This is a genomic window from Halorubrum sp. Eb13, assembly GCF_002252895.1.
Taxonomy (GTDB): domain Archaea; phylum Halobacteriota; class Halobacteria; order Halobacteriales; family Haloferacaceae; genus Halorubrum.
In genome coordinates, this window is record NZ_NHPE01000136.1 from 1 (window position 1) to 44,039 (window position 44,039).

Sequence of the window (44,039 nt, forward strand, 5' to 3'; positions counted from 1 at the left end):
GGGGAGGCGTGAGGTGCGGTGCGGTTGCGGTCGGGTGGACGCAAAGGGGCAGCCGGGAGGCGGGCGCAGGCGACGGAAGCACCGTAGGGAGCGAGTGAAACGAGCGACTGAGGAGCGCAGCGAGCGTGCGCCCGCCTCCCGGCTGGGGCTTTGGAGTGATTCACCGCCGACCCGGTATCAACCGTTTATACCCGACCGGCTGGGGCTTTGGAGTGATTCGCCGACGATCCGTCAGCGACTGCGGATAACCGAGCAGCGAGGACTCCGGCGGTAGTTCGGCCGTCGTCGTCGCGTCCTCCGCATGTCGCAGATTTAAGACCGACGGCCGCAACCACAGATTATGGGATTCGACGAGATGGACGTCGACACGATCTGGAAGAACGGGGAGTTCCTCGACTGGGAGGACGCGACGACCCACGTTCTGACCCACGCGCTCCACTACGGGAGCGGCGTGTTCGAGGGCGTCCGCTGTTACGACACCGAGCGCGGACCGGCGGTGTTCCGGTGGGAGGAGCACCTCGACCGGCTGTTCGACTCCGCGAAGATGTACGACATGGAGGTCGAGCACTCCCGCGAGGAGATCACCGACGCGACCCTCGAACTCCTCGACCGGCAGGACCTCGACTCCGCGTACATCCGCCCGATCGCCTACTACGGCTACGACTCCCTCGGCGTCTCGCCGAAGGACTGCCCGACCGACCTCGTGCTCGCGGCGTGGCCGTGGGGCGCGTACCTCGGCGAGGAGGCCCTCGAGGAGGGCGTCGACGTGATGGTCTCCTCGTGGCGGAAGCACGCCTCCTCGCAGGTGCCGACGAACGTGAAGACCACCGGCCTCTACGTCAACTCCATGCTCGCGGGCGAGGAGGCCCGCCGGAACGGCTACGTCGAGGCCATCGTCCTGAACAAGGAGGGGAACGTCGCCGAGGGGCCGGGCGAGAACGTGTTCATGGTGAACGACGGCGAGATCTACACCACCGGGCCGGCGCAGTCCATCCTCGAGGGGATTACCCGCGACACCGTCATCGAACTGGCGGAGGAACGCGGCTACGAGGTCCACGACGAGGCCGTCATCTCCCGCGGCCAGCTGTACACCGCCGACGAGCTGTTCTTCACCGGCTCCGCCGCCGAGGTCACCCCGATCCGCTCCGTCGACGACACCGAGATCGGCGCGGGCACCCGCGGCCCGGTCACCGAGGAGCTGCAGCAGGCGTTCTTCGACCTCGTCGAGCGGCGGACCGACGACCACGACGACTGGTTCACGTACCTGTAGGCGACGCGGTCTCGGACGCTCCGCGGTGCGTCGGGTTGCCTCGCGCCGCGCGCCGTGTACCCTTCTCTCACGCGACTTCCGGCGCGCTCAGTCGTTGCCGCCGTCCGTCGAGGGGCGCTCCGACTCTCCGGGTGTGCCGTCGGTGCGGACGCCGCCGACGCCGCCCGGGCGACCGGGGCCGTCGTCGGGAGGCGCCTCCTCATGAACGGGGACTTGATGCGCGGACTCGGCGAAGCCGGCCGAGAGGACGCGGGTCATCCCCTCCTCGACGGTCTCGCCGGTCTCCTCGATGCGCTCGGGCTCGACCTCGATGACGAAGCCGGTGGTGATGTTCGGCGCCGTCGGCATGAACAAGACGATCTTCCCGTCGCGAGTCTTCTTGCCGGTCCGGAACGCCGTCATGCGGATCCCCGGCCACGTCTCGATGTACACCGGGCTCTGGAGCTCGTCCGTCCCGGAGACGGCCGTCTCGATCGCGAGCTTGGAGGCGTTGTAGACGACGCGTAGCGCCGGGATCCGGTTGATGGCGCCGTCGACGGCGGACTCCGCGATCCGTCCGAACGTCGTCCGCATGAAGTAGCCGACCGCGAGGACGACGGTCGCGAACACCGCGAGCGCGATGATCACACGGGAGATCGGCTCCAGCGGGCCGGGGATGATCGCGGGCTGGAGTCCCTCGATGAGTGGGATCGAGGCGATGTAGCGGTAGATCCACTGAATGACGAGGAGGAGGACTAGGAGGGGCGCCAACACGATGAGCCCGCTGGCGAAGTCGCGTTTCCACGTGGACATCTATCGCGTTGGTATGCGGCGTCGACCCTTAAGAGGGCTTCTACCGGACCGCTCGGCGAGCGGGGGGTCGACGAGCACGTCGGCCGCGAATGCGTCGGACGACGGACTCACCGACCCGCGACGGCGCGCAGCGCGAACGTCAGGTTCTCCCGGCGCTCGCGGACGCGCCGGTAGAAGTAGGAGAGCCACTTGTCGCCGTACGGCGCGTACTGGACCACGTCGACGCCCTGCGCGGCGAGGTCGCGCTGGGCGTCCTCCCGGACCCCCATCAGCATCTGCACCTCGTAGTCGGTGCCGTGGTCGCGTGCGAGCCGGTCGGCCAGCGAGATCATCGCGGGGTCGTGGCTGCCGACGGCGACGCCCCGGTCCCGGCGCTCGAAGAGGAAGCGGAGGTCCTCGCGGTACGCCTCGTCGACCCGCGACTTCTCCGTGTACGCGACCGACGCCGGCTCGTCGTACGCCCCCTTCACGAGCCGGATCTCGCCCGGGACGTCGACGAGGCGGTCGAGGTCCTCCCGGGTGCGCCTGAGGTTGGACTGGACGCACTGGCCGACGCTCCACGGGTAGTCGGCGGCGATCGATTCGAAGGCGTCGAGGGTGGCGTCGGTGGTGTCGGCGTCCTCCATGTCGCACCAGACGAAGGCGTCGAGCTCGTGGGCGCGAGCGACGATCTCGCGGTAGTGCTCCTCGAACAGATCGGCGGAGACCTCGAGCCCGATCTGGGAGGGCTTCACCGAGACGCGGGCGTCGAGGCCGCTGTCGGCGATGTCGTCGATCAGTCCGAGGTAGGCGTCGACGTCGGCGCGGGCGTCGGCGGGGTCGTCGTAGTGCTCGCCGAGCAGGTTGACGACGACGGCGACGCCGTCCTCGTTACACGCCCGGACGTGGTCGAGGACTTCCGGGACGCTCTCGCCGGCGACGAAGCGGCGCGCGATCGGAGGGATCATACCGGCTATGAGGGCGGCGACGACTTCACTGTTGTCGAAACGGGCGGTCTCGGTGACCGTCGACCGGTGTCGTGGCCGCGCGACCGCACACGAGTTCGCCCGCGTAACCGCTCGAGAGATCGCCCGCGTAACCGCCCGAGAGATCGCCCGCGAGGACCGCCGGGCGAGACGGATCGTGGTTTATAAATCGACGACAGGAGTGGACCGAGTATGATCGGTTCGCTCGTCGCGACGGCGTTCTGGGCGATGGTGCCCGCGTACGTGCCCAACAACGCCGCGGTGCTCGCCGGCGGCGGCCGTCCCATCGACGGCGGTCGGGAGTGGCGCGGGGCGCGCCTGCTCGGCGACGGGAAGACGTGGCGCGGCACGGCGGTCGGCACCCTCGTGGGGGTCGTCCTCGCGCTGGCGCTCAACGCGCTCAACGACCCCGCGAGCGCCGCCCTCGGGGTCGAGCTCCCGACGTTCGCGCTCCCCGCGGCGGTCGCGCTCGCGTTCGGCGCGATGTGCGGCGACATCGGCGCCTCCTTTCTCAAGCGACGCTCGGGGCGCGAACGCGGCGCGGCGTTCCCCGGGCTGGACCAGCTCGACTTCGTCGCCGGGGCGCTGCTGGCCGTCTTCGTCGTCGACACCGACTGGGCGCTGGCGACGTTCACGCCCGGGGTCCTGGCGGCCGTCCTCGTGATGACGCCCGTCCTCCACGTGGTCACGAACGTCGGCGCCTACCTCCTCGGGCTGAAGAACGAGCCCTGGTAGGCGGGGCGGCCGGACCGTCGGGACCGCCCGACTGCGAACGACCGCACCCTCGCCCCCGACTGCGAACGACCGCACCCGTCACCGGCGCGCGCCGTTCGGAGAGCGAGAGGTGAGAATGCGAGAGGTGAGAATAGTTCACACGAGCCGCGGCGCGACGCGCTGATGTAGGGACACGAACACCTTCGGACGAGATAACCGATCGTTCGTGGTCGATATGACGGTTCAGTGAGAACCACGAGAAAATATATATACTCGCGTGCCATTGACTAGCATGCATGTCTAGTAGTGCACCCAGTTCGGACGACGACGTGCTCGACGAGTTCCTGTCCGATCGCGGCCACGAGACCGAGATCGTACGCTGGGAGCGATCCTATAACAAGCTTCAGTGTCCGGAGTGTGGTGCGCTCCACCCCGAGGGAACGGCGCGGTGTGACGTCTGCGACTGGCGCCCGACCTGACGCCGACGACGGCGCACGGGCGGTGAGCGGTTTTCTTTCGGTTGCACTCGGCGGCAGTATTATGTGTCATCAATCGATAGTGACGACCATGCCGACCTGCCAGAACTGCGGTTCGTTCGTCACGACCGATTACGTTCGGGTGTTCACCCCGAACGAGGTCGACCGTCCCCGCGTCTGCCCGGCCTGCGAGGACCTCGTCCGCGACGGCGCCGACGTTCGGGAAGCGCGCGCGACGCGAAGCAACTGACCTATCAGTCGACGGGATCGTAGCGTTTCGACGGGAGCGACGCCGAGCCACGGCGTGTGAACTACCCCACCCTACTCGCTCACGGCTAACGCCGGTCGCTGCTTGAGGGTTGGGCTTCCTGTTTCCACGACGCGCTTTGCAGATACGGGTGTATCCACAGGGAGCGCAGTCTCAACAGGCGTTACTTCGGAGTGTCCCACTCCTAAATCTTCGAGACCACGAGAAAGGATGTTCCACGCCGCATTCGCGTCCCTATCCGCCTCGAACCCACACGCGGGACACGATTGTTCACGAACCCACAGCGGTTTGTCTGTCTTGACACCGCAGGACGCGCATATTTTTGTTGTGTTTTTCGGGTCAACCGCAACGAAATGCGTTTCCTCGCGCTCGCACTTGTACTCGAGCATCCGTGGGAATGTCCCCCACGCAGCTGCCGCTCGATTGCGAGAGTTGCCGGGAAGTTCAAGCAGTCCCTTTGCGTCCAAGTCCTCGACCGCCACCAAATCGTACTCGGTGGCGTAGTAGTTCGACAACTTGTGGAGGAAGTCTCGTCGCTTCCGCTTCAGGTCAGCGTGGCGTCCGGCTACGACCTTTCGCTGTTTCTCCCAGTTGTTCGAGCCGTATTCCTTTCGGGAGAGGTCGCGTTGGGCGCGTTCGAGTCGGTTGCGCTCCTCGCTGAAGTCAGGACTCTCGATGGCGTACCCATCGGTGTCGTGGGCGTACTTGATAATCCCCACATCGATACCGACGACCTTCGCGGGCGTCTCCGGTTTGTTGGGGGAGTCTTCGTCCACGTCGATACCGAACGTAGCGTACCACTCCCCCGTTGGCTCCCGTTTGATGATGACCTGTTTGATGGTCGCGTTCTCAGGGATGTCTCGATGGAGGCGAATTGGAATCTCGCCGATTTTGCTCAACCACAGCACGGACCGACCACTCGTATTCTTGAGTTCGAAGCCGGACTGGTTGTAGGTAAGCGACCGATACTCCCGGGGAGGTTTCCACTTGAGCATCCCCACAGCGCGTCCGTTCTCTTTCTGTGTTTTGAGCGTGGAGAGGTTGTCGTAGACACGCTTGACGACCATCTGCAACACTTTCGAGTGAACGTCTTCGAGGTCGTCCCACCACGATTTGAGATCGGGGAGTCGTCCCTGCACCTCGTAGCGTGCAGGAATGTCGTCTGCGTCGTTGAGCAGGTAGAGGACATGGTTGTACAGTTGCCTACAGGTATCGACATGGTAGCAGAGTTCCTGGTGGAGGGCTTCTGACGGGTCGAGTCGATACTTGTAGTTGTACTGCATGGCCTACTGGTCTGAGTCGGGGTCAGAGACGCGGACGACCTTCACGTCGGCCCCACGCCAGCGTTTGGGAACGATGACGTGGGCACTATTACCAGACGGTTTTGCAGTGCCGTCAAGCACTTCCTCGCCTTCGATTTCAAATCTATCCATCACCAATGTATATATATTATATATACATGAAGATGACGGGGGGCTGTGGATCGGTCGTTGTAGAGTATTTAGAAACAACGACGGCGCTGTATCCTTCCACTGCGCTACTCAGGCTTCTCCCTGCGTTCTCTTTGAGGAAGAGGACTTAGCGCTTGAAAAAGGGTTAAGGAGAACCGGGATCAGGGATACACAATGACCGAGCCCACGGTGACGCGACTGTTCGGCGGTCCGGGCAGCGGGAAGACCACGGCGCTACTGGATCGCGTCGAGGGGATCCTCGAGGACGGCGACGCCGACGTCCGCGACGTGCTCGTCGTCTCGTACACGCGCGCGGCCGCCGCCGAGATCCGCGAGCGCCTCGCGGAGCGGCTCGACGTCTCCCCGCGCAGCCTCCAGGGGAACGTCAGCACCATGCACGCGAAGGCGTACGAGCTGTTGGACCTCTCCCGCGGCGACGTCGTCGGCGAGGACGACAAGGAGGCGTTCTGCGAGGAGTACGGCATCGAGTTCGAGGACCAGCACGGCGGCGCCGGCCGCCGGACCGCCCGGTCGACGACGATCGGGAACAAGATCATCGCCACCTCGCAGTGGCTCCAGCGCACCGAGCGCGACGTCGCCGACTGGTACGACGTGCCATTCCAGTGGAACGTCGAGGAGGTCCGGCTCCCGCCCGAGGAGGACCCCAACGCCCAGCAGGGGAACAAGTACACGCCGACGTGGCCCTCCGACGACGACCGGATCGACATCCCCGAGACGATCCGCGCGTGGCGGACCTACAAGGGCGACAACGACCTCGTCGGCTTCGCGGACATGCTCGAACGGGTCGCGCAGCGGTCGCTCGTCCCCAGCGTCGACTACCTGATCATCGACGAGTTCCAAGACATCACGACGCTGCAGTACAACGTCTTCCAGGAGTGGCGGCCGCACATGAAGAAGGTGCTCATCGCCGGCGACGACGACCAAGTCGTCTACGCGTGGCAGGGCGCCGACCCCGACCTCCTCCTCGACACCGACGTCGACGAGGACGTCGTCCTCCCGAACTCCTACCGGCTCCCCTCCGAGATCCTCAACGTCGTCAACGCGGAGATCCGCCACATCGACAAGCGCCAGGAGAAGGACCTCCACCCCCGCAAGGAGGGCGGCACCGTCGAGGCGATCCAGTCGCCGTCGATGATCGAACTCGTCCGGAACGTCCGGTACACGGTCGAGGACGACGAGGGCGACGTGATGTGCCTGTTCCGCGCCCGGTACCAGATGTTCGACTTCATCGACGAGTTCATCGACCACGGGATCCCGTTCACGATGCTCACCGACGGGCGGATGTGGACCGACCGCGTGCAGGACTACGTCAGCGCCATCGAGAAGTCCGAGGCGGGCGACCCCGTCAACGGGCTGGAGGCCCGGCGACTCGCCGACATGCTCCAGGACTCCGCGTTCGGGACCCACGACCGCGACGAGTTCTACGACTTCCTCGACGACCGCGAGGAGGCCGCCGACGCCGACGACGTCTCGCTGATCGAGGTGACGTCCGAGGAGCTCGACGAGCACATCCCGTTCATGCCGGACACCGCGAGCGCCGACGACATGGTCCGGAAGGTGACGAGCTTCCAGCGGAAGTCGATGGGCGCGTACTTCGACGGCGACTACGGGGGAATGGACCCGACCCGCGTCCGCGTCGGCACCATCCACTCCGCGAAGGGCCGCGAGGCCGACCACGTGTTCGTCGCGACCGACCTCACCGAGAAGGTCGTCGAGCAGATGGCGGCCTCCATCGACGACCCGACCGACGTCGAGGGCGTCGACGAGTTCACGAAGGCGACGAGCCCCGTCCCCGTCCTCACCGACAACGAACGTCGGGTGTTCTACGTCGGGATGTCCCGCGCCCGCGAACGGCTCGTCATCATGGAGAGCCTGATAAGCGGGGCGCCGACGCTTCCGATCAGCGTCCTCCTGTTCAACGAGCTCCGCGACGAGACCCCCGAAGAGCTCATCGAGGAGGTCCAGGCCGAGCTGGCGGTCCCCGAACCGGAGCCGTGAGCGACGGGGGAGACGAGGGCGACGACGCGGAAAGCGACGACGCGTCCGCCGGAACCACTCACGCGCTCCGACCCCTCCGCACCGATCTCGCTCCGGTCGTCGAGGCGGTCGAGGCCGCCGGTGCCGACGCGTTCGTCGCGGTCGGCGACCGCTTCGACGACGACCTCCGGTACCTCACCCGATTTTCGGGACCGGATCGGCCGTACGCGCTGGTCGTGATCCCGGACGGCGCGAGCGGCGACGACCGGGAAAACGGGGCCGACGTCGGCCGCGCCGTCTGCTGTGCCCCCGCCCTGTTCGACGAGCAGGCCCGGCGCGAGTTCGTCGCCGGCGCGAGGGCTCGGGGCGACGGCGAGGACGACGATCCCGGCGACGGCGAGGACCCCGGCGACGAGACCAATGCCCACGACGGCGTCGCCCGCGAGGTGCGGACCGAGAACGTCGGCGACCACGCCGGGGAGCGCGCGGCCGCGGCGGTCGCCGAGTTGGTCGACGGATCGGACACCGACCACACCCTCCTCGTCCCGTCGTCTGTCCCTCACGACGCCGCCGTCTACCTCGAACGCGCCGGCAACGAGCTTTCGTCGACCGACGCGGTGACGGCGGCGCGGGCGCGGAAGACCGACGCCGAGCTGGACCGCCTCCGCCGCGCCCAGCGCGCGACGGCCGCGGGAATGGCGCGTGCCGAGACCGTGCTGGCGGACAGCGAGGCCGGCGAGGACGAGGCGGGGAGACCGGTCCTCCGCTGGGAGGGCGCCCCCCTGACGACCGAGCGGCTCCGCCGAGAGGTGAACGCGGCCCTCGCCGCGCGGGGCGTCTGGGACGCGGGCAACACCGTGATCGGCGCCGGCCCGTCGGCCGCGGACCTCCACTACGTCGGCGACGAGCCCGTCCGACCGGGCGAGACTGTCCTCCTCGATATCTCGCCGCGGGGGCCCGACGGCTACTACGGCGACATGACCCGGACGTTCGTCGTCGACGGGGACGGCGGCTGGGAGCGCCGCGCGTACGTCGCGGTCGAGTCGGCGCGCGAGACCGCGCTCGCGGAGGTCGAGCCGGGCGTCCCGGCGAAGACCGTCCACGGCGAGGCGGCCGCCGAGCTGGCCGCCTACGGCTTCGACCCGAACGCCGGCGAGGGGGAGACGGGGTTCACGCACGGCACGGGCCACGGCGTTGGCGTGAGCCTCCACGAATCGCCGTCGCTGACCGGCGCCGGCGAGCTGCGGCCGGGCCACGTCGTGACGGTCGAGCCCGGCGTCTACGAGCCGGACGTCGGCGGCGTCAGGCTGGAGGACCTCGTAGTCGTCACCGACGACGGGTACGAGATCCTGGCGGAGTACCCGTTCGGGATCGTGCCGGAGCAGCGCGGGTGAGCGGCGGATAGCTACGACCGCTGTTTGAGCTATCGGCGCCCCTTTTCGGCCGCCGGTCGAACGCCGAGACGTATGCGATCCGAATCCTCCATCAGAACCGGCGAGACCGCCGGCTCCGAGTCGGTGCGGCGTATCGCGAGGAAGAGACTCCCGACCGCGGTGACGCTTCTGGTCGCCGCGTTCGCGCTCGTCGGCGTCGTCGTCGCCGGGACCGGAGCCGTCGCCGCCGACGGAACCGCCGACCTCGACGCGGACGTCGTCACCGTGGGCGAGGACGGAACCGCCGAGATTCCCGTCGAAACCGACGGCGTCGACGCGTTCGAGGTCGTTGTCGGCGGCGAAGAGGAGGCCGGGTACGAGCTCCGCGCCACCGTGACGCCGGACGGCGACGGCGTCACGACCCTCGTCTTCGACCACGCCCGAACCGGCGGGGGCGGCGCCACGCTGACGGCCGACGGCGGCGCCGAAGTCGAGACCGACTACGAGACCTCCCTCAGCGAGGAGATCGCTCCCGGTAGCTACGACGCGGAGGTGCTCGTCGGCGGCGACACCGTCGACGTCGGTACCCTCGTCGTCGAAGACGCAACGGGCGGGGAGGGCGAAAACGACGGGAGCGACGGAGACGACGCAGACGGAAGCGATGGCGGATCGGCCGAGCCTGCCACGGTCACCGAGGCGGACGTCGAAGCGGCCGACATCGTCGTCGCTCCGGCGGAGAGCGAGGTGAGCGTGCCGGTGGCGGTCGACGACGGCGAGACCGTGAACCTCCGGATCCGCTCGGCCGGAGACGCGAGCCCGGCCTTCCTCATGACGGAGGAGGCGTCCGTCGAGAACGGCACGGCGAGCGCGACGTTCGACCTGAGCCGGACGAGCCACGGCGACCGCGCGACGCTGACCGTCCGCGGGAACGAGGCGGTCAACGAGTCGGACTCCCGCGAGGTGCTCATCGTCGACGAGGAGGTCGGCGTCGAGGGGAGCGGCGGCCTCGACCTCGAGACGCCCGGGTTCGGAGTCGTCGCCGGCGGGCTCGCGGTTCTCGCCGTCACGCTCGCGGCCCGGCGGCGGGAGTGAAAGCCGGACCGAGCTACTTCTCGATCGAATCGCCCTCGGAGCCGGCGGCGTCGTCTTCCCCCCGGAGCTGTCGAGGGAGCAGTCCCGAGACCAGCCCGCGGAGGATCCGGGCCGGGTCGAGGAAGTACTGCGGGAGCACGACCATCGCGACGGCGACGACGAGCAGTCCGGCGCCGAGCGCGATCTCGCCGGCGGCCAGCCGGATGACGGCGTAGTTCGCGAGCGGCAGCGCGAAGACGAGCGACGCCGCCAGCCCGATCATATCCATCAGCCCGAGGTTCATTGACCCCCGATTCGCGCCCGGCGTTCAAAAGCGACGCGGCGGCGGTCGCTCGGGCGCCGCCGACGGCGGCACGGCGCCCGATCGCGTCGAACCGCCGGCCGTCCCGGAGCGCGAGCCGCCCCGAACACCGAACCGATATGTGTCGCGCGCGCCCAGATCGGGTATGTTCACCGGCATCGTCGAGGACACCGGCACGGTCCGCGACCGGACCGAGACCGCGGACGGGCTCCGACTTCGGATCGGCGTCGACGGGTTCGACGACCTCCACCACGGCCAGTCGATAAGCGTCAGCGGCGTCTGTCTCACGGTCGAGGAGTACGCGGTCCGCGACGAGGGGTCGGACGCCGGCGGCGACTGGTTCGAGGTGTTTCTCGCGAGCGAGACGGTCGCGAAGACGTACCTCGGCGACGTCGGCGAGGGCGACGCGGTCAACGTCGAACGCGCGATGCCCGCCGACGGCCGGTTCGACGGCCACGTCGTGCAGGGCCACGTCGACACCGTCGCCGAGGTGACGGGGATCGAGCGCGTCGGCGAGGACTGGCGGTTCGCGTTCGCGATCCCCGAGGGCCACGCGGACTACCTCGTCGACAAGGGGTCGGTGACGCTCGACGGCATCTCGCTGACGGTCGCCGAGAAGCGCGACGGCGAGTTCGACGTCGCGATCATCCCGACGACCTACGAGCTCACGACGCTCTCGGAGAAGTCGGTCGGCGACCCGGTCCACCTGGAGGTCGACGTGATCGCGAAGTACGTCGAGAACATGGTCGACGGGTACGCGGGGTAGCCGGCGTCCGGGGCGAGACGATACCGGTCGCTTCAGGCGTCCTTCGCGCCCTTCACCGTCTCGCGGACGGCGTCGACGCCCTCGTCGTGGAGCAGGTCGCCGACGACGATCACGTCGCTGTGGGCGGCCATCTCGTTCGCGGACTCGTAGTCGCCGATCCCGCCGCCGTAAAAGAGCGTGGCGTCGTCGAGCGCGTCGTGCGCGGCCGAGACCTTCTCCGTGTCGCCGAAGGTGCCCGAGTACTCGACGTAGACGATCTCCTGGCCGAACATCCGCTCGGCGACCTTCGCGTACGCCCCCACGTCGTCGGCCGCGAGGTCGCAGTTCGCGTTCGTCAGCTCGGCGACCGCGGCGTCCGGGTTGAGGACGATGTACGCCTCGGTGTGCGTCCGGTCCCAGTCGAGCTCGTCGATCCGGACCCACTCCTTGTGGGCGCCGGTGATCCAGAAGGGCCCGCCGGCGTTGAACACGGTCGGGATCAGGTAGCCGTCGAGCGCCGGCGAATCGACGACGACGCCCGGGTTCGACGGCTCCTGATACAGCGGGACGTCGTACTCGGCCGCGGCGTCGACGACGCGCGTCATCTTCTCCGCGGTGATGTCGAGGGTCCCGCCGATCTCGATCGCGTCGGTGCCGGTGCGGCAGACGTCCTCGAAGGTCTCGCCGTCCCGCAGCTGCTTGTCGGGATCGACCTTCAGCACGTGGTCCCAGTCGTCCCACGGGTTACTCATCGGAAACGACTCCACCGGGCGGCAACAAAAAGGTGCGGAACCTGCCCCGCCGCTCCCCGGACGGGCGGCCCCGCTCGTCGTTCCGTCCGGCGCACCGACGCGGCCGACGCGCCGCTCAGAGGAGGTCGTCGAGCTCGTCGTTGTCGAACGCCGCCGCGGGGTCCGGCTCCGCCTCCGGCTCGTCGCGGACCGCCTGTCGGGCGCGCTCGAGGAACGCCTCGACCCGGCGGGAGCGCTCGACGCCGCCGAGCAGCACGAGCGCCGCGATCCGGTCGGAGTCGAGCGGGAAGTCGCCGCCCCGCACCTGCATCGAGCCGGTCTCCTCCTGCAGCCACTTGCGGGCCTTCTCCGCGCCCTTCCGGGAGATGCGGTCGGGGTCGCCGGCGACGGCGACGAGGGCGGCGTCGGCCTCGGTCGCGTTCGGGAGCGACATCCCGGTCATCACCGCGCTCCTGACGGTGCTCATCACGGTCGTGACGTTCTCCTCGGGGTCCTCGGCCGCCGGCGCCGAGGCGAACCCGACCGCCGCCATCCCCCCGGCCCGCAGCGTGTTTATTACCTCGCTGGTGTCGACGACCGACTCGGCGACGCCCTCGACCGACTCGCCGGCGGCCAGGAGGAGGCCGACGCGTCTCGCCATCGACTCGTTGATCGCCGCGAAACCGCCCTCCATCGACTCTCCCGAGGAGCGCCACGCGTCGTTGTCGAGTAGGATCGTCGCGTCCGCCTCCCGGACCAGCGTCTTGAGCGACCGGCCCGCGTTCACTTGGTACATAGCCCCCTCGTCGCGACCGGGGAGGATCCCGACCGCGTACACCGGCACGTCGTACACCCGGCTCAGCTCCCGGACGAGCACCGGCGCGCCGCCGGAGCCGGTGCCGCCGCCGAGCCCGGCGACCACGAACAGCGCCTCGGCCTCCGCGGTCACCTTCGACGCGAGCGCGTCGAGCACCTCGACCGCGTCCTCGTCCATCACCTCGGCGCCGAGCTCGTTGTCGCCGCCGACGCCGTGGCCGTTCACCCGCGGCTGCCCGACGAGGACCGTGTCGAGCGGGAGCGGGTCGAGGTCCGTCGCGGCCGTGTTGACCGCGAGCGCGTCGAGCACCGCGCCGTAGCCGGCGTCGGCGTCGAACTGCGCGAGGGCGGTCGTGAGCTTCCCGCCCGCCTGCCCGACGCCGAGGAGGACTGCCTTCATGATCGAACGGTAACCGATCCGGAGTATTACGCTTTCCCCCCGAGATTTAAATGCGAAATCGAGGCCAGTCGCGAGCATGTCGAACGCCACCGACGAGAGAAGTCGGACGTCGGGCCGCGGAGAGAGGCCGACCGCCGAGGGCGACGAGACCGCTGGCGCCGGCGGACCGAGCGACGGAAGCAGCGGAGACCGGCTCGGAGAGCGACTCAGCGCGGTCGAGCGAGCCCTGACCGGGTCCGACGCGGCCGTCGCGGACCTCGGCGACGGCGCCGCCGCGGCCGCGGAGCGCGAGGCGCTGGAGTCGCGCGTCGAGGAGCTCGAGTCGCGCGTCGAGGAGCTGGAGGCCGCCACGCAGGCGATCCGGGGGTACGTCGGATCGATTCGAGCGGTCAACCGCGAGGTCGAGCGGCGGGCCGACCTCGCGCTGGCGAGGGCGAGCCGCGGCGAGGACGCCGGCACGGAGACCCGACTCCAGAGCGGCGGCGCGACCGCCGACGCCGTGCCGAGCGAGGACGCCCTCGACGCCGCCGTCCCGTCGGACGCCGCCGATCGGAACGGCGGGGTGGGACGGGGCGACGCGAGGCGGTCGGACGACGCGGACGGATCGTGGCGGGACGAGGCGCTGGACCGGCTCCGTGAGTCCCTGTAAGCTGGACCGGGGAGCGGGAACCGGGATCGCGGCGCGAGTCGAGACGGAGGCCGGCGAGCCGTGATCCGCGTCGTCCTCACGGTCCTCGTCGCCGTCGCCCTCCTCGCGGCCGCGACCCCGGCGCTGGAAGACGCCCGGGCGACCACGACCGCCGAGCGGATCGACGCCGAGGCGGACCGCGTCGAGCGGGCCGTCGGCGGCCTCGTCGCGGGCTCCGTGAGCGTCGCGGACCCGTCGCTCGCCGCGCGGACGACCGTCACCGTCCGCGTCCCGAGCGGGTTCGGAGCGGCGCCGATCGACCGCGTCGCGATCGTGGAAACGGGGGCCAGCGGAGAGACGGTCGGCGCGGAGGCGAACGTCGCCGAGGAGACGTCACCCGGCCCGGACGTCGCGCTCCGGTATCGGATCGACGGCGGGCCCGAACGAACCGCGCCGATCGGTCCCGGCGGCACGGACGCGACCGTGTCGGTCGACGGCGGCGCGATCGCGCTCCGACCGGGCGGCGAGAGCCGACTGGCCCTCCGGCTCGTCGACGACGGCGGACCGACCGTCCGGGTCACCAGGGTAGGGTGATCGCTTATATACGATGCCGGGAGCACGCCCGCCGTGAACCTCGATCTCCCCTCGCTGTCGCGGATCGGCGGCGGCGAGCCCTCGCTGCGATCGCTGCCGTGGAGCGACGCCGATCGCGACTGCCGGTGCGAGCCGACGTTCAGAGAGCCGGTCGGAACGGGCGTCGGCGACCGCGTCGTGCTGGCGGTCGACGCCGGTGACTGCCCGGGGCGCGGCGACCTCGCCGAGAGCCCTGACTGTCTGGCGACCGTCATCGAGGCGCTCGCGGAGCGCGACGCCGAGGTGATCAGGACCCGTCATCGCGGGCGCGAGCGGGCCTACGCCGGGCGGGCCGCCGCGTGTCTCGTCGCCGCGGGCCGGTTCCGCGAGCGCGTCGGGTTCCACGAGACGCGGCTCGCCGACCGCGTGCTGCGCGATCCGGTCGGCGCCGCTCGGGAGGCCGCCGGACGCGAGGGACCGCCGGCCCGGATCGCCGCGGAGACCGGGCTGTCGGCGATCGTCGAAGGGGCAGACGAGGTCGGAGACGTGCTTCGGGCACACGCCGGGCCCCGAATCGCGGCGGCGCGGATCGCGACCGCGCCGCCGCCGGGGGCCGCGCTCGCCGACCGCTGGGATCTCGACACCGGCGCGACCGTCCGGCTGTACGAGGGGTCGGGACCGCTCCGGACGTACCACCTCACGCCGCCGGTTCGAGAGCTCGACGACGGGGCCGTCGAGCGGCTCGACGACGCCAAGCGACGGCTGCTCGACGATCCGACCGGGGGCGGGCGAGCGCCCGGCCGCGCGGTCCGGACGGCCGCCGAGGACGGCGATCCCGTCTCGACGCTGACCGATGTGCTCCGGCGGCACACGCGCGGGTACGGGGCGTTCGAACACGTGTTCGCCGACGAGCGCGTGAGCGACGCGACGCTCTCGGCGCCCGTGACCGAGAACCCGCTCCGCGTCGTCGTCGACGGCGAGCGCTGCCGGACGAACGTGCGACTCCCGCCCGAGGGGGCCGCCACGCTCGCGTCCCGACTCCGGCGGACCAGCGGGCGGGGGTTCTCTCGGGCGAGCCCCACGCTCGACGCGACCCTGGAGACGGACGCCGGCCGGGTCCGCGTGGCCGCGACGACGGACCCCGCCAGCGACGGGCTCTCGTTCGCGTTCCGCCGCGGTGATCCCGACGCGTGGACGCTCGCACGACTCGTCGACGCAGGGACACTCACGCCGGCGGCCGCCGGGCTCCTCTCCGTCGCCGTCGAGCGGGGCGTGACGGGGCTCGTGGCCGGCGGGCGGGGTGCGGGAAAGACGACCGCGCTCGGTGCCCTCCTCTGGGATCTTCCCGCGGAGTCGCGGTCGATACTGATAGAGGACACGCCTGAGCTCCCGACGAGCGCCCTAGCGACCGCCGGGCGAGACGCGCAGCGGCTCTGCGTCGGCGACGGGGCGGAGCCGTCGCCGAGCGACGCGGTCCGGACCGCGCTCCGCCTCGGCGGCGGTGCGATCGTCGTGGGGGAGGTCCGCGGCGAGGAGGCGCAGGCCCTCTACGAGGCGATGCGCGTCGGCGCGGCCGGCGAGACGGTGCTCGGGACGATCCACGGGGAGGACCCCGCCGCCGTCCGGGAGCGGGTGGTCTCCGACCTCGGCGTGTCGCCCTCGTCGTTCGCGGCGACCGACCTGATCGTTCTCCTCGACGACCACCGCGTCGACGTGATCGCCGAGGTAGTCGGTCACGAGGACGGCGCCGCGTTCGAATCGGTGTTCGAGCGCACGGACGAGGGACTGACGCCGACCGGGCGGGTCGACCGCGGCGAGAGCCGACTCCTCGATCGTCTCGCGGGACCCGACGAGACGTACGCGTCGATCAGGGCGGCCGTCGGGGGACGGGGCGAGCGGATCCGCGAGGCGGTCGCCACCGGTCGGACGGAGCCGGAGCGGTACGTCGACTCCGTCGGCGCGAGCGGTGAGATCGAATGACCGGAGCGGTCGACGAGGCGACCGACGGCTCGCCGACGGCACCCCCGAGCGAGGGGGTCGACGCGAACGAGTCGGCAGAGCTCCGGCGCGCGGTCGCGTTCCTCGGCTGGGAGGCCTCGGCCGAACGAGTCGTCGAGCTCGGGTATCGGGTCGGGCTCGGGGTCGGCCTCCTCTGTGCCGTCGCGCTCTCGGCGTTCGTCGGCCCGGTTCCGGGTACGCTCGCTGGGCTCGCCGGAGGGTTGGCGGCGACTCACGCGGTCCATCGAGCACCGGTGGGGCTCGCCGCGCTCCGTCGGACTCGAGCGCTCGGTGCGGCCCCCGGTCTCGTCGGCCGTCTCGTGTTACGGATGCGACTGGACCCGTCGGCGGAACGCGCGGTTCGGTTCGCCGCCCGCACCGGGGACGGACCGCTCGCGGACGGGCTGGCGCGTCACGAGCGCGGGAGCGCGGACGGGCCGACGAGCGGGCTCCGGGCGTTCGCCCGCGAGTGGCGACCGTGGTTCCCCGCGATCGACCGCGCCGCCGCGTTAGTGCGGACGGCCGCGTCAGCGCCGGCAGAGCGGCGGGGACGGTGTCTGGACCGCGCGCTCGACGCGACGATCTCCGGGACGACCGACCGGCTCGCGGCGTTCGTCGGCAAGGTCCGCGGCCCCGTCTCGGCGCTGTACGCCTTCGGCGTGCTCCTCCCGCTGGCCCTGATCGCTCTGCTACCCGCGGCGGCCGCGTCCGGCGTTCCGGTCGGGTCGAGGGTCGTCGCCGGACTCTACCTCGTCGTGCTCCCCGCCGGACTGTTCGCCGCGTCGGCGTGGCTGCTCTCGCGCAGACCGGTCGCGTTCGCGCCGCCGTCGATCGACGGCGACCACCCGGACGTCCCCGAGCGGGCGCAACACGCCGCCGCGGCAGGCGCGGCCGCCGGAGTCGCCGCGGCCGCGATCGCCGCGCGGCTAGTCACCGGGTGGGCCGCACCCGTGGCCGGGGTCGGCGTCGGGGCGGGGACGGCGCTCCTCGTCGGCGTGCGACGCCGGCGGGCCGCGCTCGCTGAGATCCGGGCCGTCGAACGGGGGCTCCCGGACGCCATGACGGTCATCGGCGGCGACGTGGCCGAGGGCGTCGCGGTCGAGACGGCGATCGCGAACGCCGGCGAGCGGCTCGACGGGGCGACCGGCGAGCTGTTCGAGCGCGCCGGGCGCCGAAGCGAGACCCTCCGAGTCGGCGTGCGGGAGGCGTTCCTCGGCCGGGGCGGCCCCGCGGTTCCGGTCCCGTCGCCGCGGGTCCGGGGCGCGGTCGCGCTGCTCGCCGTCGCCGCCAGGGAGGGTCGCCCGGCCGGCGACGTGCTCCTCGAGCTCGCCGACCAGCTCGAGGAGCTCCGGGCGCTCGAAACCGACGCGCGACGTCAGCTCGCGACCGTGACGGGCACGCTGACGAACACCGCGGCGGTGTTCGCGCCGCTCGTCGGCGGTGCGACGGTCGCGCTCGCCACGGGGGTCGACGCCGTCGACGCCGGGGGACTGGGCGCCGGAGCGACCGCCGGCGCGGACGCGCTCGGTGTCGGGGGCGGCGGTACTGGTGCCGGCGGCGGGAGCGCGGCCGAGGCGACCGCGGAATCCGGCGCCGGCTCCGGCACCGGAGCGCTCTCCGTCCCGGTACTCGGCCGGATCGTCGGCGCCTACGTGCTGATCCTCGCGGCGCTGCTCACCGCGCTGGCGACCGGGCTGGAGCGCGGCTTCGACCGGACGCTGGTGGCCTACCGCGTGGGGATCGCGCTGCCGACTGCGACGGCGACGTACCTCGTCGCGTTCGCGGGCGCGGGAGCGCTGCTGTAACGACCGGACCGCAGCCGCGTGTCCTCGCCGATCATTTAAATACCAAGCCGCGGCCAGCCGGCCCGTGTTCGAGACTCACCTCGACGCGACGTACGCGTGGCTCGGCCTCGCCGTGGTGAGCGTCGCGACGGCCGGCGTCGCCGCGACGCTCCCGGCGTCGCCGCCGCCGGACGCGGCCGGCGTCGCGCACACGATCGAGACGGTAGCCGGCGGAGAGTACCCCGCGACGGCGGAACACGGGATCGCGGCGGACCGAATCCGACTCACGCCGCGGTCGGTCTCGCTCGGCGGAGACGGGGGAGACGCACGGGCGCCGCTCCACGCGCCGCGGGTGACGCCAGTCCCACCGGTCGATCGAAGCGGAAGTGGGGACCGGCTTCGGCGGGTCCTCGACGGCGTTCCGCCGGACGCCGCGTTCGACGACCCCGACGCGCTGGCCGCGGCGGCGGAGCGCGCGCGGAGCGCCGATAGCGGGTGGCGACCGGCGCCGGAGCGGCTCACCGTGCGGCGGGTGCATTACGGAGGGGTGCATGTCACGCTCGTCGGGTGACTCGTCCGGCGCCGGAAGCGGGGCCGCGGATCGCGCCGCGGTCGAACCGCTCGCCGCGCTCGTCGCGGTGCTGGTAGTCGGGGCGGCGCTGAGTCTGTACGCGGCCGCGCTCGACGACGCGACGGTCGATCGGGAGCGGCCCGGTGCCGAGACCGTCCTCGACAGGGCCGAGCGAACGGCGACCGCCGGCGGCGTCGTCGAACCGGACCAGCTCCGCGGCGCCGACGGCTTCCGGTATCCGACGGCGGTGACGGTGAGGGCCGGCGGGAAGACGTGGCGGATCGAGTTCGGCGATGACGCGCCCGAACGCGCGGCGGTCGGAGACGACGGAGCGATCGGGACGGCCGAGCGACCGGTGACCGTGCGAGTCGGTCCGGGGCGGAACGTCCGCGGGACCCTTCGCGTGGTGGTCCGCCGGTGACGAGCACCGTGCTCGACGTGACGGTGCTGCTCCTGTGCGTGTCCGCGAGCGTCGTCGCGCTCGGTGGCGTCGGCGGGGACGCGGGGACGCGCGGGCCGACCGCGGAGGGGGCGGCCGACCGGATAGTGATGGAGACCGTGACCGTGCGGTACCGGTCGCCGCGGGCGGCGAACGGCACCCGAACGGTACACGCGACGCGCGCCGAACTGCTCGCGCTGCTCGTCGCGGCTCCCGGAAGCGCGGGCGATGAGCGCGGCGCCGTCGACGGCGAGGGCGCGTTCGAGCCGCGAGCGACGGCCGCGATCGCCGCGGGCCTCGGCGAGCGAACCCGGGTCGACGCGACGGTCCCGGCGGTTCCGAGCCGGGAACCCAGCTCGACGCAGCGAGCTGTCGACCGTCGGCCTCCGGCTCCGCCTGGCTGTCGACCCGCAACCGGCCGGATAGCGGCGTCTGGGACACCGAACGCGCCGCGATCCCCTCAACGAACCGCCGGCCAGTCCCGGGAGGGTCCGGACCGGACCGACGGCGGTTCGAGGGGAACCGAGCGGCCTCGCCCCGGGAGAGACGGGAACGCGAGAGCGGTCGTCGTCGGGGCCGAGCCGCCGCGGAACGCCGACGTCACGACGGCGGTGGTCACGCAGCCGACGCCGGACGCGGCCGAGACGGGCGATCCCGTTCGGATCGTCGTGAGGAGGTGGTGAGCGTGGGGAAACGCGGCGGAGCATCCGACTCCGAGCGGGTCGGGCGACGGTTCGCGGTCGACGAGCGGGCGCGAGTCCCGTTCGCCCTGATCGGCGTGTTGCTGCTCGTGACGAGCACGACGTACGCAGCGGGGATCTCGGATCAGGGGCTCGTCGGCGAGGACCGGAGCGTCGAGCGGGCCGTCGAGCGCGTCGACGCCGACGCCACCGCAGCGCTGCGCGCCGCGGCGCGCGAGGCGGCGCACGACGCGGCGCGGGAACCGGTGACGCGGGCGCCCGAAAGCGGTGCCGCGGCCGAGGCGGTGCGCGAGGAGTCGGCGTTCACGGACGCGCTTCGGATACGACTGGCAGTCACCGGGGCAGACGCGCTCTCCGCGGTCGACGCTGACGTCGGATCGGTGACGGCGACGGCGTCGCTACCGGCGGTCGGGGGGCGAGAGGGCCTCACCGCGGCCCGCGACCGCGTCCGCGTCGAGCCGGCGGCCAACGGGACCGCGACTCGCGTCACTTTCGAGGAGGTCGACATCACCGCGACACGGAACGGCCGAACGGTCGTGAACCGCACCGCGGACAGGACCGTCGTGGTGGCCGTCCCGACGCTCGCCGCTCACGAGCGGACGGAGCGGTTCGAAGAGCGGCTCGACAGGGGTCCGGTTGAGGGACCGGGTCTCGGTCGACAGCTCACCGCGAGCCTCTATCCGATGACGTGGGCGAGAGGATACGCGCAGTACGCCGGGGCGCCGGTCGAGAACGTCCTCGCGAACCGGCACGTGGAACTGTCGACGAACGCCGGGATCGTCCGGACGCAGCGGGCAGTCTTCGGGACGAGCGACCCGAGCGCCCGCGGCGGAGTGGCACGGGCGACCGCCCGGACCGGGATGAGCGACCTCCTCGCGCCGACCGGCGTTCGAGAGGACTCGTGGACCGACGCGGTTCTCGGAGCGCCGACGCCGACCGGTTCCGGGGAGACCGCGACGCAACCGAGCGCCGGCACGCACCCGAACGGGGCGGGGAGCGAGGACGACGCGTTCGAGTCGAAACGAGACCGGTCCGACGAGGAGACGCCGGTTCCGATCGGGCACGCGGCGGACGTCGGGGCGGTTCGGGTCCACGACGACCTCGACGAGGTGATCGAGGGCGCGTACCGAGTCGAGGCCGACGTGCGGACGGCGACGACGCAGGTCGCGGACGGCGGACGAATCGCGCCGCCGACGCCGGCCGTCGCGGCGACCGGCGAGTGGGATCGCGTCGACGTGGAGCGGTCGGAGCGGCTGACCGACGTCGCCGGGAGCGACGTGCCGCGCGGGGTTCCCGCGGGGACCGTGGATCCGGACGAGCCGGTCGCGTTCGGAGACGCGATCCGCGAGGTGACGGTCGAACGCACCGCGACTGCGACGTGGGAACGGGAAGTCGTGGAACGGGGCCCTAACGGAAGCGTCGTCGACCGCACCGTCCATCGGACGACCACCGCCGACGAAGCGGCCGACCGCTACCGGGTCCGCGTCTCGGTGACGGGGCGACACGCGCCGACCGACGGCGCGGCGGACCGGCCCGCCGCGACGTTCGGAGCGGGAGGTGACGGACCCGACCTACGCGGGACGCCGGCGGCCGCGCGTTCGTCGCTCGGCGTCGACACGGCGGCCGGCGTGGACCGACTGGCCCGGGACGCCGTCCGGAGCGGAGACGTCGACGACTCGACGGTGGTCCACGGCTCGTGGACGGAGACCGAACGGGACCGCGTGGCGGCGGATGTCGCCGCGCTCGCCGTCGAAGTCCGGGCGTTCGAGACCGACGCGTCGATGAAGGCGGCGGCGGTCGGCAAGGCGGAGCCGTACGCCGACCTCGCCGACGCGGTCCGCGATCGCCGAGCGGCGCTCGTCGACGCGCCGAAGACGTACGACGGCGCGGTCGATCGGGCGCGGGTCGCCGCCCGCGCGGCGTACGTCGACGCCGTCGTCGCGGAGCTGGAAGCGGCTTCTGCCGACCGCGAGCGGGCGACGAACGGGTTTCTCGATCGGGTGAACAGCGCCTTCGGCGGCCCCTCGGTCGGCGAGGCGATCGCCGCCCGCGAGGCCGCGACGGACCCGGGCACATACACGGTCGCCGGCGACGGTCCCGGGGGAGCGGTGACGTTCTCGCCGCGAGGGGCGCCGGGATACCTGCCGCGGACGACGGTCGACGGCGAACGGACAGACGGCGCGAGCGACGCCCCGACGCGACCGCTCGCCGTCCGCAACGTGAACTACGTCACCGTTCCGTACGGCGATCTGTCGAGCGGGATCGTGGATCGGATCCTCGGCGCCGGGGACACGGTCCGACTCGGTACCGCCGGGCGCGCGCTCCTGCTCGCCGACGAGGCGCTGGCCGCGAGCGACGACCCGGGACTCCGCGCCGACCGGGACGCGCTCGCGCAACGGGTCGACGGCTCGCTTCGCGAAGTCGATCGCGAAGTTGAGGGCGTGCTTCGGGAGCGGACCTCGTTGTCGCGGGAGGCGCGTCGCGACGCGGTCGACGAGGCCGCCGCGTCATACGACTCGACCGGTGACAGAGCGGCAGCGGTCGGTGACGGCGAGTACGCCGAGCGGGTCGCCGCAGAGGCCGCGGCCGACGGATCGCTCTCGACCGCGGCGGAGGCGTCGCTGGCCGCGCACCTCCGCGTCGCGACGCGGAAGGCGGCGGGTCGAGAGGACGTTCGGGTGCCGACGCGGGTCGTCGAACCGCCGACGAAGGGCGCGCGGGTCCTGCTCAGGGACCGCATGGAGAAAGCGATCGAGAGGGAGGCCACGCGCGCCGGCCGGACCGCGACCGAGGAGCTGAGCGAGAGGGCGGCCGAGGACCTCGGCGAGAAGTGGTCGCTGAAGCCCGCCCGGAGCGTCGGGGCGGGGCTTCCGGTCGCGCCGGTGCCCGGTTACTGGGTGACGACGGTGAACGCCTGGCGCGTGCAGGTCCGCGGGGAGTACCCGCGGTTCGCGCTGCGCGCCGACGTCGGCACGCCGGGCGAGCCGTTCGAGTACGTTCGACGGGAGGGCGACGTGGCCCTCGACGTTGGCGGGGAGACCGTTCGGCTCGGTGCGACGGAGCCGATTCGGTTCGAGACGGAGACCGTCGTCGCCGTCGCGGTGCCCGCCGGCCCGCCCGGCGTCGGCGACGTCGACGGCACCCGCGACGAGACCTCCGCCGGGTGGCCCTGCCCGAGAGCCGGGGGAGCGTCGGACGGAGGAGCGAGAGAGTGCGCGACCTCGTGAGTCGACCGTAGCCGTTTTGAGAGACGCCGACCGAGTGGGACCATGTTTCACGAGGTCGTCGAGGACGGGACGGTGTCCGGTGTCGACGCCGTCGGCGCCAACGGGACGCCCGATGTCGACGCGGGCGAGGTGACCCCGGGCGCGCTGCTCGCGGCGTTCGAGGTGATGGTGCGCGAGTCGGTGGCCGAGGCCGGGCGCGAGCGCGTCGGCGTCGAGACCGGCGTCGACGAGGCGGCCGTCGAGGCGGCCGCCGCGGGCGACGCGGCGGACCTCAGCGTGGACGACGCGGCGGCGATCGTCGCCGTGACCGCCGACCGCGACGCCGACGCGCTCGTCGCGGAGCTACGCGATCACCTCCTGATGGGGATGGCGACCGCGGTGCTCGACGTCGACACCGTCGCGGCGGGGATCGACGCCGATCTCACCGGCCAAGAGGTCCAACAGGCCCTCGAGGGACGCGCCGGGATGACGCTGGAACAGCTCGCGGAGGTCATGGCGGTCATCGAGCGCCGCAAGCGATGAGGGCCGTCGTCGTCGGCTGCGGCTACGTCGGGATCGAACTCGCGTCGCAGCTCGCCGATCGCGGCCACGCCGTGACGGGCGTGCGGCGGTCTGACGCGGGGATCGACGCCATCGGTGAGGTCGGGGAACGCGTCGACGGCGACGGCGCGGTCGACGCGATACGAGCGGACGCGACCGATCCGCCCTCGCTCGACGCGTTGCCCGACGCGGACGCCGTCGTCTTCGCGGCCAGCTCCGGCGGCCGAGGCGCCGAGGCGGCCCGCGAGGTGTACGTCGACGGCCTCCGAAACGTCATCGAGGAGTACGCGGCGCGGTCGTCGTCGCCGGACAGACTCGTCTACACGTCGTCGACGGGCGTGTACGGCGACCATGACGGCGGGTGGGTCGACGAGGAGACGCCGATCGATCCGACCACGGAGAAGACGCGGGTCCTCGCCGAGGCGGAACGGATCGCGCTGGAGGCCGCCGGCGACGCCGGGATCGGCGGGACCGTCGCTCGGTTCGCGGGACTGTACGGCCCCGGGCGGTACCGATTGGAGCGGTACGTCGAAGGGCCCGTCACCGCGGGGTACCTCAACATGGTCCATCGAGACGACGCCGCGGGGGCGATCCGGCACCTCCTCGAGACGGATCGCGCACGCGGCGAGCCGGTCGTGGTCGTCGACGACGAACCGGTCGACAAGCACGCGTTCGCCGACTGGCTCGCCGACGAGTGCGGCGTGCCGCGGCCGGAGAAGCGGTCGAAGGCCGAGCGGATCGCGGCCGGCGACCTCTCACCGGCCGCCGAACGCCGGATCCGGACGAGCAAGCGCTGTTCGAACGACAGGCTCCGCGCGCTCGGGTACGAGTTCGACTATCCGACCTTCCGCGAGGGGTATCGCGACGCGGTGCGGTCGTTCCGCGCGACCCGAGAGTAAGCGACGCCACGGGCGGGCGTCGCCGATCGGTCGAAACAGTGACGAACCTTCATGTGGGGGGAGGGAGTCTCGGGGACACATGTGGAGCCTGAGTGCGGCCGACGAGCGACTCTCGCAGGCGGGGACGCTCGCGCGGGAGAACCCGGAGCTGACCGCGATCGCGGTCGGCGTCGCACTCGTCGCGGTCGCCGGGGGATACCTCCTGTTCCGCGCCCGCTGGACGACCGGAGTGCGGTTCCGGCGGCTGCTCGCCGACCAGGACGAGATCGCGGTGCTGATGCACCCGAACCCCGACCCGGACGCGATGTCGTCCGCCCTCGGTGTCGCGTCGCTCGCGTCTCAAGTCGACGTCGACGCGACGGTGCAGTACCCCGGACAGATCCGTCATCAGGAGAACCGCGCGTTCCGAACGGTGCTCGATCTGGAGCTCGAACCGATCGAACACGTGAGCGACCTCGCCGCCGGGTCCGTCGTGCTAGTCGATCACAACGAGCCGCGAGGGTTCGCGGGCGCCGACGGCGTCCTCCCCACGGCCGTCGTCGACCACCACCCCGGCGACGGCGCCGGAGAGCGGTTCACCGACGTCCGCACCGATTACGGAGCGACCGCCTCCGTCGTCGCCGAGTACTTCGAGGAGAACGACGCGATCCCGGTCCCGCCGGACAAGCACGCGAGCGAGACCGACAGCGACCTCACCCTCCCGACGGACACCGCGACCGGGCTGCTGTACGGTATCCTCTCCGACACGAAACACCTCACCGTCGGGGCGAGCGAGCCGGACTTCGCGGCCGCAGCGTACGTGTACCCCGGCGTCGATCAGGACTGCCTCGACCGCATCGCCAACCCCGCGGTCGACGCGGAGGTGCTGGAAGTGAAGGCGCGAGCCATCGCCGGGCGCCGCGTCGAGGGCTCGTTCGCGGTGGCGGACGTGGGCGGCGTGAACAACGTCGACGCGATCCCGCAGGCGGCCGACGAGCTGATCCAGCTCGAAGGGGTCAGCGCCGTCGTGGTGATCGGCGAGCGGGACGGGACGGTCCACCTCTCCGGGCGCTCCCGTGACGATCGGGTCCACATGGGCAACGCGATCGAATCGGTCCTCTCGGACGTCGAAAACGGAGACGGAGGCGGCCACTCGCGGATGGGCGGCGGGACCGTCGCACCGCGGATCGACCCGACGGGAGAGGACGGGCCGGAGGGGGTCGACCGAGACGAGCTCGCCGACGCGCTGTTCCGGGCGATGGCCGGCGACGTCTGAGTCCCGCCGGCTGGTCGCCGGGAGCCGGAGACAGTATTTAATTATGCGGCCGCGGAGTGAACGGTATGAACCTCGATCTCCCGACCGACGGCGGCTGGCGCGCGCTCGCGGGCGTCGGCGTCGGCTACGCGCTCGCGACCGGACTGATCTTCGTCCTGCTGTTCGCGGTTCCGTATCTGATCGTGCGGGCGCTGTAACGGCCGAACCGTCGTGACGGCAGAAAAACCGATCTGAAGCCGGTAGCGTCGGCGGTGATCAGGCGAACGCGAGCGAGTCGTCCGCGCCGCTCTCGTCGTCCTGCTGGAGCTTCTCGTGGGCCTCGAGGAAGTCGTCGAGCGTGACCTCGGTGCGGTCGTCGCGGATGGCGAACATCCCGGCCTCCGTGCAGATGGCCTTGATGTCGGCGCCGGACGCGTCGGGGGTCATCTCGGCGAGCTCGTCGAAGTCGATGTCGCTCGCGAGGTTCATCTTCCGGGTGTGGATCTGGAAGATGATCTCGCGACCGTCGGTGTTCGGCTTGGGCACCTCGATGAGGCGGTCGAACCGGCCCGGACGGAGGATGGCCGGGTCGAGCATGTCGAAGCGGTTGGTCGCGGCGATGATCCGGACCTCGCCGCACTCGTCGAAGCCGTCCATCTCGGAGAGCAGCTGCATCATCGTCCGCTGGACCTCGGCGTCGCCGGAGGTCTTCGAATCGGTGCGCTTCGAGGCGATGGCGTCGATCTCGTCGATGAAGAGGACGGCGGGCTGGTTCTCGCGGGCGACCTCGAACAGGTCGCGGACGAGCTTCGCACCCTCGCCGATGAACTTGTGGACGAGCTCGGAGCCGGCCATCTTGATGAACGTCGCGTCCGTCTCGTTGGCGACGGCCTTCGCGAGCATCGTCTTCCCCGTGCCCGGCGGCCCGTACAGCAGGACGCCGCTCGGCGGCGTGATCCCGACGTCCTCGAACATGTCCGGGTGCTCCAGCGGCATCTCGACGGTCTCGCGGACCTCCTGCATCTGGTCTTCGAGCCCGCCGATGTCGGCGTAGGTGACGTCGGGCGAGTGCTCGACCTGCATCACGCGGGCCCGCACGTCCGTCTCCTTCTCCAGCTTCTTCACGACCGAGAGGGAGTTGTTGACCGCGACCCGGTCGTCGGGATCGAGCTTCTCGCGCATCTCCGCGGTGATCTCCGTAAGCGCCTCTTGATTGTTGCCGTGCTGTTTGATCACGGCGCCGTCGGGCGTGATCTCCTGAACGGTCGCCACGAACAGCGGGGACTGCTTCAGCTTCTTGTTCTCGTGGGTGAGCCGTTCGAGCTTCTGCTGGTACTTGTTGTTCTCCGCGTTCGCGTCGAGGAGCTTGTCGCGCATCTCCTCGTTTTGCGACTCCAGCACGTCGAGCTCATCCTGGAGGGACTCGATCTTCTCCTGTCTCGACGCCGACCCTTCGTCGTAGGGCATCTCGACGTCTTCGACGGTGTCAGTCATTGTCCGTAATAAGGCGTCTCGCGCGTAAGAGGTTTCGGGTGGGGGAGAGTAGAGCGGGACGGATCGCCGAATGAATGACCAATAGTAATGAATATGGATAGTAAATATTATTTGTCGGCATGAGATATGAGAGAGTACGCATGAGCACCACCGACGCCGTCACCGCCGACGAGGACGTCACGGACCGCTGGAGCGCCGTCCGCGATCTTCCCCCGAGCGCGAAGCTCGTGGCGAAGGTCCTCGACTACAACGACACGCTGACGCAGAGCGAACTCGCCGAGGAGACGCTGCTGCCCCCCCGGACCGTCAGGTACGCGCTCTCGCGGCTGGAAGAGGAGGACGTGGTCGACTCGCGGTTCTCCTTCACCGACGCCCGGAAGCGGCTGTACACGCTCGCGGTGTGAGTCGGCAGGGGTCGGCAGCGACGTGGACGGAGGCGGGCGGGAGCCATCATCTTATCCCCGATACCGACGCAGGGACGCCGTGGTCTCGACAACCGGCGTCAAGCGGGCCCTGGCCGCGCTGGCGACGCGTACCGACACCGCAACCCGGCCGTACGCCGCCGTGATCGACGAGGCCGAGGCCGCGCGAACCGACCTGCGGCGCGCCGCCGGGTTCGTCGAATCTGTCGGACTCGACCGGCTGGAGGAGGCGGTCGCGGCCGCCGAGCGCGACGGCGACGCGGCCGCGGCCGAGCGGGGTCGCGCGGCGCTGTCGGCCTACCGAGGATTTCGGGAGGCGGCGGCCGGCGGAGGCCGGTGAGGAGCGGTCGGACGGCGGCCCGCTCTCCGGACCGCCGACCACTTCCGCTCCGCCCCCGGAACCCCTAAACCCGACACCGGCCAACGTCCGGGCAGATGACGCGGGTGATCCACACCGGCGACACCCACATCGGGTACGCGCAGTACCACTCGCCGGTCAGACGACAGGACTTCCTCGACGCCTTCGAGGCCGTGATCGACGACGCGATCGACGGCGACGTCGACGCGGTGATCCACGCGGGCGACCTCTTCCACGACCGACGTCCCGAGCTCGTCGACCTGATGGGCACCATCTCCGTGCTCCGTCGGCTCGACGACGCCGGGATCCCCCTCCTCGCGGTCGTCGGCAATCACGAATCGACGCGGGGCGGCCAGTGGCTCGACCTCTTCGAGCGGCTGGGGCTCGCGACACGGCTCGGCGACGAGCCGACCGTGGTGGGCGACACGGCGTTCTACGGGCTCGACCACGTCCCCGTCTCCCGCCGGGACGACCTCGACTACGCGTTCGCGGACCACGACGCCGACTACGCCGCCCTCGTCGCGCACGGCCTCTTCGAGCCGTTCGGCTACGCGGACTGGGACACCGAAGCGGTGCTCGCGGAGAGCGACGTCGCGTTCGACGCGATGCTCCTCGGCGACAACCACACGCCCGACGTCGCTGAGGTGAGCGACACGTGGGTCACCTACCCGGGGTCCACCGAGCGCGCGAGCGCGAGCGAGAAGGAAGGGAGGGGCTACAACCTCGTCACCTTCGACGCGGACGCCGCGGGCGGCGACGACCGCGTGGATATCCGGCGGCGCGCGCTCGACACGCGCCCGTTCGTCTTCGTCGAAGTCGACCTCCGCGAGGGAGAGGGCGCGGCGCGGGTGCGGGAGAAGGTCCGCCAACACGACCTCGACGACGCGGTCGTGCTCGTCGACGTGACCGGCGAGGGCGAGCCGGTGACCCCGGCCGCGATCGAGGAGTTCGCGACCGAGGAGGGGGCGCTCATCGCCCGTGTCACCGACCGCCGCGAGGTCGAGACCGACGCCGAGGTCGACGTGAGCTTCGCCGACCCCGAGGACGCCGTGCGGGAGCGGATCGAGGAGATGGCGCTCTCCGAGGCGGCCCGCGACGTCGACGAGACGGTCCGCGCCGACACGCTCCCCGACAGCAACGTCAGGAAGACGGTGAAGGGACGGGTCGAGGAGCGAATCGACGACCTCGACGCGTTCGAAGGGGGCGGAGCGGGCGGCGACCCAGAGGAAGGCGACGACGGCGACGCGGACGAGAGGGACGAGGCGCACGAGGAGACCGGGACCGGCGACGACACCGCGGAAGACGGCGACGACGACGGCGAACGGGCCCCCGAGACCGCCGCGACCGACGGCCAAGTCTCCATGGAGGATTACCTGTGAACTTCGACCGAATCCGGCTCTCGAACTTCAAGCCGTACGGCGACGCCGACCTCCGGCTGACGCGGGGCGTCACGGTCATTCACGGGCTCAACGGGAGCGGCAAGTCGTCGCTCTTAGAGGCCTGTTTCTTCGCGCTGTACGGGTCGAAAGCGCTCGGCGGCACCCTCGACGACGTCGTCACGAAGGGCGAAGAGGAGACCGAAGTCGAGCTGTGGTTCACCCACGACGGGACGCCGTACCGGATCGAGCGGCGGCTCCGGGTGTACGACGACCGGATCGACCACCAGTGCACGCTCGAATCGACCGACGAGAGCGACGTGACCCGCGACGGCGCGCGGGCCGTGCGCGAGTTCGTCACCGAGCTGCTCCGGATGGACGCGGAGGCGTTCGTCGGCTGCGCGTACGTGCGGCAGGGAGAGGTGAACGAGCTGATCGACGCCAGTCCGCGGGAGCGCCAGGACACGATCGACGACCTGCTCCAACTCGGGAAGCTAGAGGAGTACCGCGAGCGCGCCGGGGACGCCCGGCTCGGCGTCGAGGACGTGTTAGAGAACCGCCGCGGACGGCTCGACCAGCTCGACGAGCAGATCGCGGCGAAGGAGGATCGCGACCTCCACGAGCGGCTCAACGGGCTCGAGAGCGACCTCTCGGAGGTGACGGACGAGATCGAACGCTACGAGGACCAGCGGGATCGGGCGAAGGAGACGCGCGACGACGCCACGGAGACGCTCTCGACCCACGCGGAGAAGCGAGAGGAGCTGGAGTCGGTGAAGGCGGAGATCGGCGAGATCGAGGAGGCGATCCGCGAGGCCGAGCGCGAGCGCGACGAGCACCGGGACGCGATCCGGGAGGCCCGAGAGCGGATCGACGAGATCGAGGCCGGGATCGGGGAGCGGCTCGACGACGCCGGCCTCGACGCGGCCGACGAGGAGACCGTCGCCGCTCGCCGCGCGGAGCTCGACGAGCGCGAGGCGTCGATCCGCGAAGAGCTCGACGACGGACGGGTGAGCGCTGAGGCGCTCCGTAACCAGGCGACGAACCTCGCCGGGAAGGCCGACGACCTCGCCGACCGCGCCGCGGAGCTGGAGGGAGAGGCCGACGACCTCGCCGACGAGGCCGAGACGGCCGACGACGAGGCCCACGAGCGCGAGTCCTCGATCGAGGAGCTCCGCGAGGAGGCCGAGACCCTCCGCGAACGGTTCGCGGCTGCCGACGTGGACCGCGACGACGTCGCCGACGAGCACGAGGCGCTTCGCGAGCGACGCGGCGAGGTCCGCGAGCGGATCGCGGAGCTGTCCGCGGAGCTGAAGAACGCTCGCGAACGCGTCGCGGAGGCCGAGGAGCTGCTCGCGGCCGGCAAGTGTCCCGAGTGCGGCCAGCCGGTGGAGGACTCGCCGCACGCGGCCGGGATCGAAGATGACCGGGCGCGCGTCGACGAGCTGGAGGCCGAGCTGGAATCGGCCCGCGAACGCGAGGAGAGCCTCGACGAGCGGATCGAAGAGCTGGACGGGCTCGCGGCGGCCGCGGACCGGCTCGACGAGATCGACGAGACGACGGAGATGCTCGAAGAGCGCGTCGACGAGCGCCGGTCGGAGGCGGCTGAGAAGCGCGAGGCCGCGGCGGAAAAGCGCGAGGCCGCGGCGGAGAAGCGCGAGGAGGCCGACGAGACCCGCGATGTCGCCGCGGAAAAGCGCGAGGAGGCCGAGTCGGCCGCGGACCGCGTTGCGGAACTCGAAGCGTCGCTCGGTGCGCTCGACGAGGCCCGCGAAGCGGTGGACGCGGTCGAGGAGCGGGTAGGGGCGATCTCGGAGGCGGAGTCGACGATCGAGCGCCGCCGCGAGAAACGGGAGACGCTCGGGGAGCTCAACGACGAGCGGCGCGACCGGCTCGCCGACAAGCGCGAGCGGCGCGACGAGCTCGCGGCCGCGGTCGACGAAGCGGCGGTCGAGGAGGCGAGGACGCGGAAGGAGAAGGCCGAGAAGTACCTCGAACGCGTCGACGGGGAGCTGGATCGGCTCGCGGAGCGGCGGACGGAGCTGGAGAACGCGATTGGGAGCGTGAACGGCGAGATTCGGGAGCTGGAGACCCTCCGCGGGGAGCGAGCCGAGCTGGCGACGACCGTCGAGGCGCTGGAGGGGCTCCACGGGGAGACGAGCGAGCTGGAGGCGATGTACGGCGACCTCCGCGCGGAGCTCCGCCAGCGCAACGTCGCCGAGTTAGAACGCACGCTCAACGAGACGTTCGATCTGGTGTACGGCAACGACGCCTACTCGCACATCGAGCTCGACGGCGAGTACGCGCTCACGGTCTACCAGAAGGACGGCGAGGCGCTCGATCCCGAGCAGCTCTCCGGCGGCGAGCGCGCCCTGTTCAACCTCTCGCTGCGCTGCGCGATCTACCGGCTGCTCTCCGAGGGGATCGAAGGCGCCGCGCCGACCCCGCCGCTCATCCTCGACGAGCCGACCGTCTTCCTCGACTCCGGGCACGTCTCCCGGCTCGTCCGGCTCGTGGAGGAGATGCGCGGCTTCGGCGTCGAGCAGATCCTCATCGTCAGCCACGACGACGAGCTGGTGGGCGCCGCCGACGAGCTCGTCACCGTCGAGAAGGAGCCGCGCTCGAACCGCTCGACGGCCCGCCGCGCGGACGCCGCCGAGCTCGACGCCGCGTCGCTCGCGGACGACTGATCTCGGCCGTCGCTCAGCCGCCCTCGGCGCGGTCGCGCCCCGCGGCGACGTCCGCCTCAGGCCCGCCTCGCAGGAGCTCGATCGCCTCGCTCGCGTCGTCCGTCGCGGCGTACCCCCGCCGGCCGTCGACGTCGACCTCGGCGATCAGGCCGGCCGCGCGGAGCTCGGTGACCGTCCCGTGGAGGTCGGACTCGCACAGCTCCGTCGCGTCGAGCAGCTCGATCACGGGGAGCGGCCCCTCGTCGACGACCACGGCGAGCAGGCCGAGCGACCGGTCGTCGTGGACCGCGCGCATCGTTTTGCGGACCGACGAGGGAACTCCGGAGGCCGCGGTCGCGAGCGGCGACTCCCCGTCGACGACGCTGAGTTCGTCGTTGTCGACGTAGCGCTCCGCGCCCGTGGCCGGGTCGCGGACGCGGCTCGACTCCGCGGAGCGCTTCACGAGGAGGTACGTGTCGCCGTCGGCGTCGCGGACCGTCTGCATAGGCGAAGGAGAGAGTCCCCAATTCATTACGCTTCCGGGGGAGTGTGGTCGTCCGGGTCGTCAGCGTCGTCAGCGTCGTCGGCGTCGGCAGCGTCGTCGGCCTTAGCGTCCGCAGCCCCGGAGCGAGCGGCCTCGACAGCGTCCGCGTCGGCATCGATACCATCCGTATCGGCATCCGCGTCGGCCGCCTCGTCCCGAGAGCGCTCCCAGGCACGGTACGTCTGGTACGTCCGAACGCCGGCGAGAAGCCCGGCGACGAGGAGGACCGGACCGACGCGCGACCACCCCTCGAAGTACCAAACCATCGGGCCGAGCGCGACGAGGAACACCGCGGCGTTGGCGTAGATCACGGCGACCACGAACGCGCGGAGCGTGCCGGAGTCGACGTCGCTCGCGCCCTCGAAGTCGCCCCCGTCGTCGAACGTCTTCACCGAGGGGGCCTTCGGGATGTCCGGCGTCATCTCCCGCTCGGCGTCGGAGCTCTCGCCGAAGGAGACCTCGCCCTCGTCGTCCTCGTCGAGGCTGAACACGTACGGTCGTACGCGGGGGCGAGGCAAAGGGGTTCCGTCCGGTCGCGACCGGGACGTCGCGTCCGCGGGGAAGGTGGCGCGGCCGCGGAGAAGCCGGCACCGCCACTACGGACGTGAGACGAGCGCGGAACCGAAGCGCCGCGTCAGGTCGCGTCTGCGAGCCGGACCGTTCGGCTCGCCTCGACCCACGCGAGGGGGTTCGCGGCGTCGAACAGCACCACGTTCCCGTCGTCCTCGTACACCTCCACCTCGGCGTCGACCGCGTCGCGACCGGTCGGGCGAGCCACCTCGGGTTCCGAACGTGGGTCCGAAGACATAGACCGTGGTAAGTCATCACACATTAAAGGCCTTTCCGTGGCGGGAGTCCTCGCCGCACCCGAAAGCCGAGTTTTTTAGCCGGGTGCCGCCGAAGGACCGATATGACTCAGTCGGGGCTGTCGGACTTCTCGTCGCCCGCGGACGCGGACGAGGGGGAGCACGGCGGCACGGAAACCGAACGGGAGGACCTCGCCGCACAGGAGGCGGCCGTCGTCGCCGGCGGCGGGCGAGGCCGCGTCAGCGACGTCGTCGACGTCGACGAGGCGAAGTTCCCGGAGTCGACCGGGACCGTCGAGCTGATGATCACCCAGATCGACTACGCCGTGGAGGGATACGGGAGCGACGAGTACCCCGTCGTTCACGTCTTCGGCCGGCGCCCGGCGGCGACCATCGACGGCGACGTCGAGGACGACGTCCGCGAGCACGTCCGCGTGCTGGGCGTCGAGCCGTACTTCTACGTCCCAACCGCCGACCTCGACCGCGACCCCGTCGAGGCGTACGACGTCGTGATCGGGACGCGCGAGGAGGGCCCGGACGGCGAGCCGTACGAGAGCATCCGCGGCGAGCCGCTCACCCGGATCGTCACCCGGACGCCCCGCGACGTCGGGAACATCCGCGACGACTTCGAGACCAGCTTCGAGGCTGACATCCTCTTCCCGAACCGCTTCCTGATCGACAACGGGATCAACGGCGGGATGCGGGTCGAGGAGCGCCGGCTCGACGACGGCTCCGGGACGATGCAGGTCCACGAGGGGCAGCTGGAGCCGGCCGAGGTCGACGCCGACCTCCGCGTGAACACCTTCGACATTGAGGTCGACGACCGCCGGGGGTTCCCCGAGGACGGCGAGGAGCCGATCATCTGTCTCACGAGCCACGACTCCTACGACGACGAGTACGTCGTCTGGCTGTACGACGCCCCCGAGGCCGAGATCCCGCCGCCCGAGGACCTCCCCGACTACGAGGGGATCGCGAGCGACGGCGAGATCGACTTCCGGGTCGAGACGTTCACCGAGGAGGCCGCGATGCTCGACGCGTTCGTCGACTACATCGACGACACCGACCCAGATCTTTTTACTGGGTGGAACTTCGAGGATTTCGACGCGCCGTATCTCCTCGATCGCATGGAAGTGCTCGACGACGGGAGCCAGTACGACCTCTCCGTCGATCGGCTCTCCCGGATCGGCGAGGTGTGGCGCTCCGGCTGGGGCGGCCCCGACATCAAGGGCCGGGTCGTCTTCGACCTGCTGTACGCGTACAAGCGGACGATGTTCACGGAGCTGGAGTCGTACCGGCTCGACGCGGTCGGCGAGCGCGAGCTCGGCGTCGGCAAGGAGCGGTATACGGGCGACATCGGCGACCTCTGGGAGCAGGACCCCGAGCGCCTGCTGGAGTACAGCATCCGCGACGTGGAGCTGTGCGTCGAGATCGACCGGAAGCAGGACGTGATCGCCTTCTGGGACGAGGTGCGCACCTTCGTCGGCTGCAAGATCGAGGACGCGCCGACCCCCGGCGACACGGTCGACATGTACGTCCTCCACAAGGCGTTCGGGAAGTTCGCGCTCCCGACGAAGGGCCAACAGGAGTCGGAGGAGTTCGAGGGCGGCGCCGTCTTCGACCCGATCACCGGCGTCAAGGAGATGGTGACGGTCCAGGACCTGAAGTGTTTCAGCGCCGACACGGACGTCGCAACGCCGAACGGGCTCAAGCCGATAACAGAACTGAATGTCGGCGATCCCGTCTACACGTTGAATTCAGAAACGTTTGAGTGCGAAATCAAGCCAGTCGCCGAGACTCATTCGTACCAAAACGAATACGGCGAGCTACACCACGTCAGCGGGAACACGCACGATTTTAAAGTGACGGAGAATCACCGGTTCCTCCTGTCACAGAGCCGCGGATGGAGCGATCTCGGCCCGTCGGATTTCGAGTTCAGCGAATACCGTGATGTGCCGGAATACGAGCGGTTCGCATTCCCCATACACGAACCGATGGCCGGATCGAAACGCGAGAAGTTCGACCTTTTCGAGGAGGTCGAAGACGGCCACGTCGCCGTGTACGCTCACGACGGCTTGACCGGATTCCGAGCAGCGATGCCCGTGGGAATCGAGTCTGAACTCGATCGGGCGAAGGGAACATCTCGACTCGCGACGGTTGATGGAAAAGCCGGAAAATATCTGATACCGATCGAGGTGTATCGACAGAACCGCGAACAGATCGAGGAACACGCCGACGAGACCCTTCTTAAATACGATCGCGGACACGCTGAAATGCCCCTCTCCTTCAACATGGACGACTGGCTTGAACTGATGGGCTGGTTCGTCACGGAGGGAAGTTTTGTTCGTGAGGTTCCCGGGATCGTGTTACATCAACGCGATCCGCAGGGTCGAGAGTCGATCCGGGATCTGTTAGAACGGATTGATCTGAACTACGCGAGCAACGAAACGCGGTTCAAAATCTCAAACCGATTCCTTCACGATTGGTTCCGGGATCACTGCGGCGACGGGTTCTCTGAAAAACATCTTCCGGAGTGGGTGTTCGGTCTCGACGCGGGCCACCTTCGTCATCTGCTCGACACGCTCATCGATGGCGACGGGAGCCGGACAGAAAGCGGACTCAACAAGTTCTGGACCAAAAGCGATCGGCTGAAACAGGACGCCGTCCGGCTCGGAGTGCGGTGTGGCGAGAAGCCGACGGTTACGAAACAGTCCGACGGGACGTGGTACGTCTCGATCGGAAAGCAAGGGTCATTGAAAAAGGCGAACGCCACGACCGAACCGCACGACGGACAAGTACACTGTATCACAGCCCAGGATAACCACACTGTACTCGCCGGACGGAACGGCCACCTCCAATGGATCGGACAGTCGCTGTACCCGATGTGCATGGTGACGATCAACGCCGGCCCGGAGACGAAGGTCGACCCCGCCGAGTACGACGGCGAGACGTACGTCGCGCCCAACGGAACCCACTTCCAGAAGGAGCCGGACGGGATCATGCGCGAGATGGTCGACGAACTCCTCTCCGAGCGCGAGGAGAAGAAGTCCCTCCGGAACGACCACGACCCCGGCACCGAGCCGTACGAGCAGTACGACCGTCAGCAGGGAGCTGTCAAGGTTATTATGAACTGCTTCACGCCGGACACCGAGGTCGTGACGCCCGACGGCGTACGGTCGATCACGGAGTTGGAGGTCGGCGACGCCGTGTACTCGCTCGATCCCGACACGGAGGAGATGGTGGCGAAGACCGTCGAAGAGACCCACGCGTACCCCGATTACCGAGGCGAACTCGTCGACGTCGAGACCTCGAAGATCGATTTCCGGGTGACGCCGAACCACCGGATGCTCGTCCGAAAGAACGAGACGAACGGGATCACCGAGGACGGGTACAGTTTCGTGGAGGCGGGCGACCTCGACCGGGCGACGAACTACGAGCTTCCCCACGACTGGGACGGACCGGACGGCGAACGGGTCGACGAGATCGATCTGACCGAACTCGTCGACGGCGACTACGAGGTGTGGGTCCGACCGAGCGTCCACGGCCACACGTTCACCGCCGAACTGGGATGGACGCCGCGGCGCGTTCCGAAGGCGGACGTCGGCGAGACCGGCTACGTGTTCACGGCGGCGGAGTTCGAGGAACACCGCGAGTACGTCGAGTCGGTGTGCGAGACGAGCTACGTTCACCGGGAGTCCGGGCGGAAGTGGGTCCCGCGGACCTACGACGGGGACGACTTCCTCGAACTGCTCGCGTGGTACGTCACGGAAGGGAACGTGTACACCTCCGAGGAGAAGCGGTTCGGCGACAACCTCCGCGGCTCCGCGACCACGATACAGATCGCGCAGGACGCCGTGGCGGACGGCGGCGACTCCGACCGCGAGACGATCGGGGATCTCCTCGATCGGATGGAACTAGACTACTACGTCGACGACCACAGCTACCAGTTCACCTCGGAGCTGCTCGGGGACCTCCTCCGAGACAGCTGTGGAGACGGGAGCTTCGAGAAGCGGATCCCGGACCGCGTCTTCGAGGCGAGCGTGGCGCAGAAACGCGCGTTCCTGGAGACGCTGATCGACGGCGACGGCGACCGGCAGACCGGATCGTGGCGGTACACGACGTCGAGCGAGCGGCTTCGAGACGACGTGCTCCGCCTGTGTGCCCACCTCGGGATCACCGCGAGCTACAACCGCGACAGCGGGAGCTGGCGGATTTACGTCACGGAAGGCGGGAAGAACACGCTCCGGATGCATCGGAGCGGGTCCCGGAGCGAGGCCGAGGACGGGGTCTACTGCGTGACCGTCGAGGACAACCACACGCTCCTCGCGGGGCGGAACGGGAAGTTCCAATTCGTCGGCCAGTCGCTGTACGGCGTGACGGGATGGGACCGGTTCCGTCTCTACGACAAAGAGGGCGCAGCGGCCGTCACGGCGACCGGTCGCGAGGTCATCGACTTCACCGAGGAGGCCGCGAACGAGCTCGACTACGAAGTCGCCTACGGCGACACCGACAGCGTCATGCTTTCTCTGTCTGACATGTCGAAAGAGGAGGCGATCGAGACCTCCTTCGAGATAGAGGACCACATCAACGAGCGCTACGACGACTTCGCGCGCGACGAGCTGAACGCCGAGTTCCATCGCTTCCAGATCGAGTTCGAGAAGCTCTACCGGCGGTTCTTCCAGGCGGGCAAGAAGAAGCGCTACGCCGGCCACATCATCTGGAAGGAGGGCAAAGACGTCGACGACATCGACATCACCGGTTTCGAGTACAAGCGGTCGGACATCGCCGGCATCACGAAGGAAGTCCAGCAGAACGTCATCGAGACGATCGTCACGGGCGACGACATCGACGAGGACATGGAAGAGGTGAAGACGTACCTCGTGGACGTCATCGCCCGCGTGCTCGAGGGCGACATGGACCTCGACGAGATCGGGATCCCGGGCGGGATCGGCAAGAAGCTGGACGCCTACGACACGCCGACCGCGCAGGTCCGCGGCGCGAAGTACGCGAACCGCATGCTCGGGACCAACTTCGGGAGCGGGTCGAAGCCGAAGCGGCTCTACATCGAGAAGGTCCACCCCGACTTCTGGCAGCGGATGGAGGGAGAGAAGGGGCTCGACCCGCAGCGCGACCACCTGTACGGGGAGTTCAAGCGCGACCCCGACGTGATCTGCTTCGAGTACGCCGACCAGGTCCCGGAGGAGTTCGAGGTCGACTGGGAGAAGATGCTCGACAAGACGCTGAAAGGGCCCATCGAGCGCGTCATCGAGGCGCTCGGCATGTCGTGGGAGGAAGTCAAGACCGGACAGGAGCAGACCGGACTCGGCTCGTTCATGTAGACAGGTCGTCTCGCTGAAAGCAGTTTTCGATCGTTGGAAAAATTCTTGCTTGATTCGAGAGTTTTGTCGGGGGGATGCGTAACCATTAACCGCCTCAACCACTACCGTCAACGTACGAGGCACGAGAATACACATGGCTACTCTCGAAATCAACGATCTTCACACACGAGTGGCGGAAGAGGGCGGCGAACGCATCCTTCGCGGGGTCGACCTAACCGTCGAGTCCGGCGACATCCACGCGCTGATGGGGCCGAACGGCTCCGGGAAGTCGACGCTCGCGAAGGTCATCGCCGGCCACCCGGCGTACGAGGTCACCGACGGCGAGGTCCTGCTCCACCTCGACGAGGAGGACGTCGCGGACATCAGCGCCGACCTCGACGACGACGACTATCACTGGGAGCTGCTGGAGATGGAGCCGAACGAGCGCGCCGCGCTCGGCATCTTCCTCGGCTTCCAGTACCCGGCGGAGATCGAGGGTGTCACCATGACGAACTTCCTCCGGCAGGCGCTCAACGCGAAGGCGGACGAGCGGGAGGAGCTGTTCGAGGACGAGGAGGCCGACGAGGCCGACGCCGACGAGGACGACGAGGGCTACGAGACCTCCCCGATGGAGGGCGCCGCCGACGACGGCGATATCGGCGTCGCCGAGTTCCAGCAGATCCTCTCGGAGAAGATGGAGCTGCTCGACATGGACGAGAAGTTCATGCAGCGCTACCTCAACGCCGGCTTCTCCGGCGGGGAGAAAAAGCAGAACGAGGTTCTGCAGGCCGCGATGCTGGAGCCCGCGATCGCCGTGCTCGACGAGATCGACTCCGGGCTCGACATCGACCGGCTCCAAGACGTCTCCGAGGGAATCAACGCCCTCCGCGACGAGCAGGGCACGGGCGTCCTCCAGATCACCCACTACCAGCGAATCTTAGACTACGTCGAGCCCGACCACGTCCACGTGATGCTCGACGGCCAAGTCGTCAAGAGCGGCGGGGCGGAACTCGCGGAGAAGCTCGAGGACAAGGGGTACGACTGGGTCCGCGAGGACGCGTTCGATGCGGCGTAACCACAAATGGTCACGCAACAGGAATAAACGGGGGAACACGTAACATAATATCATGAGTTCACAACAAGACGATCTCAAAGAGACAGACACCGAGGCCCGCTTCGAGTTCAAGAAAGAGGAGAAGTCCGCTTTCCAGACCGAGAAGGGCCTCACCGAGGAGACGGTCCGCATCATCTCGGAGGACAAGGACGAACCGGAGTGGATGCTGGAGCGGCGCCTTCGCGCCCTCAAGCAGTTCCAGGAGATGCCGATGCCGACCGACTGGCCCGGCCAGCCGGACCTGAGCGAGGTCGACGTCGACGAGATCATCCCGTACATCCGGCCGGACGTCGACGTCCGCGCCGGCGTGGACGACTGGACCGAGCTCCCGGACGAAATCAAAGACACCTTCGACAAGCTGGGCATCCCGGAGGCGGAGAAGAACGCGCTCTCCGGCGTCGGCGCCCAGTACGAGTCGGAGGTCGTCTACCAGAACATGCAGGAGCGGTGGGAGGAGAAGGGCGTCATCTTCTGTAACATGGACGAGGCCGTCCAGGAGCACGAAGAGCTCGTCCGCGAGCACTTCATGACGAAGTGCGTCCCCCCGAGCGACAACAAGTTCGCGGCGCTCCACGGCGCCATCTGGTCCGGCGGCTCGTTCGTCTACGTCCCGGAGAATACCACCGTCGACATGCCCGTGCAGGCGTACTTCCGGATGAACTCCGAGGGGATGGGCCAGTTCGAGCACACGCTCATCATCGCCGAAGAGGGCTCGGAAGTCCACTACATCGAGGGCTGTTCCGCGCCGAAGTACTCGAAGTTCAATCTCCACTGCGGCGGCGTGGAAGTGTTCGTCGACGAGGACGCCCACGTCCAGTACTCGACCGTGCAGAACTGGTCGAAAAACACGTACAACCTGAACACGAAGCGCGCCATCGCCGAGAAGGGCGGGCGCATGGAGTGGATTTCGGGGTCGATGGGGTCGAAGGCAACGATGCTGTACCCCTCGACGATCCTGAAGGGCCGCGGCGCCTCCGACAACCACATCACCATCGCCTTCGCGGGCGAGGGTCAGGACATCGACACCGGCGCGAAGGTGTACCACAACGCGCCGGACACGAAGTCCACCGTCGAGTCGAAGTCGATCGCGAAGGACGGCGGCCGCACCAACTACCGCGGCCTCGTCCACATCGCCGACGGCGCCGAGAACTCTTCGACCGCCGTCGAGTGCGACGCGCTGATGTTCGACAACGAGTCGACGTCGGACACGATGCCGTACATGGAGATCAACGAGTCGAAGGTCGACGTCGCCCACGAGGCGACCGTCGGGAAGATCGGCGACGAGGACATCTTCTACCTCCAGTCGCGCGGCCTCGACGACGACGACGCGAAACAGATGATCGTTTCGGGCTTCATCGAGCCCATCACGGAGGAGCTGCCCATCGAGTACGCCGTCGAGCTCAACCGGCTCGTCGAACTCGAGATGGAGGGCTCGCTCGGATAACATGAGCACGCAAGCAATCGAGAGCCTCTCGGAGGACACGGTACGACGCATCGCCGACGAACGCGACGAGCCCGAGTGGCTCCTCGAGACCCGTCTGAACGCGCTTTCGGCGCTGGAGACGGCCGATCTGCCCGACGTCATCCAGACGCCCGGGCGCCGCTGGACAGACCTGGAGTCGCTCGACTTCGAGGCGCTCGTCGACCCGCTGAACCAGTCCGACGCCACGGAGCGGTCGGCCGGCGACGACGAGGTCGTCGTCCTGCCCTTCACCGAGGCGTTCGACGAGTACGGCGACGTCATCGAGGCGAACTTCGGCTCGGTGCTCGACCCCGAGCACAACTACCTCACGGCGCTGTCGGTCGCGCTGTTCACGACCGGCACGTTCGTCTACGTCCCCGAGGGCGTCGACGTCGAGGACGTGACGGTGCGCGCGGAGATGAACTCCCGCTCGCTGTTCAGCCAGACGCTCGTCGTCGCCGAGGAGTCGTCGTCGGTGACGATCCTCGAGTCGATCGAGAGCGGTGACAGCGCGGTCGACGGCGACCGCTACTTCTCGAACCTCGTCGAGATCGCCGCGGGCGAGAACTCGAACGTCCAGTTCGGCTCGCTCCAGAACCTCGACGACGACTCGTACACGTACTCGCTGAAGCGCGGCGTGACGGACGCGTACGCGACGGTCGACTGGATCGAGAGCAACTTCGGCTCGAAGCTCACCCGCTCGGACGTCGAGACCGAACTGAGCGGCGACGGCTCCGAGAGCCAGATCGTCGGGACGTTCTTCGGCACCGACGACCAGCACTTCGACATCAACGCCCGCGTCTGGCACCAGGCCGAGCACACGACGGCCGACCTCGTCACGCGCGGCGTGCTCGACGACGTGGCCCGCTCCGTCTACGAGGGCGTTCAGGACGTCGGCGAGGACGCGTGGAACACGTCCAGCTACCAGCGCGAGAACACGCTGATGCTGTCGGACGACGCCGAGGCCGACGCGTCGCCGAAGCTGATCATCCACAACCACGACACCGAGGCGTCGCACTCCGCGACGGTCGGGCAGGTCGACGCCGAGGACCTGTTCTACCTCGAGAGCCGCACGATCGACTCCCACACGGCGCGGAACATGCTCGTCGAGGGCTTCTTCGTGCCCGTGTTAGAGGAGATCGCGGTCGACGAGTTCCGCGACGACGTTCAGGAGCTCGTCCTCCAGCGGCTCCAGTAGACGGAGTCGTCGCGTTTTTTCGGAGACGTCGAAACGGCCGCGGCGACGACGCCGCCGCTCGCGGACGCGTTCGAGACGCCTCGACGCAAAGAGCGTTCGGCGCGGCTACTCGGACTCGTCCGGCTTTCGCACCTCGGAGACGATGATGTCCCAGTCCGGGTTCTCGGCGCCGTTCCGGCACTCCCACCCGCCCTCGACGTCGACGTCTCGCTCGTGGGCGCGGCGGAGGAGGGACCGTAGTTCGTCGCGGAACGCCGACTCGTCTGACGGCGTCTCGTCTCCGGAGTTCACGTGGACGGGACCTCACCGATCCCGACGGTCCCGCTGTCGTCGTCGGGCGTGCGGTTCGCGATCACCGCGTCATTGGTGACGGTGACCTCGCGTCCCGCGACCGTGGAGGTGACGCGAACGTTGCCGTCGGTCGCACCCCTGAAGAGCGCGTCGAGCGACTCGACGTCGATCGATTGAAACAGGGGGTCCATCTCAGTCGGATCGACGTCTGAGATCTCTGTGAGGGTCGCAACAACCGCCATACTGGCCGAAGTCTCCACCTTGTCGTAGCGTGCCAGATACGTCTCCGACCCCGGACGAAAAATAAACGACTCGAGAATGATTTCAGTGTCTTCGGCAGACATATAAAGACGTAGCACGCTGCGTCGGTTCAGGTGTGGCACTGATCATACAGGAGGTATTTACAAGCAGAAAGGATGTCCGTCGTCATCGGATCCCGACGCGAGCAGCGACGTGTCACTCCGCGATCAGCGTCCTCGCGATCAGCCGGCGGTGGCCGCGTCTGATCCGAGAGGACAGCGACTGTTGTGAGATGCCGAGTTCCGCGGCGATCTCCTCCAGCGACGCCGTCCGCGGCGAGTCGAAGTACCCCATCTCGTACGCCAACACCAGCGCCTCCCGCTGGGTCTCCGTGAGGTCGTACCCGTCGCCCTGAACGGGAAGCAGCGAGTGGACGGCGGTGATCTCGATGGAGATGTCGTGAGCCTGGCAGTCCGTCCGAAACTCGCCGATCCGATCGCGGCTCTCGCCGCGGACTTCGAACTGCCACCCCTCCTTGGTGCCGATACCCGAGAGCACCACGATATTGGCTCGCGCGAGGGCGGTCAGGACGCCGTAGTAGTCGTCTTCCCACTCGGCGCGCATGAGGTACTCTCCGTCGACATCGTCGATGAGCTCGATGTTCACGACCCCTCGGTGCGCCTCGAAGGCGGCCTCGATGTCTGACGCGCGCGCGCCGCGGACCCAGAAGTACGGGATGATGAGCGACGCGGCCGGGATGAGTCGTT

42 protein-coding genes are annotated in these 44,039 nt (G+C 69.5%); 28 read left to right on the forward strand and 14 right to left on the reverse strand.

Annotation, left to right across the window (positions count from 1 at the left end):
- Window positions 1–340: 340 nt before the first annotated feature.
- Entirely contained in the window at window positions 341–1,270 is a 930-nt protein-coding gene (locus tag DJ75_RS15120) for a branched-chain amino acid transaminase (RefSeq protein WP_094525254.1), read from the forward strand.
- Window positions 1,271–1,357: 87 nt separating this feature from the next.
- On the opposite strand, the gene DJ75_RS15125 is transcribed toward DJ75_RS15120, so the two are convergent.
- Both DJ75_RS15125 and DJ75_RS15130 read right to left on the reverse strand, forming a co-directional pair.
- A complete protein-coding gene (locus DJ75_RS15125) occupies window positions 1,358–2,062 on the reverse strand; it encodes a DUF502 domain-containing protein (protein WP_094525255.1) in 705 nt (234 codons plus the stop codon).
- A 107-nt stretch (window positions 2,063–2,169) separates the two neighbouring features.
- Window positions 2,170–3,009 (reverse strand): proline dehydrogenase family protein, encoded by an 840-nt coding sequence (locus DJ75_RS15130; protein ID WP_094525256.1) that lies wholly within the window; start codon window positions 3,007–3,009, stop codon window positions 2,170–2,172.
- 210 nt (window positions 3,010–3,219) lie between these two features.
- Between DJ75_RS15130 and DJ75_RS15135 the strand changes: the two genes are divergently transcribed.
- From DJ75_RS15135 to DJ75_RS18760, 3 genes are all read left to right on the forward strand, one after another.
- On the forward strand, window positions 3,220–3,762 hold the full coding sequence (locus DJ75_RS15135; RefSeq protein ID WP_094525257.1) for a CDP-2,3-bis-(O-geranylgeranyl)-sn-glycerol synthase: 543 nt from the start codon (window positions 3,220–3,222) through the stop codon (window positions 3,760–3,762).
- A 275-nt stretch (window positions 3,763–4,037) separates the two neighbouring features.
- Window positions 4,038–4,220, forward strand: a complete 183-nt coding sequence (locus DJ75_RS15140) for an HVO_0416 family zinc finger protein (RefSeq protein WP_092565639.1) — start codon at window positions 4,038–4,040, stop codon at window positions 4,218–4,220.
- 88 nt (window positions 4,221–4,308) lie between these two features.
- The gene (locus DJ75_RS18760) at window positions 4,309–4,467 is read left to right on the forward strand and encodes a hypothetical protein (protein WP_008002314.1); all 159 of its coding nucleotides are present in this window, start codon (window positions 4,309–4,311) and stop codon (window positions 4,465–4,467) included.
- 71 nt (window positions 4,468–4,538) lie between these two features.
- Here the strand turns inward: DJ75_RS18760 and DJ75_RS15145 are convergent, their stop codons facing one another.
- The gene (locus DJ75_RS15145; protein WP_094525258.1) at window positions 4,539–5,768 is read right to left on the reverse strand and encodes an RNA-guided endonuclease TnpB family protein; all 1,230 of its coding nucleotides are present in this window, start codon (window positions 5,766–5,768) and stop codon (window positions 4,539–4,541) included.
- Between the two features lie 3 nt (window positions 5,769–5,771).
- Window positions 5,772–5,918 carry a DUF2080 family transposase-associated protein gene (locus DJ75_RS18400; protein ID WP_394338188.1) on the reverse strand — a complete coding sequence of 49 codons (147 nt, stop codon included), beginning with the start codon at window positions 5,916–5,918 and terminating at the stop codon, window positions 5,772–5,774.
- Between the two features lie 192 nt (window positions 5,919–6,110).
- Here DJ75_RS18400 and DJ75_RS15150 point away from each other — a divergent pair, with 192 nt between their 5' ends.
- The 3 genes from DJ75_RS15150 (at window position 6,111) to DJ75_RS15160 (ending at window position 10,399) form a co-directional block, all read left to right on the forward strand.
- Window positions 6,111–7,955, forward strand: coding sequence for a UvrD-helicase domain-containing protein (locus DJ75_RS15150; RefSeq protein WP_094525259.1), 1,845 nt, complete (start codon window positions 6,111–6,113; stop codon window positions 7,953–7,955).
- Window positions 7,952–9,328 carry a Xaa-Pro peptidase family protein gene (locus DJ75_RS15155; RefSeq protein WP_094525260.1) on the forward strand — a complete coding sequence of 459 codons (1,377 nt, stop codon included), beginning with the start codon at window positions 7,952–7,954 and terminating at the stop codon, window positions 9,326–9,328. Before DJ75_RS15150 ends, DJ75_RS15155 begins: the two co-directional genes overlap by 4 nt.
- A 72-nt stretch (window positions 9,329–9,400) precedes the next feature.
- Complete coding sequence (locus DJ75_RS15160) at window positions 9,401–10,399, forward strand: BGTF surface domain-containing protein (RefSeq protein ID WP_094525261.1); 999 nt, start codon at window positions 9,401–9,403, stop codon at window positions 10,397–10,399.
- A gap of 13 nt (window positions 10,400–10,412) precedes the next feature.
- Here DJ75_RS15160 and DJ75_RS15165 read toward each other — a convergent pair whose 3' ends face one another.
- Complete coding sequence (locus DJ75_RS15165; RefSeq protein WP_094525262.1) at window positions 10,413–10,682, reverse strand: hypothetical protein; 270 nt, start codon at window positions 10,680–10,682, stop codon at window positions 10,413–10,415.
- A gap of 163 nt (window positions 10,683–10,845) precedes the next feature.
- Here DJ75_RS15165 and DJ75_RS15170 point away from each other — a divergent pair, with 163 nt between their 5' ends.
- A complete protein-coding gene (locus tag DJ75_RS15170) occupies window positions 10,846–11,466 on the forward strand; it encodes a riboflavin synthase (RefSeq protein WP_094525263.1) in 621 nt (206 codons plus the stop codon).
- A 32-nt stretch (window positions 11,467–11,498) separates the two neighbouring features.
- Here DJ75_RS15170 and DJ75_RS15175 read toward each other — a convergent pair whose 3' ends face one another.
- Entirely contained in the window at window positions 11,499–12,197 is a 699-nt protein-coding gene (locus DJ75_RS15175; RefSeq protein ID WP_094525264.1) for a phosphoglycerol geranylgeranyltransferase, read from the reverse strand.
- Between the two features lie 115 nt (window positions 12,198–12,312).
- Window positions 12,313–13,392, reverse strand: coding sequence for a tubulin/FtsZ family protein (locus DJ75_RS15180; protein ID WP_094525265.1), 1,080 nt, complete (start codon window positions 13,390–13,392; stop codon window positions 12,313–12,315).
- Window positions 13,393–13,468: 76 nt separating this feature from the next.
- On the opposite strand from DJ75_RS15180, the gene DJ75_RS15185 reads away from it, so the two are divergent.
- The 12 genes from DJ75_RS15185 to DJ75_RS19260 all read left to right on the forward strand — a co-directional run bounded on the left by DJ75_RS15185 (window position 13,469) and on the right by DJ75_RS19260 (window position 26,204).
- Window positions 13,469–14,041, forward strand: a complete 573-nt coding sequence (locus DJ75_RS15185) for a hypothetical protein (RefSeq protein ID WP_094525266.1) — start codon at window positions 13,469–13,471, stop codon at window positions 14,039–14,041.
- A gap of 60 nt (window positions 14,042–14,101) precedes the next feature.
- Window positions 14,102–14,614: a hypothetical protein gene (locus DJ75_RS15190; RefSeq protein WP_094525267.1), complete on the forward strand. Its 513-nt coding sequence runs from the start codon at window positions 14,102–14,104 to the stop codon at window positions 14,612–14,614.
- A gap of 33 nt (window positions 14,615–14,647) precedes the next feature.
- Window positions 14,648–16,573, forward strand: a complete 1,926-nt coding sequence (locus DJ75_RS15195) for an ATPase, T2SS/T4P/T4SS family (RefSeq protein ID WP_094525268.1) — start codon at window positions 14,648–14,650, stop codon at window positions 16,571–16,573.
- Window positions 16,570–18,396, forward strand: a complete 1,827-nt coding sequence (locus DJ75_RS15200) for a type II secretion system protein (RefSeq protein WP_094525269.1) — start codon at window positions 16,570–16,572, stop codon at window positions 18,394–18,396. The genes DJ75_RS15195 and DJ75_RS15200 overlap by 4 nt, the downstream gene beginning before the upstream one ends.
- A gap of 64 nt (window positions 18,397–18,460) precedes the next feature.
- Window positions 18,461–18,946: a hypothetical protein gene (locus DJ75_RS15205; RefSeq protein WP_094525270.1), complete on the forward strand. Its 486-nt coding sequence runs from the start codon at window positions 18,461–18,463 to the stop codon at window positions 18,944–18,946.
- The gene (locus DJ75_RS15210; RefSeq protein ID WP_094525271.1) at window positions 18,927–19,367 is read left to right on the forward strand and encodes a hypothetical protein; all 441 of its coding nucleotides are present in this window, start codon (window positions 18,927–18,929) and stop codon (window positions 19,365–19,367) included. The genes DJ75_RS15205 and DJ75_RS15210 overlap by 20 nt, the downstream gene beginning before the upstream one ends.
- Window positions 19,364–20,068, forward strand: a complete 705-nt coding sequence (locus DJ75_RS15215) for a hypothetical protein (protein ID WP_094525272.1) — start codon at window positions 19,364–19,366, stop codon at window positions 20,066–20,068. The genes DJ75_RS15210 and DJ75_RS15215 overlap by 4 nt, the downstream gene beginning before the upstream one ends.
- Window positions 20,062–23,313 (forward strand): hypothetical protein, encoded by a 3,252-nt coding sequence (locus tag DJ75_RS15220; RefSeq protein WP_094525273.1) that lies wholly within the window; start codon window positions 20,062–20,064, stop codon window positions 23,311–23,313. Before DJ75_RS15215 ends, DJ75_RS15220 begins: the two co-directional genes overlap by 7 nt.
- Window positions 23,314–23,355: 42 nt before the next feature.
- The gene (locus tag DJ75_RS15225; protein WP_170938220.1) at window positions 23,356–23,835 is read left to right on the forward strand and encodes a DUF5791 family protein; all 480 of its coding nucleotides are present in this window, start codon (window positions 23,356–23,358) and stop codon (window positions 23,833–23,835) included.
- Window positions 23,832–24,752 (forward strand): NAD-dependent epimerase/dehydratase family protein, encoded by a 921-nt coding sequence (locus tag DJ75_RS15230; protein WP_094525274.1) that lies wholly within the window; start codon window positions 23,832–23,834, stop codon window positions 24,750–24,752. The genes DJ75_RS15225 and DJ75_RS15230 overlap by 4 nt, the downstream gene beginning before the upstream one ends.
- 79 nt (window positions 24,753–24,831) lie before the next feature.
- Window positions 24,832–26,007, forward strand: coding sequence for a bifunctional oligoribonuclease/PAP phosphatase NrnA (locus tag DJ75_RS15235; protein ID WP_094525275.1), 1,176 nt, complete (start codon window positions 24,832–24,834; stop codon window positions 26,005–26,007).
- Window positions 26,008–26,072: 65 nt separating this feature from the next.
- Window positions 26,073–26,204: a hypothetical protein gene (locus DJ75_RS19260; protein WP_254921584.1), complete on the forward strand. Its 132-nt coding sequence runs from the start codon at window positions 26,073–26,075 to the stop codon at window positions 26,202–26,204.
- Window positions 26,205–26,262: 58 nt separating this feature from the next.
- On the opposite strand, the gene DJ75_RS15240 is transcribed toward DJ75_RS19260, so the two are convergent.
- The gene (locus DJ75_RS15240; protein ID WP_094525276.1) at window positions 26,263–27,480 is read right to left on the reverse strand and encodes a proteasome-activating nucleotidase; all 1,218 of its coding nucleotides are present in this window, start codon (window positions 27,478–27,480) and stop codon (window positions 26,263–26,265) included.
- Between the two features lie 140 nt (window positions 27,481–27,620).
- Here DJ75_RS15240 and DJ75_RS15245 point away from each other — a divergent pair, with 140 nt between their 5' ends.
- From DJ75_RS15245 to rad50, 4 genes are all read left to right on the forward strand, one after another.
- Window positions 27,621–27,884, forward strand: coding sequence for a helix-turn-helix domain-containing protein (locus DJ75_RS15245; RefSeq protein ID WP_094525277.1), 264 nt, complete (start codon window positions 27,621–27,623; stop codon window positions 27,882–27,884).
- Between the two features lie 79 nt (window positions 27,885–27,963).
- Window positions 27,964–28,242: a hypothetical protein gene (locus tag DJ75_RS15250; protein ID WP_094525278.1), complete on the forward strand. Its 279-nt coding sequence runs from the start codon at window positions 27,964–27,966 to the stop codon at window positions 28,240–28,242.
- Window positions 28,243–28,337: 95 nt separating this feature from the next.
- Window positions 28,338–29,639, forward strand: a complete 1,302-nt coding sequence (mre11, locus tag DJ75_RS15255) for a DNA double-strand break repair protein Mre11 (protein WP_094525279.1) — start codon at window positions 28,338–28,340, stop codon at window positions 29,637–29,639.
- Window positions 29,636–32,323, forward strand: a complete 2,688-nt coding sequence (gene rad50, locus DJ75_RS15260) for a DNA double-strand break repair ATPase Rad50 (protein ID WP_094525280.1) — start codon at window positions 29,636–29,638, stop codon at window positions 32,321–32,323. Before mre11 ends, rad50 begins: the two co-directional genes overlap by 4 nt.
- Window positions 32,324–32,336: 13 nt before the next feature.
- On the opposite strand, the gene DJ75_RS15265 is transcribed toward rad50, so the two are convergent.
- The 3 genes from DJ75_RS15265 to DJ75_RS18765 form a co-directional block, all read right to left on the reverse strand.
- Window positions 32,337–32,807, reverse strand: coding sequence for a hypothetical protein (locus DJ75_RS15265; protein WP_094525281.1), 471 nt, complete (start codon window positions 32,805–32,807; stop codon window positions 32,337–32,339).
- A gap of 26 nt (window positions 32,808–32,833) precedes the next feature.
- Window positions 32,834–33,337: a hypothetical protein gene (locus DJ75_RS15270; protein WP_094525282.1), complete on the reverse strand. Its 504-nt coding sequence runs from the start codon at window positions 33,335–33,337 to the stop codon at window positions 32,834–32,836.
- 143 nt (window positions 33,338–33,480) lie between these two features.
- Window positions 33,481–33,654 (reverse strand): hypothetical protein, encoded by a 174-nt coding sequence (locus DJ75_RS18765; protein ID WP_170938219.1) that lies wholly within the window; start codon window positions 33,652–33,654, stop codon window positions 33,481–33,483.
- A 102-nt stretch (window positions 33,655–33,756) separates the two neighbouring features.
- On the opposite strand from DJ75_RS18765, the gene DJ75_RS15275 reads away from it, so the two are divergent.
- The 4 genes from DJ75_RS15275 (at window position 33,757) to sufD (ending at window position 42,741) form a co-directional block, all read left to right on the forward strand.
- A complete protein-coding gene (locus DJ75_RS15275; protein ID WP_094525283.1) occupies window positions 33,757–38,988 on the forward strand; it encodes a DNA polymerase domain-containing protein in 5,232 nt (1,743 codons plus the stop codon).
- Window positions 38,989–39,121: 133 nt separating this feature from the next.
- On the forward strand, window positions 39,122–40,042 hold the full coding sequence (locus tag DJ75_RS15280) for an ABC transporter ATP-binding protein (protein ID WP_094525284.1): 921 nt from the start codon (window positions 39,122–39,124) through the stop codon (window positions 40,040–40,042).
- Between the two features lie 52 nt (window positions 40,043–40,094).
- The gene (gene sufB / locus DJ75_RS15285; protein WP_094525285.1) at window positions 40,095–41,525 is read left to right on the forward strand and encodes a Fe-S cluster assembly protein SufB; all 1,431 of its coding nucleotides are present in this window, start codon (window positions 40,095–40,097) and stop codon (window positions 41,523–41,525) included.
- 1 nt (window position 41,526) lies between these two features.
- Window positions 41,527–42,741 carry a Fe-S cluster assembly protein SufD gene (gene sufD / locus DJ75_RS15290; RefSeq protein WP_094525286.1) on the forward strand — a complete coding sequence of 405 codons (1,215 nt, stop codon included), beginning with the start codon at window positions 41,527–41,529 and terminating at the stop codon, window positions 42,739–42,741.
- A gap of 105 nt (window positions 42,742–42,846) precedes the next feature.
- On the opposite strand, the gene DJ75_RS15295 is transcribed toward sufD, so the two are convergent.
- From DJ75_RS15295 to DJ75_RS15305, 3 genes are all read right to left on the reverse strand, one after another.
- Window positions 42,847–43,032 (reverse strand): hypothetical protein, encoded by a 186-nt coding sequence (locus DJ75_RS15295; RefSeq protein ID WP_094525287.1) that lies wholly within the window; start codon window positions 43,030–43,032, stop codon window positions 42,847–42,849.
- Complete coding sequence (locus DJ75_RS15300; RefSeq protein WP_094525288.1) at window positions 43,029–43,376, reverse strand: HalOD1 output domain-containing protein; 348 nt, start codon at window positions 43,374–43,376, stop codon at window positions 43,029–43,031. Before DJ75_RS15300 ends, DJ75_RS15295 begins: the two co-directional genes overlap by 4 nt.
- 112 nt (window positions 43,377–43,488) lie before the next feature.
- A partial coding sequence (locus DJ75_RS15305) for a helix-turn-helix domain-containing protein (protein ID WP_094525290.1) occupies window positions 43,489–44,039 on the reverse strand: 551 nt, incomplete at its 5' end.

Coding starts and splice junctions, on each gene's coding strand:
- DJ75_RS15300 (WP_094525288.1), bottom strand. CDS start 43,376: ATGTCTGCCGAAGACACTGAAATCATTCTCGAGTCGTTTATTTTTCGT.
- DJ75_RS15145 (WP_094525258.1), bottom strand. CDS start 5,768: ATGCAGTACAACTACAAGTATCGACTCGACCCGTCAGAAGCCCTCCAC.
- DJ75_RS15185 (WP_094525266.1), top strand. CDS start 13,469: ATGTCGAACGCCACCGACGAGAGAAGTCGGACGTCGGGCCGCGGAGAG.
- DJ75_RS15245 (WP_094525277.1), top strand. CDS start 27,621: ATGAGCACCACCGACGCCGTCACCGCCGACGAGGACGTCACGGACCGC.
- DJ75_RS15265 (WP_094525281.1), bottom strand. CDS start 32,807: ATGCAGACGGTCCGCGACGCCGACGGCGACACGTACCTCCTCGTGAAG.
- DJ75_RS15150 (WP_094525259.1), top strand. CDS start 6,111: ATGACCGAGCCCACGGTGACGCGACTGTTCGGCGGTCCGGGCAGCGGG.
- DJ75_RS18760 (WP_008002314.1), top strand. CDS start 4,309: ATGCCGACCTGCCAGAACTGCGGTTCGTTCGTCACGACCGATTACGTT.
- DJ75_RS15275 (WP_094525283.1), top strand. CDS start 33,757: ATGACTCAGTCGGGGCTGTCGGACTTCTCGTCGCCCGCGGACGCGGAC.
- DJ75_RS15200 (WP_094525269.1), top strand. CDS start 16,570: ATGACCGGAGCGGTCGACGAGGCGACCGACGGCTCGCCGACGGCACCC.
- DJ75_RS15130 (WP_094525256.1), bottom strand. CDS start 3,009: ATGATCCCTCCGATCGCGCGCCGCTTCGTCGCCGGCGAGAGCGTCCCG.
- DJ75_RS18765 (WP_170938219.1), bottom strand. CDS start 33,654: ATGTCTTCGGACCCACGTTCGGAACCCGAGGTGGCTCGCCCGACCGGT.
- DJ75_RS15140 (WP_092565639.1), top strand. CDS start 4,038: ATGTCTAGTAGTGCACCCAGTTCGGACGACGACGTGCTCGACGAGTTC.
- DJ75_RS15120 (WP_094525254.1), top strand. CDS start 341: ATGGGATTCGACGAGATGGACGTCGACACGATCTGGAAGAACGGGGAG.
- DJ75_RS15165 (WP_094525262.1), bottom strand. CDS start 10,682: ATGAACCTCGGGCTGATGGATATGATCGGGCTGGCGGCGTCGCTCGTC.
- DJ75_RS15170 (WP_094525263.1), top strand. CDS start 10,846: ATGTTCACCGGCATCGTCGAGGACACCGGCACGGTCCGCGACCGGACC.
- sufD (WP_094525286.1), top strand. CDS start 41,527: ATGAGCACGCAAGCAATCGAGAGCCTCTCGGAGGACACGGTACGACGC.
- DJ75_RS15210 (WP_094525271.1), top strand. CDS start 18,927: ATGTCACGCTCGTCGGGTGACTCGTCCGGCGCCGGAAGCGGGGCCGCG.
- DJ75_RS19260 (WP_254921584.1), top strand. CDS start 26,073: ATGAACCTCGATCTCCCGACCGACGGCGGCTGGCGCGCGCTCGCGGGC.
- DJ75_RS15225 (WP_170938220.1), top strand. CDS start 23,356: ATGTTTCACGAGGTCGTCGAGGACGGGACGGTGTCCGGTGTCGACGCC.
- mre11 (WP_094525279.1), top strand. CDS start 28,338: ATGACGCGGGTGATCCACACCGGCGACACCCACATCGGGTACGCGCAG.
- DJ75_RS15235 (WP_094525275.1), top strand. CDS start 24,832: ATGTGGAGCCTGAGTGCGGCCGACGAGCGACTCTCGCAGGCGGGGACG.
- DJ75_RS15125 (WP_094525255.1), bottom strand. CDS start 2,062: ATGTCCACGTGGAAACGCGACTTCGCCAGCGGGCTCATCGTGTTGGCG.
- DJ75_RS18400 (WP_394338188.1), bottom strand. CDS start 5,918: ATGGATAGATTTGAAATCGAAGGCGAGGAAGTGCTTGACGGCACTGCA.
- DJ75_RS15240 (WP_094525276.1), bottom strand. CDS start 27,480: ATGACTGACACCGTCGAAGACGTCGAGATGCCCTACGACGAAGGGTCG.
- sufB (WP_094525285.1), top strand. CDS start 40,095: ATGAGTTCACAACAAGACGATCTCAAAGAGACAGACACCGAGGCCCGC.
- DJ75_RS15180 (WP_094525265.1), bottom strand. CDS start 13,392: ATGAAGGCAGTCCTCCTCGGCGTCGGGCAGGCGGGCGGGAAGCTCACG.
- DJ75_RS15135 (WP_094525257.1), top strand. CDS start 3,220: ATGATCGGTTCGCTCGTCGCGACGGCGTTCTGGGCGATGGTGCCCGCG.
- DJ75_RS15280 (WP_094525284.1), top strand. CDS start 39,122: ATGGCTACTCTCGAAATCAACGATCTTCACACACGAGTGGCGGAAGAG.
- DJ75_RS15230 (WP_094525274.1), top strand. CDS start 23,832: ATGAGGGCCGTCGTCGTCGGCTGCGGCTACGTCGGGATCGAACTCGCG.
- DJ75_RS15175 (WP_094525264.1), bottom strand. CDS start 12,197: ATGAGTAACCCGTGGGACGACTGGGACCACGTGCTGAAGGTCGATCCC.
- DJ75_RS15160 (WP_094525261.1), top strand. CDS start 9,401: ATGCGATCCGAATCCTCCATCAGAACCGGCGAGACCGCCGGCTCCGAG.